This is a genomic window from Acetobacterium sp., assembly GCF_036508315.1.
GTDB lineage: Bacteria > Bacillota > Clostridia > Eubacteriales > Eubacteriaceae > Acetobacterium.
In genome coordinates, this window is record NZ_DATCHP010000038.1 from 1 (window position 1) to 43,921 (window position 43,921).

Consider the following 43,921-nt stretch of genomic DNA (forward strand, 5'->3'; position numbering starts at 1 on the left):
CTTTCAGCCTACTACCTTGTTTGCCTACGCTTAAACTTATCAGTTACCCGATAAGCTCCAAGGCTAACTACGGGTGGTTGGTCTACCTTACCCGGCGGGATTCGCACCCTCTATATGATACGACCTGGCTCGGCCGCACTGCCTGGCACCGTCAGACGTTAATACAGATTCTATAATGATCTCCCACTACAGCCACACGATTAGGATCTGTAACCAGGTGTTCAACAGTTACTTTGCCAACCGATTCACCCTGAATATGGCAGATCGGACAAGTCTTATTGTTCTCAGTTGGTCGCTTTCCCATATTCATATATGTTGGTGTCAGGCACAGGTCTCCTAAAAATAGATGCTACCTCCTACGAATTCACGCAATTTTGTTTATTTATAACTTTAAGTTAAGCACCTCAATAATTGTATCAATCACACCCTCTTCTTCATTTGTTTTACTTGTGATATTTTTGGCAACTGCTTTTAAATCTGGATGAGCATTTTTCATCGCAAAAGTATGTTCACAAACTTCCATGAGGGGCAGATCGTTAAGAAAGTCACCAAATGCCATTGTCTCCTCAGGTTTTGCTCCAAAGTTTGCCATCAACATCTGCAATGCTTTTCCTTTGTTTTCACCTTTCTTAACAATGTCAATCCAGTTTTCCCCTGAAGGAATAAGATCATAATGATCGGTGATCGAAAAAAGTTTTGGACAAGCATTTGTCAAAGGGTTAATCCCATCAACACTTGATATTTTACAGATTTCTTCCTGATTAATTACTTCCTTGAAATTTTCTACGATTACTGTATTATAAAAAAAGCGTCTAACCTGTGCTTCAAAAGCAGGTAACCGATCCATTATGTAAGTCGCATGGATACCGCATAAAGCCGGACGTAATTCATCAATTTTTTCAATCCGCCCTAGTAATTCTTTAAGTTCTTTTTTTTCAATTGTCGCATGGTAGATCATCTCACCACAATCTAACACCACATTCCCATTTTCACAAATCAATCCAATATCATGAAAATATTCGGAAAATTGAACTTTAAGGGTATGCACTGCTCTTCCACTTGCTGGAACAAATCGTATTCCTTCACGATTTAACGCTTTAATTAGCTCTGGAAATCTTTTAGGTAATTCTTTTTTGCTGTTTAGTAATGTCCCATCAAGATCTGACACAATAATCTTAATCATATAAACTCCTTTTACCATATTTTATCCAAAATCTTTTAAAATTTAATTATATCACAATCTCAAAAAATGAGATCCATTCTTCAGTCGATAACTGTTCAGGTTTACTAGACATACTCGTTCCAAAGCTAGCTTTTGCCAATATTGGAATATCTTCATTTCTAATATGGAAATTAACTAACTTTGTAACGCAATACGTCATTCCTGTCGCGCTACCAATACCAACGATAATCAATAATGGCTCAAATTCTGCATATTTAATGCTAAATGCAAATGCTAAAAAACCAATTATTGCACTAAATATATATACATAATAAGACTTATTTTTCATAATGTATGGTAAAAAAGAATAGTGTCCTCATAGGATCCGTCTTTCATCAGAAACCCTTTGGGTATTACACCGAGCCGTACAAAATCAAGCTTTTCATATAAATGAATGGCACAGAAATTCGTTCTGACGACTGCGTTGAATTGCAGAAGCTGAAAACCGATGTTTTTCCCTTGTTCCAAGCAATGACAAACTAGTTTTTCACCAATATGCATGCCTCGGGCAGTCGATATAACCCCATAACTTGCGTTGGCAATATGACCGCAGCGCCCAACATTATTGGGGTGCAGAATATACAGCCCAAATACCTTTTCGTTTGCAACCGCAACCCCTGTAAAACTTTGCAAACCAAAAAATTCTTTGGCTGTTACAACCGTTAACAACTCAATCTGTGGAAAAGCAACCCCATCCAAAACCACTTCATTCCAAATATCCGTCATCATTTCAATATCTGAATCCATATATTCGCGAATTATAATTTCCATGAGTATGACCTCTTCTCTTTATTGATATTCTTTTTTTGAAATCTATAATCTGCTTTTACTCCTTCAAAATTAGAACTCACTCCACCATAACGTCCCGGAGTCAGCACGTATTCAGGTTCTCTGATTTCTTCTAGCCTGACGGATTCGCGGAAACCTTGGCGAAACGTGATATCTCATAAGTTAAGTTCAATAACTTAAGTTGTGCCTAGCACCGTCAGATGCCTTTTCAGGTATCCAATTGTGGATGATTGCCCCAATCCCAACCCCGATCAAAACATACAGCCAAACTTTTCTGACAATCTCCCAGACTTGGTCTTTTGCAAAGCCTATGCGATCACCAGTTGTCAAGGTTTCCTGATCCGTCTCTATCATCTTATTGCTGTACACAAAGGGTTCCACGTAATCTTCAAGCTTTGATTTACCGATGATTGTGCCGCCAACCACAGCCAGTATCAGACCTACAACAACATAGGCAATGGCGATTTGCCAGTTAAAGATGCTGGCGAGCAAAATTACCGAAGCCAGATCAACAAGGGGTGATGAAATCAGAAATGAAAAGGTAACGCCAATGGGCAATCCCGCACTGGTAAACCCGATAAAAAGCGGGATGGAGGAACAGGAACAAAAAGGTGTGATGGTTCCCAGTAAAGCCCCTAATATATTCGCTGAAATTCCATTGAATCCTCCCAATATTTTCCGGGTTCGTTCCGGTGGGAAAAAGCTTTGTATATAAGAAATAATAAAAATTAATACGGATAGCAGTATGAATATTTTAATCACATCATATATGAAAAACTGAATACTCCCTCCCAGTCGATCCTGGGTGTTGAGGCCAAATACATTTTGAACCAGTTGCGTGACTAAATAGCTGAGCCACTCCATTTTCAGCAATTGGTCATTTAACCATGCAAATACGAACATGAGATCATCTCCTAACTTTTTTAATAAATTTTATAATTGAATCGTATGATGATTACAGCATAGATCCAACAATTTTTGATTGTCGACATTTCTGGTCTGGTCTATAATAAGCTGTGGGTAATCTTCAAAATTGTCAAAAATATCATTTATGATCTGCATCAAAATTTTATTTTCCTTCTTTAACTTATAAAAAACAAATTTTTCTTTTCTTACTGAAGTAACCAAATTTAGATCTTTTAACTTTGTTAGGTTTTTTGATACATTGGGTTGAGGAACTTCTAAAATAGAACTGATTTCACACACACATAATTCTTTTTGAGCAAGAAGAATTATAATTCGTAGTCTCGTTTCATCTGACAGGATTTTAAACATATTAATTAATTGCTTCATCATCGGCTCCTTTCCAATTCTCGGGTAATACTAATAATATAATCATATGCTTATATAAGCATATGATTATATTATACCCGCTTTTCATTATTGTCAAGCTATTAATAAAAATTAGACTAAAAAGTTCTGACGAACATTAACTCCTGAACATTCTAATCTCCAATATAACAGCCTATTGGAACGCCGAATAGATTTTACGTTTAAGCTCTACCACACTACGCTTCTTTTTACAGTGGTCTAACGTTGTCCCCCACCCTCATGATTTAATTAATTTTTTCCATAACAAAACAGGGGTGCAGCAATGTTCCCCATCACTGCACCCCGTATTTCTCAAATTATTGTTTTAGTGTCAATTTTCCTGTTCCCGGCCTTGTTCATAGTCATCATTCAGATAGTCTCTTTCTGCATTAATATTCATAGAAAGTCCAATTTAAGCTTCCATTTCCCATGCATCGTTTGCTTCTTTGTTGTTAATATTTTCCGGTTCTTTGCTTTCTTCTTCGATATCAATATCATTTTCTTCGGGATGCTTTGTTTTTTCCATGCTGAGAAGATTATTTAACTCCTTTAAGCGCAAGAGACGGACTTTAGTTCGTCATCTTGTGCAAATGGCTTATTTAACTCAATTTTGGCGTTTTCTAGACGTTCATAACTTAATAGTTTTGACACTGGTAAATTATTTTTAAAGTAGGAAAAGGCGCTTGCGCCGTCTATCGATTTTGCGGACAATCCGCAATCGCTGCGATCCATGTCAAGGCCAGTGTAAACAACATGAGTATACCGGCCTTGGCAAGCCAGGATATTACCCCCGCTGGCGAGCGAAAGCCCATAATCAACGCTACGAGAATAATGAAAAAGTAGTAAAACACCTTTAAATATTAATTTAACTACAAATATAATTACAAAAAACAACGAAAAGATGTTAGTTGGTAGCGAGTGGGAGCTTGATTATTCTTCTCAAAAAAGCGAGCCAGCAAATTATATTTCTAACTTAACTCTTAATGGAAATAAAACTTTTGTATGGCACGTAGTAGACCATGACTATGTCGTAAACGACTGTGAAGGGACCTATTCTATAGATCCTGCCTTCCCGGATTAACGTAACGAGAATGCCTGTAACCCGCATCAATCAGGGATACTTGCCTCGTTATGCGATTTTAACATAACGAGGCAAAATAACATTGAAAAGTCCCTCTAAGCCTTTAGTATAAAGGGTTTTCAAAATTCCTCGTTACGTGTTTCCGGGAATGCAGGTTACATAGTTGGGTCAATCGTTTTGAAAAAATTTCCATTATTTTATCTCATCTCATTATATTTTTTTAGTCTTTTGTTTTTAATAATTTGCTGTTAATGATCATCAACCGCCAAAATCTAACGGGCTGAGTAAAATAAATTGATTGACAAAATCCTTAATTAACATATAATTAAAGGAAAAAGGTGGTGTTAAACTTGAATAACGATGAGCAAACTGATGTAAGCCGGACGTTAACTATTTTAGCCGAACAATTGGCGACAAAAGATGCGCAAATCGCGGAAAAGGATGTGCAAATATCAGCATACCTTTCGCAAATCGCTGTGTTAAATGAGCAATTGAAAGAAGCCAATCAATTGTACCGAAACAACCCGGTGTTATCAGGAAACCAGGAACCAAATCGCTGAGTAAAATGAATAGAATAAAGACCTGTGAAAAAAGACAATAACTGTGATGGTTATTGTCTTTTTTTTTTAGAAATAACGCATCCATTTTTTTCTGTTTTTTCCATCAACAGAATGTTTGATTATTTAGTCTATGATATTTCAATCGTTCAAAACTTCGTCGTGATTGACTTTGATATCGATTGTGTTTGGCAGGACGTTTCGCCAGTTTTTCTCAAAACCGTCGTGGAGTAACGTCAGATATTTCGACAAATCGAGATTTTCGATTATATGGGTGACCTCATTGTCTGACAGGTCGATCAGGGCGCGATTCTGAATCATCATGTGCCATGTATCTTCAACATTAGTGATCTTTTTGACCGAGGCTTCTTTGTCCGAAGGTAAACTCTCAATAGCCACGCCATTAATCCTTAAAACCGTTGACGCAATCAAATCGTGAATCTGACTGCGTTCACCCTCGCGTTTTCGTTTATGGGGTGCAGGCATCTTTTAGCGGAAAATATACTCTAAGCTCCAGACTATTCCTAATTATTTTAATATATTGAGATACAGTTTCAAGCCATTTCATAAGTGAATTTATAAGGTAAATAATTCAAAGTAAATGTATTGAACATATATAACGTTTTATTTACTGATAAATCAGCTTGGGGATATGTTTACAGGCACAAGATAGTTGCAATTGTTAAAGATACGTTAGTATCTTTGATTAGTTTTAATCCTTAGCGTATAATTTCCGCGTTTTGCTGCCGGTACCCTTATAATAACACCGGCAAGAGCGTCTTCGCCGTGACTCTCTTCCACATGACGTTTAACGTTACCTGGCAACTGTTTCCGGTCAATGGCTCGTATTACGATCCGCGTATCTCCGGTCCAATCTTGGCATTAGCGGCCGTCATCATCACCATATGTCATAAATTTCATCAAGATTAAACTTGCATTCCCGGAAAATTATAACGAGGAACCGTCAAAGCCTTATAAATAAAGACTTACAGCTTATTTTAAAATTTCATCGTTATAATTATTTATAACGAGGCCATCAAAAAATGTGAGTATTTATGGGGTTTTGAAACCCTCGTTATAAAAATCCGGGAATTCAGGATTAAAACATAACGGGAATGAACGGATACTTAAAAGTTATGGCACGAGGATACTACTACACACTTTAGTGAAACACTAAAAGACTTGTAGCTTTTTACTTGTTCCATTTTATTAAATGCCTTTTACATAATTAATAATAATCTGTTTGATTTTCATAATTTCTTAATTTTTAATCATATAAATATATATTAAGTCTTTTTATCGATTACTTATTCTATTTATGGCTTTATTCCAAGCTTTTTCTTTCTTTTAATAACTGAAATGACTACATTAAGCAATTACATAATAAAATCATTTCCTGGCCGTAAATGGACAGGTTTTCGATTTTACCCTGATGGTCCTCCACAAACTTTTCGCTTTGGACAAACATACCTCCGGAACCGCAACAGGGGTCATAGACTCTGCCCTGGTAGGGTTCGATCATATCGACCAGGGTTCTAACAATGCTGGTGGGGGTGTAGAATTCCCCGCCGCCTTTGCCCTCCATACTGGCAAACTGTCCCAGGAAGTATTCGTAGACCCGTCCCAGTAAATCTTTTTCGCCGTTATCATGCATTTTAATGGTGGAAATCAAATCGATGAGTTCTCCCAAACGCCGTTTGTCGATTTCCGGCCGTGCATAGCGTTTATCCAGTACGCCTTTTAAGGAGGTGTTTTCTTTTTCAATGAGGATCATGGCGTCATCGACGTATTGACCAACCTTGGTATCCTTGGCATTATCCATGATAAAGGTCCACCGCGCTTCTTTGGGTACCCAGAAGATGTTCTCGGATTCGTATTCATCCCGGTCTTCCTCAAAGCCTTCCCCTTCAGCCATGAGTTCGTTGTACTTGGTTTCGAATTTGTCCGATATATATTTCAGGAAAATAAGTCCTAAGACCACATGCTTATATTCGCTGGCGTCCATACTGCCTCTGAGCTTGTCTGCGGCTTTCCAAAGTGTTTCTTCAAATCCGATGTGTCCTGTGTTTTCCATTAATCTGCCTCCGTTGGTTTAATAATTATTGTCGTCAAATACTTCAAATATTTCTGCTTCAAAGCCGTCCTGTTCCGGTTGGCTGTTTACCCAATCCGGGAGTATTTCATAGTAGTGGGCCAGTGCCTCAACCGTCTTTTGCAAAACCGGTTCCTGCTGGACTTTTTCCAGGAGCTCAACCATGAGCCTGCAGGTGTCCATATAGGGGTTGCGGTCCACCACATCCAGGGCTTCTTTGAACCGGGATACAAGCCTGGCTTTTTCTATGTCCCGCTCAATGGTATTCATCTCTTCCCTGTCATAAACAGGGACTTTAATGAGTTCGTTGGTTTCACCGACTGCGAACTGTTCCTCATGTCGTTTGATGACGGGTTTGAGATCCTTTTTCAGCTTTTCCTTTTGGATCTCCAGCTTTTCTATTTCTGTGAGTTCATGGCCAAAAGTGTCACCGGCCACTCCGAATAAATTTTCAAGTATGGGGAGATATTTTTTAGGAATTTTTTGTTTTTGTTTAACCCATAGATTGATGTTTTGTTTCCGGATGCCCAATATTTGCGCAAGTTCCACATGCTGCAGATTATAAAGGCTCAGAATGTACTCAAGACCTATCATTTTCTCCCCTTCATTTGTTTTTATTGACTCATTTAAACTATTGTATCCTCTTTTATTGTCTTAGTCAATAACTCTTTTAGCTCTTTTTATTCTCTGGTTAATACGATATTTTAGAGCAAAAAAATACCAGGCAGATTTTTGATCTTATCTTTTATTTGGGTGGCGGTTTTCACATCAAAGCCTTCATTTTAAAGCAAAAAAAATCCCACAGCATTTTACGCTGTGGGTGAATGGTACGCTGGGAGGTTATGAATTTAAAAATTCAGTCACTTCTTTAATATATAAATCCGGATTTCCTATACACAATTCCCCATGGTCAAATCCTTTGAAAACCTTGATCTTAACACTGGGTACTATTGATAAAATACATTTTGCGTATTTTTTTCCAAGCCAGGCCTCCTTGGAACCATACCAATATGCTATATCTGTTTTTGTGTCAGCAATTGAATTTGGAAGTGAATATCTAAAAACAGATAAGTGTGCATTTCTGCAGCTTTCATCTGTCATGTTTGCACCAATTCTAAAAACTTCATCAACCATTTCCTGGGGATAAAAGGTTCGTCGTAAAATATACTTCAAAAGTCGGCTTCCTTTTTTCATGCTATGAGCTTGCCTTATTCTATAATTCACAGACAAATCCAACAAGAATTTATTCATTGGAACGATAGGCCCTGCATCAACAATTGCCTTATCAACTTCAAGTCGATTTTGTGCAAGTATGTCTACCACAATTGTAGCTCCAAGAGATGCTCCGCAAATTGCGAATACGTGTTTCCCATATATTTGTATAACATAATCGATTATATCAGCTGCAGCTTTTTCAACCGTAGTAAACGTCGAATTATTTTCTGTATTATGACCATCCAATACCGGTACAATAACAAAATAATCTTTACTGAAAACATCTATTTGAGGTTTCCACATTCTCCAGGATATGCCATAACCATGTATAAGAATGATTGCTTTATTATTTTTATTTCCAAATTCTTTAAATAACATAACGCTGCTCTCCTATCTAAAATACTGTATTCTTATTATATTTTATACAATTGTTTCACGCGCTGCTGGATTGTGGCTGGGGTGATGGCAAAATGCCGAACCGCGTTTTTTTGAAGAGCCGCTATAATGGCTTCTTTTTCTTCCAGTTCTTGTCTCTGTATTTCTTTTTCGGCCGCTTCCTGTTTTTTCTGTTGTTTTAATTGAGCCTTTGTTTTTTTCGTATATAAGATGGTACCGTCAAGTGGTTGTTGTTTTTTCAGCATGAAACCGACGGATTCGGGTTCATAGGCAAAATCACCGTAGACCTGCATAAACCAGACTCCTAGGTTGTAGGCCATTTCCAGCAGGATCACCGCATCATCATAGGAATCATAGCCTTGGTGGACAGCTTTGTTTCGGGCTTTACGCAGGGCGTAGAAAATGTCGTCAATTTCCGGAAAAATCAAACCTTCTTTTTTAGCGTTTTGATCCGGTTGGCGTGGGTGTTCTCCACTATCGGCGGTTGGACATCGTCAAGCTCCATCATCAGATTGACGATGGTTTCCCCGAAGAGACCCAGCTTGATGATACAGGAGTTCCCGTCGGTATAGAGGTAGTCTTCTGCCAGACTTCCCATCATGGCCAGTTCCGGAAAATGACCGCTTAAAAATTCATAGTTTGATTTCATTGATTATCCACTCAGTAATATCGATGTAATCGTATTTAATGGAAATATTGTATCATTAAATTGCAGCTAAGGAAAGATTAAAAAACTGCAAAAAAAACACGGTCGCGATTGTTGATTTACAATCGCGACCGTTCTTTATTTTCACCATTTCAGCACGTCCCATGTGCCAGGAGTGCCACTTTTTTACCGGCACGATAGATTTCATTGTATTTTCTGGATGCCTCCGGCGTCTTTTCGATAATCACCTTTTCAATACCATTTTCATGCAGGTAGCGGATGACTTCGTCAGGGACTGTTAACGCGCCGTATGCGCCGTTGCCGATCACCAGAATCCTGATGTTCTTGCCGAGGACACTTTCAACCATTGATGTGTCAAGTACGTGCCCTTTTCGTTCCTTCCATCTTTTGACTTTTTCTCCGATCATCATGATGTCCTTGCCTTTTCCTTTCCTTGAATCATCATTTTCGGAGTGTTCCTCCCCTGAAATGATGAATTTTCCCCATGAATAATGTTCAATCGGACCTTTGGGATCATCAAACATTTTCTTCACCTCCATATCATTTTTTTGCCTCCGCGACAAATATCACAATGGGGACGGTTCTTTTATGTTCTAACTGCACAACGCTACCATCCCAACGATCGTTCACTGTTTCAACGCACATTAATCCTTCCTTATTACTTCATACCCAAAAAAATATTTTTTAGCAGTAAAATGATAACGAATGACGACTAATCACATCCTTTCATTTTACTGTATGATTACTTCGTAACCGTTGCTGATGTAGTAGCATCGGTTTTTTTCACAACGGGTGGATTTGATACAGTCGATGTCTGTGTCTGTGTCGGTTTTGAAATTGCCATTGTCCCTGAGGTATTGTATTTATCGACTGCAAAAACTCCAACTGTCGATAATATTACAAAAACAACAACCCCAATAAGTATAATTCTAAATATTTTCATCTATAACCTCTCTAAAGTAATTTGAAAAAATAAATGATAGTTCCTACTTACATTATAATGGTTCTAATGCAAAGTTGCCACTAAATTAAATCAAAACCTAAAAAAAAGCACCTTTCTTAATTACTATGGACAATCATTAAAGGTATACAACAAATTCCATTAATGCTGCTGATTATTTTCAGTTGTTTCTGGGTATAAAATGAAAATACATGATTCTTGGCATCAATATGAATTTGGGGGTGATATCATGGCAAACATTAATAAAATTGTCAAAGTAAACAGTTTGACCGAAGCATATGAGCTCAATCAAAAACGATCGAATGTTGTCCTTGGAGGGTTCATGTGGCTTAAAATGGGAAATCGCAGTTTTCAGAACGCCATTGACCTCTCCAAGCTGGGCTTGGACCAGATCGAAGAAACGGGCGATGCATTTTCAATCGGGTGTATGTGCACCCTCCGGGATTTGGAGCTCCACGCAGGGCTAAACCAGGCATTTAAGGGCGGCATTCGGGAAGCGGTCCATCATATCATCGGAGTCCAGTTTCGCAATGGCGCCACGGTTGGCGGAAGCATTTACGGACGCTACGGTTTTTCGGATGTACTGACCTGTTTCATGGCCCTTAATACCACCGTGGAGCTTTACAAAGCCGGGATCATGCCCTTGACAGAATTTGCGGAATTGAAATATGACAATGATATTCTGCTCCGCATTCATATCAAAAAAGATCAGCGGCGGCTGTCCTATCAGTCCCAGCGGCTTTCAAAAACAGATTTCCCGTTAATTACAGTGGCAGTCTCCAAAAAAGATGATTGTTTTTATATTGCCGTCGGGGCTCGGCCTGCGAAAGCACGGCTGCTGGTAAAACCCGGCTGTACCCTCAATAAAAATTCCTTGGAAGAAGATATTATTGATTTCTCAAACTGGGCGGCAGATCAGTTTAATTACGGCAGCAACATGCGCGGAAGCGAAGACTATCGGAGACATCTTGCCGCGGTCTATATTAAACGGGGGATTAAAGAGCTGTTATAAACAAATCGAAAGAAGGGCTGAATATGATCATCCATTTATATTTAAATGATAAAGAACTGAAACAGGAGATTGCGGACGACATGCTGCTCCTTGATTTTCTCAGGGATAACCAGTGTTACAGTGTCAAGGGTGGCTGTGAGACCTCAAATTGCGGTCTTTGTACTGTCCTTGTGGAGGATAAGCCGGTGTTATCCTGTTCAACCCTGGCCGCACGGGTGGATGGGAAACATGTGGTCACTCTGGAGGGTCTCCAGGAAGAAGCCTCAGAATTGGGAGCATTTTTAGCCGACCAGGGTGCCGACCAATGCGGTTTCTGCAGTCCCGGACTCGTCATCAGCATTCTCGCCATGAAAAAAGAACTTGACCATCCATCCGATGAAGAAATCAAAGAGTATTTAGCGGGGAATCTCTGCCGTTGTACCGGCTATATGAGTCAGCTTCGGGGTATTAAACAGTATTTTTCTGAATGTCGATTTCACTCACCATCTCAATCCGAAGGGAGCACAGAGAAATGAAGCGAGTCAATCAATCCGTTAATAAGCCCATCCGAAAAAAAGATGCCATGGCCCTGGTAACCGGGAAGCCGGTTTATACCCAGGATATCGCTCCAAAGGATTGTCTGGTTGTCAAGGTGCTGCGAAGCCCCCATGCCCACGCCCGGATCAGGGCAATCAATACACAGCCTGCTCTGAAAATTCCCGGGATTGCCTGTGTTCTGACCTACAAAGATGTGCCGGATAAACGCTTCACTCTGGCAGGACAGACCTTTCCCGAACCCAGCCCCTACGACCGGCTCATTCTTGATGAAACCCTGCGTTTTATTGGGGATGCGGTTGCCATTGTCGCCGGGGAAAACGAGAAGGTGGTTGAAAAAGCGCTGAAACGGATCAAGGTGGACTATGAGGTGCTGGAGCCGGTTCTTGATTTCAGAAAAGCTTTGGACAATAAGGTCATCATTCATCCGGAAGAAAGCTGGAAAAGTCTGGTTAATGTAGGCGCCGACCAAAAACGGAATCTCTGCGCCCATGGTGAAGACCGCTATGGAGATGCCGATGCGATCATCCGAGACTGTGCCTGGACCATTGAACAGACCTATCACACCAAGGCCAATCAGCAGGTGACGATGGAGACCTTCCGAACCTTCACCTATCAGGATGCCTTTGGCCGACTGACCTGCGTCAGCTCCACCCAGATCCCCTTCCATGCCCGGCGGATCCTATCCAATGCCCTGGATCTGCCTAAATCTCAGATCAGGGTGATCAAGCCAAGAATCGGCGGGGGGTTCGGATCAAAACAGACAGTGATTTCCGAAATCTATCCGGCCCTTGTCACCTTGAAAACCGGAAAGCCGGCCATGATTATTTATACCCGTCAGGAAAGTCAGATAGCTTCCTCACCCAGACACGAAATGGAAGTCACTGTGAGATTGGGGGCCGATGAAGCTGGCATCATCAAAGGGATTGATATGCAGGTTCTTTCCAACACCGGTGCCTATGGGGAGCATGGCCCGACCACCGTGGTTTTAACCGGTCACAAGTCCATTCCTCTTTATGGGAAAGCCCAGGCCTACCGCTTCGGATATGATGTGGTCTATACCAACAAAATGTCCTCCGGGGCATACCGGGGTTACGGGGCCACCCAGGGTATTTTTGCCCTGGAATCCGCGGTGAATGAACTGGCGGCAAAAATGAACATGGACCCGGTGCGGATTCGGGAAATCAACATGGTGGACAAAGGTGATGTCATGCCCGCCTATTTTGGGGAGACCCTGAGCAGCTGCGCTTTAAGCCGTTGTATGAAGAAAGCAAAAGAAATGATGGGCTGGGATGAAAAATATCCCTGTATTGATCTGGGAAACGGAAAAGTTCGAAGCCTGGGAGTTGCCATGGCCATGCAGGGTTCCGGTATTGCCGGGGTTGATACGGCGGCGGTATCCATTAAAGTCAACGATGACGGTTTTTACAGCATGGCCATCGGAGCCGCTGATATGGGAACCGGCTGTGATACCATCCTTGCCCAAATAGCCGCCGATTGTCTGAACTGCTCGGTTGATGACATTATTGTGAGTGGCGTGGATACGGATTTTTCGCCCTATGACACTGGTTCTTATGCTTCAAGCACCACCTATGTCACCGGGATGGCGGTTGTGAAAACATGTGAAAAACTGATTGAGAAGATTAAACAGGAAGGGGCGAAAAGATTAGACGATAACATTGCTGCGGTTGATTTTGACGGTGATCGGGTTTATTTAATAAATACCGATGCATCCATTTCATTAAAGGCTCTGGGGAACCAAGCCATGTGCGGGAATAATACGCCTCTTTTTACAACCGCGTCTTTCTCCTCACCGGTATCCCCTCCTCCCTTTATCGTCGGCATGGCAGAGGTTGAAATTGACAAAGAAACCGGAGCTGTTGATCTGATTCGTTATGTGGCTGTTGTCGACTGCGGTACTGTCATTAATCCCAATCTTGCCCGGGTTCAGACCGAAGGGGGGATTGCCCAGGGCATTGGCATGGCGCTGTATGAAGATATTGTGTATACTGAAGACGGGCGAAATGCCAGCAATTCACTGATGCAGTATAAAATTCCCACCCGTCTTGATGTTGGTGATATTCAGGTGGATTTTGAAAGCAGCTATGAACCAACCGGGCCGTTTGGCGCTAAATCAATCGGAGAACTTGTCATCAGCACGCCTCCCCCGGCCATTGCAAATGCTGTCTACAACGGCATGCATGTTCAGATACGTGAACTTCCGATTACAGCAGAAAAAATAGTCAATGGCATGACGGCTGATGAAAAATCATCCGGGATTCGCTAAAACGCAGGGCATGAAGGGACGGTTCGGTTCTTTTGTGCTCTCATTAATACCTGACCCAGTCTACTGTCAAGGTTTGATTTTTTTTAGAGCTCACCCCATCCAGCCATTTGGGAAACCAACTGTTGATCATCAGATACATCCCTTCTTTCGGGAAACCATCCGACCAGCTTTTGATAAAAACACTGTCGATGTAAAACGAAACCTGATTTTCATCGTATTCAATCCGATAGTCATGGAATTCTTTTGTCGGATCAAAGCCCAGATTTCCCGCATAGATATTCTTTTTTTCACCATCTGAATAGGTTGTGAGCAGCAGGGTTCCATCCGGCTGATTATAGACTTCAATGTCAATTTCATAAAAATAGTCCGGTTCCTTGTATAAGAAAAACCCGGTGATTGAGGATGGTGCATTCGGAAGTTTCATTCTTGTTTCAAAGGCGCCATAGTCCTTTAGTTCCTTTGTATAGATTTCTCCCCCATTCAAGGAATTTCCAGGTATTTCAATACTTAATTCACCGTTACTGACGGATACATTTTCACTTTTTAATTCACTTCTGCCAAGACTGCTGTCTGAAACCAGCCAGACATTTCCATCCAGGTTATCAAAATTATCCTGGGTCTTAAAGGCTGAAAATCCTTTGTCATCCCTGCTTTCCGCAATTCGTTGAGCCCCGGTATTTTCAGGGGATTTGTCCCATACAATGAGTTCTGTTTTATAGGTGCCACTGATTAAATCGTCGGGAATGAGCCACTCCAGAGAGAAATTTTCATCTTTTCCAGGGAGTATTGTTTTGTTTTCGATGATTGAATCAATCTGATTTCCCGAACTGCTATAAAGCCTCATTTCGATCCATACTTCCTTTTCGTTTTTCGTCGGATTGAAGATTTCGATGCCGGCATTGATTTTTTCCTGATGGAAATAGATGCCAGTCGGGTGATTAAAACCTTTAATCATCAAATTCTCATTATTTACATTACAACCAGTCAGTCCGAGTACCGTTAAACCGATAATAAACAGCAACACCCTTTTCATCTAAGTTTATAGAGCCGATCCAATATGTATAACATATGCTTTCGCTCTTCTTTGATAATGGTTTCAAACATTATCAATGCATTGGAATCATTTTCAAATGCGCTTAATTGCGCTGTATAGATATTGATGGAATTTTTTTCGATTTGCAAAGCAAATTGGAAAAAATCTTTTTCACAGTTCATATCCAATTTTTCCCCATTAATTTTTATATGATCAATCTGTTGCTTTAAAACCAATGCAATCTCTTCATTCATTTTTTTTTCTTTATAGCGGTCATCTCCGGAGAGCTCAACCATTAATTCCAGATGCTTTGCCTCTTCTTTTGCCAAAGCAAGAACAACCGGTTTTAATTTTTCACTGCATGATTTTGAAAAATTTTCAAACATTTCTTCACTGAGCGCTTCAATGTCCGCAAGTTCTAAAAAATATTCTTGTAAATTCATACTATTTCTCCTTCTTTGAAAATGCATTTCTTTGTATGGTACCCCAATTCTTGCTGCCTTTTTTAAAATTAAAAAAGGATTCGACGCGCCACCATACCGTCAGTTGCCGATAACCAAATTGTTCTAAAAAGCTGTAAAGAATGAGCTTCGAAATTTCTTTAAACCCACTGTATCGCTTGTATGAAAATTCTTCGAATAATATCCCTGAAAGCGAAAATAATATTCCAAAGAGATAAGCCATCAAAAAGACAAAGATGAAGAATTTTGAAACACTCCCGGTTATGATCGCAATGGTAAACAGGAGATAACCAAATGTCTCAATGACAGGACCGATCATTTCCACTAAAAAGAAATACGGCATGGATAGCATTCCCACTGTCCCGTATTTTGGGTTAAACATCATTTTTTTATGTCGTATAAGCGATTCGGTCAGACCGCGATGCCATCGGATCCGCTGAGATTTAAGCCCTTTCAGGGTGTCTGGTGCCTGGGTCCAGCACACCGCATCCGATGCAAAATCAATTTTATATTTCAGTTTGTTTTTTCGGTAATATTCGTGCATTTTCAGGGTGAGTTCCATATCTTCCCCGATGGTGGTACTGTAACCGCCGACGTTAACCGCTGCCGCCTTGGTAAAAACCCCGAAGGCTCCGGATATGATGAGCAGTGCATTGATTCGTTCCCAGCCAATACGACTTGTTAAAAAGGCTCTGAAATATTCAATGATCTGAAATCTGACGATGGCTGATCGGGGTAGTTTAGCTTCCAGCAATTTACCCTCTCGGATGGTGCATCCATTGGCAATACGAATGATTCCCCCGACTGCAATGGTTTCTTCATGGATAAGAAATGGCTTTACAATTCTCAATAAAGCATTTTTTTCGATGATGCAATCCGCGTCAATTCCGCAGAAAAGGGGGTATCGGGATAAATTGATACCGGCGTTTAAAGCATCTGCTTTCCCGCCATTTAATTTATCCACTATAACAAGATTTGGGATGACAAAGGATCCGTAAACCCCTCTTATCTCTTTACACTCAACTTGCATATTTATTTCTACATCTATTTTTCTCAGGTTGAAGTAGTCAATGGTTTTCTCCAGGGTATTGTCAGTGGAACCGTCATTGATAACAATGATTTCAAATTCGGGATAATTCAGATCCAAAAGCGAAATGATATTATCGATAATCGTTTCCGCTTCATTGTAGGCAGGAACAACCACAGAAATCGGTTTCGTATAATTGCTGATGATGGTAACATCATTATTAATGAGCTTAATAAATTCCGTTAATTTTCCCGAGGATATGAGTATGAGAAAGACATAAAATAAACTGATGCCAAAAAAATAAACAAAAATGATTTGACTGTAAATTGCAATGCCGTTTACTATTATATTCATTTATTCACACCTCAATATTCTTTACCGTATTATAAACATCCTGATTGGCATTTAAAAAATAATAGGCCAAATCCGAAATTTTTTCATCACTGGAATCAAGCGACAAGTCGATGAGACTGTACAAGCCATCTTCACCCATCGCTACGATGGATTTAATGGCATTGTAGCGCACCCACCACTCACTGTCTTTGGTCATTTTCAGCAGCACATCCTTGACACAATCGAATTTAAAATTGCTAAGGCCTTTTGCCACGGCAACTCTAACTTGCCAGTTTTCTTCATTTTCATATATTTTTGTCAGCTCACTGACATATTTTTCGTTCTGACTATTGCTTAATGCCTGAATTGCCGCTATTTTGACTTCCCGATGCTGATCCAGGAATTTTTCCAGAAGATCCGAATAATCTTCTCTCTTTATTTCATCTTTGTTCATCATGGCTTTAATAAAAATAACTTTTCCTTTGACCGATTCCTCTTTTTCCAAAAGACCGAGCAATTCTTCAAACTCAAGATCAAACTGCCTCAGAATCTCAATGATTCGATCCCTTAAAATATTGGAGCTGATCAACTGACTGATGGCTGCTTCTTTTTTATCCCTTTGAGTTTCAATCAGTGATAATCCAAAAAAACTCATATAGCTGATGTCCAAATCTTCTGACCGAGAAAAATTCATTAGGATATCATAAGCCTGTTCTGATCGCATTAAAGCCAGTTTTCTCAGATAAACAATATCTGTTTCTTTTTCTAATTTCTTAATCAGCAAGTTTACAAAATTAAGTTTTTCAAATTTTTCACTGAGATTCACATGATTCGTTTCAGAATAATCGATCATAGTATCAATGGCTACCATTTTAAAATAATGACTGGTTAATGATTTTTCAACATCTGCTTTCTGCCCTTCATTTTCGATGTATCCGGTTATTTCCGGTTTCAATAAAAAGGATACCTTATCATAGTGTTTTCTTTTAAGCGTGTCTTTTATGATTTCATAGTAGATCGCAAAAAGAAGCAGCACATTTGCAATGATTAATACATAGATGGTCAGGATAATGAAAGACTGAATATTATTTGAAAACATATTTTTTCACCATCCTAATTTATTGTACTGATAATTTTTTCGATCAGCGGATCATAGACATTCCAATAGAAGTAATTCTGGTTGGAGTCTTCATCAAGGGTTGTAATCCGATTTAAAAACGGCAAACCGGACATATTATAGATACTGGGCGTTGACTTACTGTCGGCAAAATCCCCGGCAAAGTAATAACTGGTATAGGGTCCTGTTGTTCTCGCAATTGCGGGAAACTCGCTGGGGAGATCATATTGGTTCAATATTTTTTGTCCGGCGTCCGTCACGTCCAGTTTATAATTGGCAAGAACCTCGGTATCTTTGTCGGCGCTTGTTATCTCAAACCAATAATAATAGTGTGTATTGTTTTTTATTTGAAATTCATTTTCGCCATTGTCTGAAAAATTGATGGTATTCAGTCCTTTTCCAAGTTCAACATCATTTCTTAAAACAATGATGGTATCGTCGGCATTGACCATAATAATCCCGGCTCCGGTAAGGTCCCACTTTTTCCCATATTGCATGGCATAATTTTCTTTCATCCAGACGGGGATTTCAACGTTGTCTTTTGAAAGATTGGAAAAATATCGACCAATCCACTTATTCCATTTTATTCCAAAAATAGTTTCCAGGCCTGCTCTTGCCTGACTATCGGTAGGGCTGGCCAAAATATTGAATTCTCCGATAATCACGTTATGATCCAGTGCATTCCGGATACTGGTTACTTCTTTTTCCTGGGTCCCGCCATATATCATACCTGACCGATTCCCCTGATCATTGTTCTTGTACAAGTCATCCGTATATACCCCGTAGGTATCGGTTAAATAAATCAAATCCGGTTTCCCGATATCTTCCGGTACCTCTTTGATGGTATATTTTGCGTTGCCCAAAGGTGAAAGGCCGTAATAATCCTCTTCATATTTAAAGGCTTTATCTGAATTTCCATTGGTAATCTTCAGGTTATTCAGGATCCACATAAATCCTTTGTGTTCCCGATAGGTGGTGTCCGGCACGGTTTTGTCAATGATGACAACATCCATGGCTTTCGCGGGCTGGACAAACCAATATAAAAAGGGAGCCCCAACGATAATGACGAGGATCAGAACCAGAATACTAATCTTTGTTTGTATCTTCATTGCCAGCCTCCTTATTGGTATTGATTAAATGCATCTTTTAAAATGTAATAGGATGGTTTCAGGCGTTCATGATACACCGGAACATCCCAATCCTGCCAGGTATAAAAATTCATCGAAAGGTTCGCATCGGTCTTACCCAGAATCCCGACGCCGGCATAAATGCCGTCGGTTTTAACGGGTTGGATGCCATTGCTGTGCAGATCATTCATGACCATTTTTGTTGATGGATCCATGAAATTCAGGAGCTGCCAGGGTATTCTGATTTCCAGGATATTATCTTTGACGCAAAAATCCGCCAGGGAATTAAAATCACTGCCCGCCGGATTGCCGTCGCCGTAGGCCAGTTTTCCGGTTTCATACTGATCAAAGGGGATGCTAATCTGATCTTCGGGTAAATAGATCCCCTTGTTCAGGCATAAATACATGGGTCCAAAATTACCGCTGTTGTTGATCGTGAAATCGGGATTTTGGGGAATCAAATTGAGTTGTCTCCCATAGATTTGCTGAAAACTGTCATAGTAGGCATCGACCATGATCCGTGAGTTGTCCTTCCCGTTGATTGATATTAAAAAATCAGCCGCCTGGGCAAAATTCACGCCGTTATTACTGGTATTTCCCTGATTTTTCAGGGTGTCCACGGGAATAACCAGGGTATCGGTATCAAAATTATAATCGGAGGTCTTCACCATGAAATAGACGTAGGCTTCGTCAGATTTCACATAGAACTCGTTTCCGTTGTTGGTGTTGATTGGTGCAGTGCCTTCCCATTCTGTCGGATCGCCATTGACGTTGCAGACGGTTTCTGTTTCGCCTGAATCGAAGGCCATTAATCCAAAGTGCTGTTCATTGGTTTGTTGATTATTCCAATAAGGTCTTCGTTCCGGCAGATCCAGGTCCATGGTGTTCCAGGTTCGTTTAAACCACTCATCCTGGAATGCGAAAACCAATCCCCCGGCATAGCCGGCATCATAGATATCCTTGAGCATAAAGGCATCCATCTCGCCCTGCTGGGTTTCGGTTACATTGCCCTGATTAAAACCCATGTAGACATTGTTATGAGCCTTACCCCGTCCAGCCGGTATGCCGAACTCCGCCACTAGTACCGGCATGGTGTGTTGTTTTATTAAATCATTTAAATAGGCGCTATAGGTATCCACATTGTCATTGGCATCCTTATAAGTGTTATACTCTTTCTGATAATTCATAAAATCCGGATAGTAGGGGTAAATATGATAGGAAGCAAACAGACCGGGTTTAAAGGTATCTTTTTTCTTGATATGTTCGGCATTTACAGTCACCAGATCTTCATTTACCAATGGTTCGTTGGGGTGACTCAGCATATCGGTTGTGGGCCAATTTGCAAAACTGACCGTTTTTTGCATTTTATAATGATCCGTTTCATAGGTGATGCACGCATCTCCGGATTCACCCAGGAAATTTTCAAAGGGTGACGCATCGGCACTGTACAGATAGGTTCCGTCGTAATTTGTGTTTCCCGGATTATTGGTATTCGTGGTGACAACTAACTCAGGGTCCCACTCAATTCCCAGAATATAACCGATCACATATTGGGAAACATCGGCTTCGTATATGCCGGAGGCATGACCGGTCGCTTTTTTGATGATTTTATTTCCGTGCAATACATCAATGGTTGTTTCAATGTCACTTTTAAACGTATCCCTGATTATCGGGTTATAGGCATCGTGATAGGTGGCAATGGCTTCCTCATTGATCCATACCCCCTGAATTAAATACAGCGGATTCTGTGTACTTTGATTGTACTCTAAAAGGGCATTGTAAAAATCAGGCTTTAAAATGGTATAAACCCTGATGGTATTGGCATTCATATCGCCAATGTATTTGAACCAGCGTAGGTAATCCGCTTTTGTTGCGCCAAATTCTCCCGGAAAATTGCCGGGTACGCCTGCCCCAATGTTAACACCTTTAATAAACACCTTTTGCCAGGTGTTATTTCTGTAGACATAGAAGTATTCAGAATCAACTTTACCCATATATTGAATGGAATCCGCATCGGTGTACATGGATAGCTGATTGTCCGTCATTCTTGTAAATATTTGGTAACCCATAAAACCAACTGCAGCAAGACTGATTACGATAACGACCACAATAATCTTTTTCCTCATTGTTGTGATTCACCTTCACTATATGAAATTTTATTTATCTTTTGAATCTAAGAATGCTTTAATATTACCACGAATAAGCCATAAAAATAAAGCACTATTGTCGCTCTTGGCTCATTCTTTTTTGAAATCCAACATTATCTGCAATGCGCTGCGGTTAATTGATGATTGGCAGCCTCTTTATTATAATACTTCATGCGGATGTTTACGATATTTTCCCATGAGTATTCTTTTGCAGTCCGCAATGCTTGTTGGCAAATGTTATGATATGCCAACTCATCCATGTTCAGAATTTCCAGAATCCCTTTTGCCAGATCTTTGGCATTTTCCCGTTCAACAATTTTTCCCACCGCAAAGGATGGCAACCCTCCCACCCGGGTGACCACAACGGGTTTTTTACACCCCATCGCTTCCAGGGCAGCGATGCCAAAACCTTCGGTACGGGACGGGAGCACGCTTAATTTAGCGATATTATGTAACATCGCCAACTCGCGCTGGGAACGCTGACCGAGGATCAGCACATTCTCCATGTGCAGTTTTTCGCGTTCGCTTTTACCTAAGGTATCAAGATTGCCGCTGCCCATGATGAGAATATATGCCTTGGTTTTTTCCTGAATAACCTTATTTGCCTCAAGCAGCACATCGATCCCTTTTGTTTTTGAAATTTTCCCGCAAAAGGTAATGATCGGGTAATTCTCTAAATTCGGATATCCCAGTTCGGTCAGCACCGTTTGGCGATTTAATTTTTTATTTGGCCGGAATATGGCCTGATCGTAGCCATTCCCGGTAACAATGACCTGTTTGGGATCAACATCATATAAACTGAGGACTTCCTCTTTGACATAGTCTGAAATTGCAAAAATATACGCCGCTTTTTTGGCCGACTGAATCGTAATATTCTGCATCCGTTTATCATATAAAAAGCCCAGCTGATCGCTGTGATGGGCAACACAGATATATTTATGATCCATCTGGTGAATCAGATGATCCAATGCCCAAATATGCTGGCATTCAATCACGTCTGGTTTAAAATCACGGATGACTTTTTCAAGCTCTTCTTTCATATAACTGAGATAGGCTTCCAGTTCTGCTGCGGTTAAATCTTTAAAGGTCCAGGCGTCTGTATAATTTCTAGGATTGGGGTCTTCAATAATCAGTGGGAATGTATACAAAGCAACCCCATTATGGATGATTGGGAATTTTACGATGTGGTAGCTTTCTTTATCCCCATAATATTTTTCATAGCCATTTCCGGGAAATCCGCTATCCGGGAAAAAAGCCATCACCTCATGTCCTCTTCGTTTCAACTCTGTCATCACGCCATCGGCCACGGTACCGCTTCCGGTTCCCCAGGGGCCTGTGTTGGTAATAAGTATGCGCATAAGATTATTTCCTTTCCTGGTAAAGCCTCAGGTAATTATTCACCACCGATTCCCATGAATAGTTTTCGACGCTGACCCTGCGGGCGCGTTCTCTGATCGCCTGCCTTTGGTTATTATTCATCCTGCCGTAATAATCCAGCAGAACGGAAATATTGCCGGCCATGTTAAGAACGAGATTTTCATTTAGGAATAATTTATTTAATTTATATTTATCGAAAATATCGCAGAATTCATCCACATACAGTTTAATAACCTCGGCAAAACCGCTGTGATTGGTTTGTACCGGAATAACCCCTGATGAAAGGGCCTCCGCTGCCACCAGACCGAATGCTTCCGGAAAGATTGAGGGTGCCACGGTTATTTCTGAACAGGCGATCAGGCTCTTTAAATGATTGTGTCCTAAAAAGCCTGTAAAAACAAAGGCTGATCCAATTTTTCCCTTAGCCGCTGAAAAATAATCCCCGGCAAAATCCTCATCCTGCAATTTTACTGCCAAAGAAGAAAAGAATTGAGCTGAATTGGGATCAATTTCTTTATCGTATGTCTCTGGGTGTGTGATCAGATTAAGATAGGTTTCTTCCTCCCCTTTATTCAATGCATCAATCATTGCTTCAAAGTATGCCCGGGAGGAACCAAACCCGACAAGAATAAACCGGACGTCCTGATGTTTCTTCATTATCAGCGGTGCTGCCGCAATCAGCAGCTGAACGCCTTTTGTCCATAAATATTTTCCGTAGTACAGAATAATCTTTTCATTCCTAAAATCAATGGTTTTCAGCTTGCTGATAATATCCTTATCCGTTTTCCAGATGCTGTTACCCGAATCCGGGTTGTTTTTCAGCCGCTTCTCTGCGGTTTCCAGCTCAGCCACAAGGGCATTGATCACCTGTTCTTTTTCGCCGCTGTCCTTTAGGGTCATGAATTTCTCCAGATCAACGCCTCCCGATATTGCAATCGATTTTTCGTTGATCCTGATGTCATTGTTGAAAAACTCTAAAAACTCATTTTTTGAAAAACGACTCACAAAGGCGATGACATCGGCGTTTTCAATTGCTTCCCAGGCGTAACGCTGGATCAGGTGACTATGTCTGATAGAAAAATTCAAGCAGCTGCCATGAACCGTCATGACATGCTGACAATGACTTTGACCCAAAAGGCTTCTTGCCACATAAACTGACTGCATAATGGTATGGTTTGTCCAAACCATACCGGTATGGGTATTCCCCAGGGCTGTATTAATCGCCTGGCGGTTGTATTCAATATAAGACTCAATTTCTTCTTGGGTACACGTGGTAAACGTTTTCACTTCATACCCTTCGTATTCATCATACACATATACCGGCAAAAACCCGTTGAGGTTCGGTCGGTACAGTTTGCATTTACCCAAATACGGTGTTTCTTTATGATAGATCATCCGGATTTTGCTGTTTTCACCATTAAACTCGAATGCTTTTTCAACAAAATCAAATTTGTCCGGATCATTTTCCTGGCAGAACAATGTCACCTGATGACCCATTTTGCATAACTCTCGACAGATATTTTCAACAAAAAGGTTGCTGCCAGTTCCCTTTAAGAAATACCCATGTACCATAACAATTTGCATAAAATCTCCTCGTTCACTATTATTTAAATCATTTATATTTAGTATAAATGCAATAAATCAATACGTTTATATATATACCCAATATTTTGAAAACAACTCAAAAAATAAAAGTAACAAAGCTTCTAAAGACATGAGGGACGTTTCGTCATACCCACGCCTCCCCCTGGCACAACGCAAAAAAAGAACTGCAAACCCAAAGTTCTGCAATCCTCATTATTATTTTATGCTTATTAATTAATGCCTGCTTGTTTCAATAATTGATCTCTGCGTAGCCGACCCAGCCGCTTTTTTAAAACGGCATTGATTCAAAAACTCCCATGGCCCGGGCAACAACGACGTCCATATTGTAATAGCGATACTCCGCGAGCCGGCCGGCAAAAATAACGTTTTCTTCAGTATCGGCTTTCGCTTTGTACATCAAATAGCGTTCCTGCCAATCCTTTGTCGGGAATGGATAAAAAGGTTCTTCCCCATCGCAGGGAAATTCTTTCATGACAGTGGTTTTCAGGTGCCGCTGTCCCGTTATTTTTTTGTATTCTGTAATCCGAGTGAAATCATAATCGTTGGGATAATTAACTACCGCCGCGTCCTGAAAAGATTCGCAATCATGGTCTTCCATTTCAAAACGGACGCTTCTATATTTTAGTTTACCGAATTGATGATCATAAAAATAATCAATTGGGCCAGTATAGATCATCTTGTCAAAGTCAATCGTATCCTTCACTTCTTTATAATCAGTGTTGAGCATCAGCTTGATGTTAGGGCGGGCGATCATCTGTTCACACATTTTAGTATATCCCGTTTTGGGAATGCCTTGATAACGATCCGTGAAATACCGTGTGTCCCGGTTGAACCGGAAAGGGATCCTGGATATCACCGCCGGGTCTAGTTCACTCGGTGGCACGCCCCATTGTTTAGTGGTGTAATTCATAAAGAATTTTTCATAGATATCCCTACCGGCATTGCTTAAGGCCACATCCTCACTGCTTTTAATCTCCTTCATCTTTTCCCTCCGTCTTTCAATGAAGTCCGCCATCTCAAACTGGGAAAGATTGATGTTATAAAGCTGATTAATGGTCTCCAGCGTGATGGGCATAGGAATAAAAAGTCCATCCACAAAGCTTAAGACGCGATGCTGATAATCCCGCCATTCTGTGAATTGACTTAAGTAATCCCAAACCTTCTGATTATTGGTATGAAAGATGTGGGGGCCATAGTTGTGAATCAGGATATGGTTCGCATTGTAGCTATCATAGGCATTGCCGCCGATATGTTGCCGCTTTTCGACAATAAGGATTTTATTGTTTTTATTTTGTGCCAGCAGATTGGCAAAGGTCAGCCCCGCCAAACCTGCGCCGACGATGAGGTAGTTGACTTTCATTTAATTTTTCCTCTTATAATAAGTTTTGCAAGGAAATAATCCATAATATGAGATGGTGGCCTTGCAATCTATCGTCCTTCTTGATTATTTGTTTTTTTTCTATTTATATTGATATTGCATCTTTTTTCAACAGAAACGACTTGGCAATGACGACAATCAAACTGATGATCACCAGGAAATAGAAGTCCAACCCCCGGGTAACCAAAAGTGATGGTGTTAACAAAGCGCTTGTGAATACACCCTGGAATACGGTGTAGTACATCAATTCTGTAATGCCTTGAGCCCCGGGCAGGGGCATCATTTCCACTGCCACATAAATCGCCGCCTGAAGCAGTACAATGGTGACCATAGAAGTCCCACTCAGGGAAAATCCCCGGTATACAAAGTAAGTGAGAATATACAGACAGTTTCGCTGTAGAAACGTTAAGATGAAAACAACCAGAATTTTTTTTTTGTTCAGCATTAAAAAATTGACGGCACTATGGTAACCTTCAATAAAGTTTTCGATTTTCAGCTGGCGTTCCTTCGATAATTTAAGGATATGGACTCTAATCAGAAATCCATCAATCGATTGAGCAATTTTTCGGACAATCCCCGGAATGAACATGGCGGCAAGCAGAATGGCAACGGATATGATATTGAGTGCCAACCCCAGATAATATAAAGCCATGAAGCCCTTGAGATAGTAAACCAACGGAGCATACCAAAAGACCAACAGCGCAATGCCGATAAGAGAAAGCACCAGTTTGCTGAACAGTGCCAATATCATTAATATCACGGAACTATTCGATAAGGAGTTTCCATCTTTTCTCATATAATAGAGCTGCATTGGCTGTCCACCCAGGGCGGAAGGCGTGATAGATGAATAAAAATAGCCGATAAAAGAATAAGCAGTGCATCGAAGCATGCTGTTTGTTTCACCAAGACCATGCATTAAATACCAAATGATTATAGCCTCGAGGACAACAAAAATCAGAGCCGCCAACATGGCGAGGAACAGATAACCGACATTCATACTGGAAATGGCAATCAGGATCTCCCCAATGTCATTGCCCTGCAGTATTGTATAAATCGTCAGCCCCATGACGAACAGGAAAAAGAGCAAATAAAGCAGCTTTTTGTTTACTTTTATAGCCATTCACACCTCCTTTCCAATGCTGGTAGCATCAATTGAATTTATAGATCTTTTGGGCAACACGATATCCGGAAATTGACAGTTTTCGACCAATGGAACCGGGCATATTGGTCAGTCCACTCATTGATGTGTATTTCAGTTTTCGATAAAGACGTTTATCTAGTGTTTTGATCTCGCTCCACAATTTGTTTTTTAGCAGCATGGATTCTTCAGAATTAATCATCAACAATAAAATATTGGTGATGGTCATTATAATTGATAGATATCGATACATATACGCCGCAAGTCTCGGTTCTTTCTTTTTCACAGCATGCAAATCCACACAGGTCAGCATTCGTTTCGTGATCCGGATTTGCTGATCGATCCGGCTGAGCATGATGTCTTCATTCACGGACTGGTCCTCCCTGCCAATGAAATAATGATAAAGATCAATATCCATATAGTATAGGTGCTCTACATAGGGTAATGGTTGGTAGGCGAAAATATTGTCGACATAGAAAGTATGTTCTGGAAGTTTTACGCCACTTTCCCTTAAAATCGCCGTTCGGAAGATTTGAGAATGCATGACAAAGTACTGAGATACCCTAAAATAGCCAATATCCTGCCATTCACATATTTTTTCCGCATTCAATACATTCTTGTAAGAGATATCATGTCTCGTTTCTTCATACAAATGGTCATAAACATAATTACAGATGAACAAATCGGGAATGACGATCTCATGGTTAATCTGTTTCTTCATACAGAAATTTCTAATGGTGAACATCAATTGGTCCAACGCCTGTCGGTCCAACCAGTCATCGGAATCCACAACCTTGAAATAAACCCCGGTTGCCTGTTCCAGTCCCACATTCACACCGGAACCATGACCACCGTTTTCTTTGTTGATGACCCTGATGATGCCCGGATACTTTACGCTATACGCTTCGGCTATTTCACGCGTTTTGTCTATTGAGCCATCATTGATGATGATGATTTCCATATCATCTCCGGCACACAGCAGTGACTCAATGCAGCGATCCATATAATCTGCTGAATTATAACAGGGGACGACAAAAGATATATATTTCATTCTGACACCTTCTCTATTTCGTCCACTAAAAAATTTATATGTTTAATCATCTCAAGATCTTCGTCACCTTTATAATAAGTTTTGACGATCTCCTTCATCGATAATATATTATTCATATTCGCCTCCATTAATTGTCGATGCTTTCATTACACCGGTATTGTTATTCTCTTCACTGCTCATTATTATTTTATACTTAATAATTAATTAATGCCTGATTGTTTTAGTAATTCATCTCTGCGTATCCGACCCAGCCGCCTTCTTTAACCAGGGTTTTATCAAACGCCCCGACTTTGAAGTCAATGGTTTCGGTTTTGCCATCCGCATTTATGATAACTGTATTACCATCCACATCAATTTCCATGGTTACATCTTTTCCTGCATAATTTGCAAAAAGAGCATCGATGGTCTCTTTGGGCAGCTCAATGGCAAACATGCCGCAATTGTACATATTCTGTCTGAAAATCCGTGCGAAACTTTCTGCCAGCACCACGTTGATCCCGTTAACTTCCAGTGCCCAGGGTGCATGTTCTCTGGAAGAACCGCATCCAAAGTTTTCCCGGGTGACAATCACTGCTTTATCCCGGGTATCTTCCTTACTGAAGCCGGTCAGAACCAAATCCTCCAACAAATTAGGCTTTAATGCCTCTTTGGTAATTTCCGTCAGATATTTTGCCGGAATGATTTCATCGGTATTGATATCGCTTCTGTCTAAAAATAATACTTTTCCACTAAATGTTTTCATTTCTACTTCAGCTCCTATGCTTGATATAAATCGGAATTTGTTATTGTTCCTGTAATTGCTGTTGCCGCTGCGGTTGCCGGGCTCATCAGATGAACCATGCCGCCTTTACCCATTCTGCCGTTGAAATTTCGGTTTGTGGTAGATGCACAGACTTCCCCTTTGGCAAGGACACCGTTGCTCATGCCCAGACAGGCGCCGCAGGTGGGATTAGTGACACAGAAACCGGCTTCATGGAATATTTCAATTAACCCTTCTTTCAGAGCCATGGAATAAATCGCCGGAGTTGCCGGGCTCACAATGGCCCGAACATTCGCGCTGATTTTCTTGCCCTTTAAGACGCTGGCAGCGATTCGCAAATCTTCAATCCGTCCGTTGGTGCAGCTGCCGATGTAAATCTGGTCCACTCTGGTTCCTGACATTTCCTTGACGGTCTTAACCTGATCGGGTTTGTAACCAACCGTCACCATCGGTTCCAGATCTGAAACATCGTATTCACAGATCCGCTCGTATTCGGCATCGGCATCGGAAGTCCATTTCGAATAATCTTTCAGGGCGTCCTCTTTGGTGGCAAACTCATCCTTGATAAATTCCCACAGATAGTCTACCGTGGTCATATCCGGGTAGCAGATGCCGGAGGTGCCGCCGGCTTCAATGGCCATGTTGGAAAGGGTCATTCGGGATTCCATGGACATGGCATCGACCACGGGGCCGGTAAACTCAATGACCATATTGGTTGCGCCGTTTACGGTCAGCTCCTTAATAATAAACAGAATCAAATCCTTGGCGTATACCCCGGGTTTTAATTTGCCGTTTAAAACAATCTTGATGGTTTTGGGAAAATGGAAGGCACAGACACCCTTAAGAATCCCCACTTCCAGGTCGGTTGTCCCAATGCCTGCGGCAAAGGCACCGAAGGCGCCATGAGTACAGGTGTGAGAGTCCCCCATGATAATGGTGAATCCCGGTCTGACAAATCCTTTTTCCGGAAAGATGGCATGACAGACGCCGTTTTTTCCAATATCAAAAAAGTCTTTAATGCCGTTTCGTTTCGCCCAATCCCTGAGGATTTTTCCCTGTTCAGCGGTTTTTGAGTCCTTGGCCGGTGTCACATGGTCGATCACGGCCTTGATTTTTGTGGGATCGAATATCCGGTCCATGCCCCGTGCCATCAGATCTGTGATGGCAATTGGGGTGGTGATTTCATGGCAGAAAACCCGGTCCAGTTTCAAAACATGTGTGTCTGGAAACGGCTCGTCTACCTGATGTGCATCAAATATTTTTTCAGCAATTGTTTTTCCCATTTTGTTCTCCTCTTTGAAATTTCCAATTTATAAATTTTCTCTGGCTATCAATTGTATAGTCATTTATTTTTCATATACTATTATGCCATAAAAAGCATAAACATATCAATATATCCGGCAAAATCTGTATTAAAGATTTAAACTTAAGGTCAAAACCCTGAATAAATCGCCAATCTGAAACAGAATTCAGCCGAAGGTGTGCTTCGCTTTGGGTATTTGCTCAGATTCTGAATTTCTGGAATTAATCAAATATAAGCCTGCTAAATGTTAACTGGTTTTCATTCAGAAGAATATGAATCAAAAATATTTCCCAAACCTAGGTTTGGGAAAGCTAAATACATAAATCAAATTCAGTTATTCTTGATTTTTTATAGACAACTGCATGGCCACTATCTTTGATCAGCAGTTTTTGTTTCCGGCTCAAAATATTCAAAGATAATCACGTCAAATTTCTTCATGCAATACTCAATATCATCGGTATCCTGGACGGTCCATCCTACCAGCCTGCCTGTTAATAAATGAAACAGGCTGAGGCCCAGTTTTCGCCGGGCATCTCCATGGCAAAACGCCATGAAATGTGGTCTTGTTATAAAATTCGTGCCAAATGAAATGATTAAAAGCCACTGCCACAATTTTACATCAATTTCCTTAAGGCTTTTACGTCCTACTGAAATCTGTCCCCGAACCACATCAGGCCGATTTTTATAAAACCACCTGACGATTAAAGGCTGAAAGGATTCCACACAGTACAACCCTTCATAATCATCAAGCATTTCAGCTGTCTTTGAACACAGTTCTTTTAGATTTTTTGAATTTTTAAGTTCCACAATCAATGGGACTTGTCCATCCACCATTCTGAGAACTTCTTCAAACAAGGGAATTTTTTCCTCGGTATTCTCGAGATGATACCCTGACAGTTCTTCATAGGTACAATCTGCTATTAATTTATCCACCCCACACAGACGCAGCAGACTGTCATCGTGAAATACAATGATTTTTCCATCTGCTGTAAGATTTAAATCCATCTCAATGCCATAACCGGCATTCACCGCTTTTGTAAAGGCTATCATGGAATTTTCAGGAATCGACTTATCCTTTTCATGAAGTCCCCGATGTGCATAATAACTTGTCCAAAGCTGATCATCTACCTCTTTCGGCATCCTGCCTGGAAAAAGCATCAGAATATAAATGGTAAATATGGCTATTCCAGCCAGGATATATAGTGTCATGTCTCCTCGCCTCCTGTTAATCTGATTAGTTTTTCAAATACTCTTCCAGGGTGATGTCTTTTTCATATATTGTTGTCGCTGCATCTTTACCAACATATCGCAGATGCCAGGGTTCATAGGCGTACCCCGTAATCGCAGTTTTATCTTCCTGGTATCGTATGATAAACCCATACTTATAGGCATTGTTTTTCACAAATTGTCCTTCTGTCGTTTCTCCAAAACTTTCATCAAGGTCTAAATTGACTGATTCAGCAGTAACATCCATTGCCAGGCCTGTTTGATGTTCACTTTGTCCCGGTTTTGCACTCACCAGATCCGCCTGTTTTTGTCCATAGGTCTTAACATTTTCCTGATACAATTCCTGTTGGGTTTCATAGGACCGATAACCTGAACAGCAATACAATGTGATCGCCTTTGAATCGGCCTCCTTAAAGAGATTTTTTAATGCATCAGCTGCTTCCTGTCGCAGTTGAGTTTCTCGAACACCGCGTAAATCAACCCAGACCAAATCCGAGGACACATAGTTTTTATCCAGACTGGTACTCTTATTGACCAAAACCATCGTATCCGATTGATCAGTTACTTCAGTTGGATCCGATGTTGATGTTTCCTGGGTTCTATTTCCCTGAACTGAACCATTGCTCACCGTGCTGCTGTCTGACTGGGCCGAAGAATTGTTTGAAAATGCGGTCCAAATCATTCCGAAAGAAACAACCAACAAAAGAAAGATCACCACACACAGGAGGCCGATCATTATATAGAATCTTTTTCGGTTTTTAATACGCATTCAGTTTCTCCATTCACCTTTTATTGTCATCCATAATTCACTTTGGATTTATTGGGAATTCCTTGCCGTTCCATTGTACATTCCCTTTTTTTCATCAGAACCTGAAAATTTTCCAATATCAGGGGCTGTATGTATAACCCATGGAATTAATTGAAATCATATTATCACCCAAAGGCTCGCAGTTGATATTTATTGTACTCGCCAGTGAATAGCCGGTCATATTGAAAACAGAGAGTGTTGCAATGGTACCGCTTGGGTTGCACCCCACAATTTGATAATTCCCTGTAGATGTTGTCTTGCTTCCATTTACGTAAGAATAGGAATATGATAAGTGACCGTTGTTAAAGTAATATTGATAAAATGAAGAACCTGAATGATACGACCATGAACCCGAAATATTATTTTCCAAAATTGATTCACTGCTTGCTGAAATAATGTATTTCCCCTCTATTGTTTTACTGGGAAATCCATTTGCACCAACTTCTATTGCTTTAACCGTCATTTCTCCTGGTGCTAATTGAATAATGGACGAGTATTCTGGGGATGTGGTGGTTGGTTGGGACCCATCTGTGGTGAAATAGATTTTATCCGTGGGTTCTCCTTTGATAATATCCACTGCCTGCACACCTTGATAGGTTCCCGGATTCAAGTTAAATGATGGTATTTTTACCATATACTCACCTTTTTGCTTAATAAATCCCTCATCTCCGGTTTCTTTTGCCGCCCTATCCAAAAGTGTAAATATGGCTTCTTCGCCTACATTCGCTTTAACTTGGGAATTGATGTAAGCATTATACACCGGTTTTAATTTTTCAAGATCTGTCACTCTTTTTAATGTGTCTTCAAAGTATGTCTTGGCATTGCCATAATCGCCTAAGCCGGCATAGGCTTTGGCTTTTCCAAAAATCGCATCGGCATTGGCAGCATCAACCGTACCTACTTCTTGAAATGCTGTCATTGCGCCTTCGTAATTAGCCTGGGTCAGCAACGCTTCTCCATTTTTCAAGCCAGTATTGATTGCAGTCGTTTTCTGATAGTTAGAATAACCGGCAACCCCACCACCTATTAAAACTAACCCCAGAATGATTGAACCGATGATTATGAATGGTTTTTTATATTTGAATTTTTTTTGTTGCTTAAAAATCAGTGACTCTGTATTTTCAATGATATATGGTTCATTGTGCATTTCCACCAGTGCTTCGGTTTTTTCCTCAAGTAAAGCCTCGGTATCCTCCGCCATCAAAGCTTCCGTTTCTTCCTCCGCCAAAGCTTCCGTTTCTTCCTCCGCCAAAGCTTCCGTTTCTTCCTCCGCCAAAGATTCCGTTTCTTCCTCCGCCAAAGATTCCGTTTCTTCCTCCGCCAAAGATTCCGTTTCTTCCTCTACCAAAGATTCCGTTTCTTCTGCCACGTTTTCTGTTTTCTCTTCCCCTAGTGCTTCTGTTTTCTCTTCTGTCAGATCATCACTCGTATCCTCCAACTGGGCTTCGGTTTCTTCGTCTGCCAAAGCTTCAGTTTTTTCCTCTGCCTGGGCCTCAGCTAATTCTTTTTCAACTTCATTGTTTTTTTCGTCTTCTGATTTCATTTTAACCCCTTTCAAATGTTTAAATTAAACTTAATCTCATTGTATCTATGCTACCATTGCTTAATAAATATGAATTCGGTTTTTTTATGGAACTTCAAGATAGAATTGATTGACTCCGAAACTGACACTATCTCCATTTTTTATTCTATAGTTTTTATTTGATTTCAAAGGTTTCTCATTTAAAGACATGCCATTTGTTGAACCAAGATCAGAAATATGGTAAAAGCCATCATGAAAGCTAACCAAACAATGGGATCGGCTAATACCCGCAGCATGCAAAACAAAATCAACATTTTCCGGTCCTTTGCCGATGGTAAAGGGGATTTTAGAAACTGGTATTTCTATCCAGTCACCCTCAACTTTTACAGGATGGAATACCAGTCCGGTAGTTGTTCCATCCCTATTCTGATTTAATTTATTCTTGATCGGCTTCGATGTGGAACCGTTTACATCAGAGAGTTTATATTTTTGATGGTGTCCATTTTCGTTTTCAACAACTGTATGTCGATTCTGACTATGGTCGGCAGGAACCTTTCGACCCTCTATTTTTGAATTCTCTTCGTTTTGGACTGTTCTGGCAACTGGTGTTGATTTTTTCAAATAATCGTCCACTATCGCTTGCACCGAGTTTTTTATCAATAATTCGTCTTTCGGCAAGTGATGCGCCAACTCAATTATTTTTTTCAATCGGCTGATTCCTTTTTGATCAAGATTATTTTCGTTCAGGAACTGTTTAATCGTTGCCTTAAAGTGATTCAGTTCCCGAGGGGAATCATCCTTTTTAATTTGTTTTCCAAAGATTGGTCCCTTCCCTGGTTTGAGATTTTTCGAACTCCGATTTCCATCAATTTTTTCCATTTGTTTTTCAGTTTTGATTTCCACCTCTTTCCGGGTTGTGCTTTTATCCGAATGAGACTGCTTCACATTCCTGTTTAATTCATCTTCTTTGGTTTTCGCGGTCTGTTGATTATTGACTGAAAAAACGTCAAAACTCACATCAGATAATTCTACGCAATCATTTGGCACTATTTCATACTTTCTTGATAGATCTATTTTAATGCCATTTAATATAGTCCCTGAACTTGAATGCAAATCCTCCAAATACCATCTTCCTTCGGTTTGCGTTAATCTAATATGGCTTCGGCTGACTGTCTTGCTATCGATACAAAAATCGCTTAAATTGGGATCCCGCCCAATAATGAAGGGCGTTTTGTTTAATTCGTAAATCTTACCATGATACATGAGCACCAGCTCCGGTGATTCATGTATCATCGTGTCCTTGCTTTTATCATTCATTTTCTCCTCCACATCTTTGTACTCTATTTAAATAAACAATAATCCTGTTAAAAACAGAGCTGCCAGTATTAAAAACACAACAATAGACTGTTCTTTTAATTCATCAATTTGTTCATTCCTATTTAAATTTTCTTTTTTTGATAAATCCGACAATATCTGTTCGAAACTGACGGAGCGCTTGTATGGATTAACGGCAAGGGATTTTGTCAGTATGTTATAGATCTGGTATGATGTTGTTTCTTTTAAGTTTTTCTCCATAATCTTAAAGCTGTCCATTGCATTACTCTTCATATTTTCCGGTTTGGTACCAGTTGTCACATAATACATGGTCGCTCCGAATCCATAAATATCTGTTTGAACCGTGCCCACCTTTTTAGTAAAACGTTCTGGCGCTGTGTACGATAGCGTGCCAAAAACTTTTTTATCCGCTTCATCAATTTCATTTTTTTTACGGGCTAATCCGAAGTCTATGATTTTTATCTCACAATCATGGGTCAGCATAATATTATCCGGCTTGATATCGCGATGGATTAGACCCTGTTTGTGCAGATAATTGAGGGTTGAAGCAATACTTTTCATCCAAACTTTAATGTACTCTTCGCTTATTTTTCCGCATTTTCGGATGATCACACTTAAAGGTTCGCCTCGTATATATTCCTGAACCATATATACATAGGATTCATCCTGGGTCACGTCTATAATTTTGGGTATACCTGGATGATCTAGGCTCTTCATTACTTCCGATTCCCTCATAAAGTCCATCTTGTTCCCGTAGGCTTCTTTATCCAATACTTTTAAGGCATACTCATCTGTTTCTATGACATTGCTTCGAACGTGAAAAACGCATCCCATTCCTCCGTTACCCAGCATCTTTAAAATGATGTAGCGACTTTTAAAAGCGCTCTTAATTTTTTCCTCTATTATAGCAATTTTTTCTTTTTTCATTTATTTGCCCATCATTCTTTAATTTTAGGCGATCATCTGTCTTTCCAACCAATCTTTTTATCTCCCCTGGAAAACCCCTGGTTTAATTATACCCATTTTTTCATTCTATAAAAGTATTATTCGTATTTCTTTTGATTATTTATTATTGTATCTTAACCAAAATTGTTTTAGCAAGCACATATGTGAATTATTCGCCCCTCATCTAATTACTGCCCTTAAACGTCTTCGTAACATAAAAAGCCACAGCATTTTATTGCTGAGGTCTGGGTGTCGTCTCATATCAAAATTTAATTCCCCTAAAATTTCAACTGGACGGAGCGATATTCATATTGTATAATGAAACTAGCGTAATATTCGAAACTATCTCCTCTATTGTTATAGATAGAAATTAACATAAATGTGAAAACAAAACAAAATATCTTCTAATGGTGAAGGCGTAAAAAAGCACATTTCCACCTGGCTTTGATAAAGCCAAAAATCCATCACTCAGGATAAAAAAACAGTATTCATTTATTTTAATCGTCGAAAGGAAGCCTTCATGAACAAACGAACAATACTGCTCATCATCATACTTATGCTGCCCTTTTTGGGAGGATGCTCCAATCAAAATTCGGAACCGCAACAAGAGGCTAAAAATGGTCTTATTGATTTGAGTCAATTCAATTTGGAAAATGAAGTGATTTCTTTAGACGGAGAATGGGAATTTTTCTGGAATCAGCTCCTGGAACCCGGGGAATTGGAACAGGGAATCATGAGCAGCTACGTAAATTTCCCATCCTCATGGGATAAATACAGTTCAAATGAAGCGATTATTTCCGGAGATGGCTATGCGACCTATCGATTAAAGTTTATAAGCTCTGAAAATGAAATCCTGGCTCTAAAGATTCCTAAAGTACGCACAGCTTATAAGCTTTGGGTCAATGGAGAATTGATTGCCACTGCCGGAAAAGTGGGAAATGGCCGAGAGTCAATGGTTCCTCAATATTTGCCGCAAGTTGCCTCTTTTCAAGCTCAACAAGGTGAGAATGAGATCGTCATTCAGATGTCCAATTTTTATCGCCCCAGCGGAGGGCTGCTCAATAGCATACAGCTTGGAGGGGAAGCTCAAATCCTTGGATTGCGCACTAACGGCATTGCCTATGAGCTTTTTCTTTTCGGTGCATTGATGATGATGGGCATCTATCATCTTGCTTTGTTTTTCTTTAGAAAAAAGGATCCTGCCCCGCTGTACTTTGGACTATTCTGCATCCTGGTGGCGATCAGAACCTTACTGATTGGTGAAACTTTCTTTGCCAGTCTTTTCCCCAACTTTGACTTTGAAATTGCCTATAAAATACAGACACTGACATTCTATTTGGGGGTGCCATTGATCCTAATGTTTTTCAGGTCGATTTTACCTGGGTATTTCCATCCTCGCATCATCAAACTAACTCAATTTATTGCGGTAGCCTATGCTTTGCTAGTGCTTCTTACCCCAACAAGAATATTTTCAGTCATCAACCCCATTTATCAGATCTGGACGATCTTTCTGATTATCTATCTATCACCCAGGCTTGTGATGATAGCAAAAAATAGGGAAAAAGATAGTTGGCTTATTATATTGGGTGGTCTGGCTTTAATATTGACCAGTATCATCGATATTATCACCCTAAGCGTTTGGATCAATGATAGTTGGCCGCCCCTTTTAAAAATGATCTTTCAAGGAGATAGTAACAGTTCTACCGGACAACTTATCTTCGCAGTTCTTTATTCATTATTGCTGGCAAAACACTTCTCGGAATCTTTGGAATACAAAACCATGATGGGTGAAAAACTAACTGAAATGAACAATAATCTGGATGAGCTGGTATTCCAGCGGACAAAAGCTCTAACCGCATCAAATAAGAAAGTTGAACAGCAAAACCTTGAATTGGAAAAAAATAATCAGGATCTTCAAAAACTTTCACTTAGAGATCCGTTGACAGGTTTATGGAACCGACGAAAATATAATGAAACCATAGAGCTGGAGTGGCTTCGATGCTTAAGGCACCAAAGACCAATGGCTTTGCTTTTTATTGATGTCGATTATTTTAAAAATTACAATGATCAGTATGGTCATATGGCAGGTGATGAATGTCTCATTAAGATCTCAGAAACACTTAAAACTTCTTTATCCCGTTCAACTGATATGGCAGTCCGCTACGGTGGCGAAGAATTTATCATTCTTTTGTCTGAGACCATGAAAGAAGAGGCCATGGAAATTGCGCACATGCTGCTAAAAAGCATAGAGGATCTTGACATTCCTCACAGTGGATCTTTAGTGAAAAATTATGTCACTGTCAGCACCGGAGTTTCGTGCATGATTCCGAATGTTTATTCCACCTATGAAGATCTCGTCAAAGTTGCAGATAAAGCTCTGTACCATGCTAAATCTGATGGCAGAAATCAAGTGAAGTATTTGAATGACTAGATCGACCAAACCATTTTATGCTATTTAAAAAACCGATATTCTATGAGGTTCCTATAAAGTGCTTTTTTAAAGGAATGCAGATTGCTGAAAAAGTAGAATGTATTAAAACTTGAGAAGCTAAATTTCGATTTTAAAGGCGACCATTGTAATATCATCAAATTGAGGCGCTCCATTAACGAAGCTCTCAATGTCTTTATTTGAGGCCCCTGAAAAGCCATAGGTTTATCAGGGGCCGTAGTCAAGATTTTTTCAATCTTCGTTTTTCATTAAAATCAAGAAAAAATTTACCCATCAATATGCTCCTCATGATAAAATCTCTCTCCGGTATTAGGATTATAATAAACCCTGAACCTTTTACCATTATTCGGATCTACTGTTACCTCTTCTGTTTTCTCGAATCCCATAGGAACATTTACTCCATGATTTTTTATATACCTCTTATCACAAATCGATAAGGATATTACCGCAAAAATAACAATACATACATAAATAATATATAAAACTATCACTGTGAACATAATAACTAATTCTTTTCAATTATAACTGCAGTCCCATAGGCTACGACTTCGCTCATCGATTGCCCCATTTCACTGGAATCAAATCTCATCATCACAATTGCATTTGCTCCCATTTCAGTAGCATTTAAAACCAGACGGTCAATTGCTTGTTTACGAGCATCTTCAAGCATTGCTGTATATTCATGAATTTCTCCCCCCACAAGACTTCTTAAACCAGCAACTATGTTTCCTCCTATTCCTCGACTCCTTACAATTAGCCCAAAAACCTGACCCTTTACTTCTTTTACTTTATAACCACTAATGTTTTCAGTTGTAACAACTATCATTGAATTGCCCTCCTTATTTTCTTATTTCCAGTTTTCATCGACAAATTTCATTTTTTCAGCTTTTGATTTAAATACAAATCCAAAAATGGATATGCTTTTTAATATCTTTAACAAGATCGTAACAGTTTGAAAATCCAAAATTCATGTTTGCATCTTTTAGGCTCTACAAGATATTTTTTACAGGGTAAAACCGCTGAATCGGCCTGCCCGGGAAAGTATCTGCAGGCAGACATGCGTCAACCATGGTGATGGCTGTTTTTTCTGTCCAAAATCCCAGGCTTTGCATTTGAGATAGACGGACTCTGGCGTAAACTGTTTTTCCGGATTTGCCTTGGCTTCCATAATATCAATCATTTCCTGAAAGCGCGGATCTTTTAACACAAATGGATACTGGCTTAAACAATCGATAACATTGACCAGATCATACCAGATGGCCGGTGCTTTCAGCTTTCTGAAATCCGTTCCCATGAAAAACATATAAGGATGGGATTCTCTGCTATTTTCCCATTGATCAAGCAGTGTATTGATGGAAACTCGGACGTTTTCCGATTCAGCATATTCCGGAATCATCAAAAATAGTTTAAGCATGATGAGATTAACATAGGGACAGGGGTCACTCTTTCTCCCAGGACCTCTGAATTTACCCAGTTCTTTAGAAACTCCACATGGGAATCCGTTTTCCCGCTGGAATTGAACCAGATAATCCACTCCTTGTTTCACATGATCTTCATATGAAACCTCTGCCCGCAATAAGGCAAGCAGCATCAGAGGGGCATCGCAGAAAGCCCAGGCAAGGGTATCTTCCCCGGTACCGCCGAAGTGTTTGGACACATTGGTCATGCTTTTATACAAACCATTTTCATCTTTATTTCCAAGAATCTTACGAATAGCCGTATCAATAGACTGCACCTCGCTGTCCAATCCGATATCCATGAGAAAAAGAAGTTTGTGAATGGGAAGGTCCGGATTTTTATGGTTAGTCACAAGAGTCCCATTGAAATCCGCTACATCGCTCAGGTATTTCTGCACCCTGGGATCTGACAATACCGCTTTTCTTAAATCCAACAATTCAGTCGCATCTTGTTTTAAAACATTTTTTCGTGTGGCATACTCAACATAGGGGCCGCTTGCTAAAAGCCAATCGATTACTTCCATTGCATCCATCCTCTCTTATTCCTTTGATTTATAAATGGCATTGATGGAATTTAATCCATCCAATATTTCTTCTCTGGGAAATTCGCAGCTAATTAAGTAGGCATCACTTAACTTTTCCAGTCCCGTATAAAAATCAATGGCAACCTTTAAATATTCCGGACTTGGGTTGTTCCCTACACTTTCAAATAAAAGGTTTTCCGCTTCATTGATTTTTCCTTCGTCAACTTTTTTCAATAGTTGATGATATAAGAAATTACTTTCTGAAAAATTCCCCTGTTCATCAATAATTTCATTTGCTGTAACATCTTTATTGAAAATTACTTTTGCCAACATGTAAGATAGATCTTCAATTGCCCGCATAATATAATCATTGTTAAACACTTTTTCACCTCATCACATATAAAATTCGCCTATTTTTATTATACCAGAAAAGGTAATCCAGTACCATTTATCTTGTACAACCTTGAATCAGAGGATCGTGGAAATATGGCTGCATTAATGCCGCCCGAAATGCTAAAGGAAATGATCCCAAAAGTCTGGGAGTCCCAATGGCCGCCTATGCAACCGTTCCTCCTCGATTAAACATTTTCATTGAGGCAACTATAATCTGGCAGGAATAGAGATAATAAAAGGTGTCATCAAACTAACGAATAATATTATTCCAGAAAATTTCAATATTCTTATGAAAACTAGCTTCTTCTTCCATTGCCCCCGGGAGGGGTTCACAGTTCCATATAAACAAAAAATTTTGGTCATTGGTTTTTTGTTTTGTGACAAAGCCGGAAACTGAAAATTTTTCAAATTTAATAAAAATAATCCAACATGATGAATAAATATAATGAAATTGGTTATAAATAAACCATAGCATTGGATTTTGAATAACAATTCGGGTGAAAATGTAAAGTTTGCAGTGAGGAGAATTATTTATGGATACTATTAAAAAAATCAGAGAACACAAAGGTAAAAGCCTTATCGAATTTCCTGATAATTATGTCATTATTGCTATTGAAACAACGGGATTTAACCCTAAAAACAATGAAATCATTGAAATTGGGGCTGTAAAAGTACGTGATAATAAAATTACTTCCATCTTCCAGTCATTGGTCAGACCAATGAACCCCATTAATCCTTATATTTCAAATCTGACAGGCCTCTCCAATAATATGCTTGCTGATGCCAATCCGATTGGGGCTGTATTGGATTCTTTCGTTTCTTTTACGGGAGACACTGTAATAATTGGTCATAATGTTAATTTTGATATCAATTTTTTATATGATCAGTGTGAGGCCTTTCTTTTGCATCATTTAAGCAATGATTTCATAGATATCCGGGAGTTGTTAATAAAGCAACAAAGTTCCGTGGAAAACCTTAAGCTTTTGACCCTGTGTGAAAAATGTGCCATTCAAAATACCAATGCCCACCGAGCTCTTTCCGATTGTCTTGCCGCCAATAACCTTTACCAGTCTTTGAAGCTGCACAATGGACCCATTGCCTGTGTGGAGGAATTGGACACCCTTAACCTTGCATCGGAGTTTAAGATGAAGCATTCACCCTATAAAAAGAAATGTCAGGTTCAAGAAGCAACCAGCGACAAATCCTTGCGAATTTCATGAATCGTTTTATCTAGGAAAGGACATCTGGTTATTCTGGAAAAATTATTGTCAGAAGATTAATGATTAAAAGAGCGTCTTGAACGCTCTTTTTTTATATCTCATATCAGATAACCCTGGATTTCAGATGTTATTTTGATGTTTACCCAATGGTTTTCAAATAATATTGATGATGAAATATCAGAAGAAATGCTCCTATGCAATTCAACATAAAAGTGAAGGGCTTCTTAAAGTTGGTTTACCAATACACATCTTCTTTTTCGGGTAAAGGTCCTGGCGGATGTAAGACCTTCGCCGGTTGGTCCGGCAATCGTAAAGGTTGTATAACCTTCGCCGCCTACACCGATTCCGGCATAGGAAGGGCCGTTTTTAACAAAAATTGTGGTTTGCACTCTCTTTGCCATTTCGTTCAGGTTATTCACATTTGTCGAGTGCATAATCGCGGTATGTCGATTACCCCGTTCTAAATCCACAGCAACGTCAATCCCTTCGGCAATATTTTTAACCCGGATAATGGGTAAAACCGGCATCATCAGTTCTTCAACAGCAAAGGTATGATCTTTAGTTGTTTCCATAATGATAACCCGGACTGCTGGATCTGCGTCAATGCCAATGCCTTTTAAAATTGTTTTTGCATCTCTTCCCACATAATCACGACTGAGTCTGCCCCCGGGAATAACCAGCTCTTCCAACTCCCTTATTTTTGCCGCATCGGTTAATTCGTAGGCACCATTTTTTTTCATGTTCGCTACAAGATCATCGGCAACCTGTTCGACAACCACCACTTCTTTTTCAGCAATACAGGGAAGGTTATTATCAAAGCAACAACCATCGATAATATCTTTTGCCGCTTTTTCAATATCTGCTGTTTCATCAACCAGAACCGGCGGATTCCCTGCACCGGCTCCGATGGCTTTTTTTCCGCTTTTTAAGACGGTTTTTACAACTCCGGGGCCGCCGGTGGCGCATAACATCGTGATTTTATCACTGGTAAACATAATATTTGCACTTTCAATGGTCGGGCTGGCGGTGGTAACAATTAAGTTTTCCGGTCCACCGGCTTCCAGAATGGCTTTGTTTAAAAGTTTAATTGTGAGCGCACTGGTATTTTTTGCACTGGGATGTGGTGCGAAAACAACGGTATTCCCGGCAGCCAGCATGCCGATGGCGTTGCAGATCACGGTTTCGCTGGGGTTTGTCGATGGGGAAACCGCACCGATCACACCAAAGGGTGCATGCTCGATTAAGGTTAATCCATGATCTCCGGTAAACACTTCCGATACAAGATCCTCGATACCCGGTGTTTTTGTGGTTACCAGTTCATGTTTGAGAAGTTTATGGGCGTAATTACCCATACCTGTTTCTTCCACAGCCATTTGGCAAATCACTTCCATGTTTTCTTTTTTAAGCATTTCGGCTCTCATCGCACTGATCAGTCTACTTCTGAAGGCCATGGGTTGTTTCATGTATTTTTTTTGGGCAATATAAGCCGCATCGATGGCGTTGTTCATATCGTTAAATAAGCCATATTCTCCATCTTTGACTGGTTGACCACTTTCTTCTGTCATGTCAATCTCAGCCATATCCAATAATTCACCGGTTGCAGTCATATGTTTATCCTCCAAATATTTTTATTTTCATAAAACAGCAAAGGCACTCTTTACTATTTCCATAATATTTTTAAACGTTTGCTCTCTAAAAGAATTTTACTCTTGTTTTTATTCATATGCAATGAATTTGATTATTTTCGTCAAACCATTTATGTTTATTGAGTATCCGATGCATTAATTATAGTATTTTGCAGTATTGATTCAACTATGAAAGGAAACCTTTAATTTTTTTCATTTTCTGCTGAATGAAATATTCTATGGGAAAGATCATGAAATTACAAATTGCACTTGTTTCTTTTTGCTCATTCTCATACAATAAGGTTAGTAACTTTATCGGTTGAAACAATTTGATAAGTGGAGGCATTAAATTATTCTGCTGCAGCAATTTTTATGAGGAATTGTTTATACGTTTACCTCTCTGTTTTCTTGTAAAATAGTTCGAATACATTTCCC

At 40.0% G+C, this 43,921-nt stretch carries 40 protein-coding genes and 3 pseudogenes; 6 read left to right on the forward strand and 37 right to left on the reverse strand.

Annotated features, from left to right (window positions below):
* Window positions 1-151 precede the first annotated feature (151 nt).
* The 7 genes and pseudogenes from VIK44_RS14225 to VIK44_RS05080 form a co-directional block, all read right to left on the reverse strand.
* Window positions 152-310 (reverse strand): hypothetical protein, encoded by a 159-nt coding sequence (locus VIK44_RS14225; protein ID WP_414637060.1) that lies wholly within the window; start codon window positions 308-310, stop codon window positions 152-154.
* A gap of 72 nt (window positions 311-382) precedes the next feature.
* On the reverse strand, window positions 383-1,183 hold the full coding sequence (locus tag VIK44_RS05055) for an HAD family hydrolase (RefSeq protein WP_331552756.1): 801 nt from the start codon (window positions 1,181-1,183) through the stop codon (window positions 383-385).
* 46 nt (window positions 1,184-1,229) lie between these two features.
* Window positions 1,230-1,511 (reverse strand): hypothetical protein, encoded by a 282-nt coding sequence (locus VIK44_RS05060; RefSeq protein WP_331552757.1) that lies wholly within the window; start codon window positions 1,509-1,511, stop codon window positions 1,230-1,232.
* Window positions 1,508-1,993 (reverse strand): GNAT family N-acetyltransferase, encoded by a 486-nt coding sequence (locus VIK44_RS05065; RefSeq protein ID WP_331552758.1) that lies wholly within the window; start codon window positions 1,991-1,993, stop codon window positions 1,508-1,510. Before VIK44_RS05065 ends, VIK44_RS05060 begins: the two co-directional genes overlap by 4 nt.
* A gap of 225 nt (window positions 1,994-2,218) precedes the next feature.
* Window positions 2,219-2,914: pseudogene (locus VIK44_RS05070) on the reverse strand (permease); the annotation flags it as partial.
* A 30-nt stretch (window positions 2,915-2,944) separates the two neighbouring features.
* A complete protein-coding gene (locus tag VIK44_RS05075; RefSeq protein WP_331552759.1) occupies window positions 2,945-3,307 on the reverse strand; it encodes a metalloregulator ArsR/SmtB family transcription factor in 363 nt (120 codons plus the stop codon).
* Window positions 3,308-3,991: 684 nt separating this feature from the next.
* Window positions 3,992-4,155: pseudogene (locus tag VIK44_RS05080) on the reverse strand (ABC transporter permease); the annotation flags it as partial.
* Window positions 4,156-4,753: 598 nt separating this feature from the next.
* Here VIK44_RS05080 and VIK44_RS05085 point away from each other — a divergent pair.
* The gene (locus VIK44_RS05085; RefSeq protein ID WP_331552760.1) at window positions 4,754-4,963 is read left to right on the forward strand and encodes a DUF536 domain-containing protein; all 210 of its coding nucleotides are present in this window, start codon (window positions 4,754-4,756) and stop codon (window positions 4,961-4,963) included.
* Window positions 4,964-5,101: 138 nt separating this feature from the next.
* On the opposite strand, the gene VIK44_RS05090 is transcribed toward VIK44_RS05085, so the two are convergent.
* From VIK44_RS05090 to VIK44_RS05125, 8 genes and pseudogenes are all read right to left on the reverse strand, one after another.
* Entirely contained in the window at window positions 5,102-5,446 is a 345-nt protein-coding gene (locus VIK44_RS05090; protein WP_331552761.1) for a hypothetical protein, read from the reverse strand.
* A 907-nt stretch (window positions 5,447-6,353) separates the two neighbouring features.
* Window positions 6,354-7,034: pseudogene (locus VIK44_RS05095) on the reverse strand (type I restriction-modification system subunit M); the annotation flags it as partial.
* An 18-nt stretch (window positions 7,035-7,052) separates the two neighbouring features.
* The gene (locus VIK44_RS05100; protein ID WP_331552762.1) at window positions 7,053-7,646 is read right to left on the reverse strand and encodes a hypothetical protein; all 594 of its coding nucleotides are present in this window, start codon (window positions 7,644-7,646) and stop codon (window positions 7,053-7,055) included.
* 246 nt (window positions 7,647-7,892) lie between these two features.
* Window positions 7,893-8,645, reverse strand: coding sequence for an alpha/beta hydrolase (locus VIK44_RS05105; RefSeq protein WP_331552763.1), 753 nt, complete (start codon window positions 8,643-8,645; stop codon window positions 7,893-7,895).
* Between the two features lie 35 nt (window positions 8,646-8,680).
* On the reverse strand, window positions 8,681-9,091 hold the full coding sequence (locus tag VIK44_RS05110) for a hypothetical protein (RefSeq protein WP_331552764.1): 411 nt from the start codon (window positions 9,089-9,091) through the stop codon (window positions 8,681-8,683).
* Window positions 9,088-9,312 carry a hypothetical protein gene (locus tag VIK44_RS05115; RefSeq protein WP_331552765.1) on the reverse strand — a complete coding sequence of 75 codons (225 nt, stop codon included), beginning with the start codon at window positions 9,310-9,312 and terminating at the stop codon, window positions 9,088-9,090. Before VIK44_RS05115 ends, VIK44_RS05110 begins: the two co-directional genes overlap by 4 nt.
* Window positions 9,313-9,461: 149 nt before the next feature.
* Window positions 9,462-9,854, reverse strand: a complete 393-nt coding sequence (locus VIK44_RS05120; RefSeq protein ID WP_331552766.1) for an MTH938/NDUFAF3 family protein — start codon at window positions 9,852-9,854, stop codon at window positions 9,462-9,464.
* A gap of 218 nt (window positions 9,855-10,072) precedes the next feature.
* The gene (locus VIK44_RS05125; protein ID WP_331552767.1) at window positions 10,073-10,273 is read right to left on the reverse strand and encodes a hypothetical protein; all 201 of its coding nucleotides are present in this window, start codon (window positions 10,271-10,273) and stop codon (window positions 10,073-10,075) included.
* Window positions 10,274-10,520: 247 nt separating this feature from the next.
* Here VIK44_RS05125 and VIK44_RS05130 point away from each other — a divergent pair, with 247 nt between their 5' ends.
* The 3 genes from VIK44_RS05130 to VIK44_RS05140 are packed head-to-tail and all read left to right on the forward strand — an operon-like array spanning window position 10,521 to window position 14,124.
* Window positions 10,521-11,303 carry an FAD binding domain-containing protein gene (locus VIK44_RS05130; protein WP_331552768.1) on the forward strand — a complete coding sequence of 261 codons (783 nt, stop codon included), beginning with the start codon at window positions 10,521-10,523 and terminating at the stop codon, window positions 11,301-11,303.
* A 23-nt stretch (window positions 11,304-11,326) separates the two neighbouring features.
* Window positions 11,327-11,818 carry a (2Fe-2S)-binding protein gene (locus VIK44_RS05135; RefSeq protein ID WP_331552769.1) on the forward strand — a complete coding sequence of 164 codons (492 nt, stop codon included), beginning with the start codon at window positions 11,327-11,329 and terminating at the stop codon, window positions 11,816-11,818.
* Complete coding sequence (locus VIK44_RS05140; RefSeq protein ID WP_331552770.1) at window positions 11,815-14,124, forward strand: xanthine dehydrogenase family protein molybdopterin-binding subunit; 2,310 nt, start codon at window positions 11,815-11,817, stop codon at window positions 14,122-14,124. The genes VIK44_RS05135 and VIK44_RS05140 overlap by 4 nt, the downstream gene beginning before the upstream one ends.
* Window positions 14,125-14,167: 43 nt before the next feature.
* On the opposite strand, the gene VIK44_RS05145 is transcribed toward VIK44_RS05140, so the two are convergent.
* From VIK44_RS05145 to VIK44_RS05230, 18 genes are all read right to left on the reverse strand, one after another.
* The gene (locus tag VIK44_RS05145; RefSeq protein ID WP_331552771.1) at window positions 14,168-15,079 is read right to left on the reverse strand and encodes a glycoside hydrolase family 16 protein; all 912 of its coding nucleotides are present in this window, start codon (window positions 15,077-15,079) and stop codon (window positions 14,168-14,170) included.
* A gap of 74 nt (window positions 15,080-15,153) precedes the next feature.
* Window positions 15,154-15,600: a hypothetical protein gene (locus VIK44_RS05150; RefSeq protein WP_331552772.1), complete on the reverse strand. Its 447-nt coding sequence runs from the start codon at window positions 15,598-15,600 to the stop codon at window positions 15,154-15,156.
* A 1-nt stretch (window position 15,601) separates the two neighbouring features.
* Entirely contained in the window at window positions 15,602-16,999 is a 1,398-nt protein-coding gene (locus tag VIK44_RS05155) for a glycosyltransferase (protein ID WP_331552773.1), read from the reverse strand.
* A 4-nt stretch (window positions 17,000-17,003) separates the two neighbouring features.
* The gene (locus VIK44_RS05160) at window positions 17,004-18,077 is read right to left on the reverse strand and encodes a HEAT repeat domain-containing protein (protein ID WP_331552774.1); all 1,074 of its coding nucleotides are present in this window, start codon (window positions 18,075-18,077) and stop codon (window positions 17,004-17,006) included.
* A 14-nt stretch (window positions 18,078-18,091) separates the two neighbouring features.
* On the reverse strand, window positions 18,092-19,204 hold the full coding sequence (locus VIK44_RS05165; RefSeq protein WP_331552775.1) for a hypothetical protein: 1,113 nt from the start codon (window positions 19,202-19,204) through the stop codon (window positions 18,092-18,094).
* A gap of 11 nt (window positions 19,205-19,215) precedes the next feature.
* Window positions 19,216-21,348 (reverse strand): family 2 glycosyl transferase, encoded by a 2,133-nt coding sequence (locus tag VIK44_RS05170; protein ID WP_331552776.1) that lies wholly within the window; start codon window positions 21,346-21,348, stop codon window positions 19,216-19,218.
* Between the two features lie 134 nt (window positions 21,349-21,482).
* On the reverse strand, window positions 21,483-22,727 hold the full coding sequence (locus VIK44_RS05175; protein WP_331552777.1) for a glycosyltransferase family 4 protein: 1,245 nt from the start codon (window positions 22,725-22,727) through the stop codon (window positions 21,483-21,485).
* Between the two features lie 4 nt (window positions 22,728-22,731).
* Window positions 22,732-24,330: a glycosyltransferase family 4 protein gene (locus tag VIK44_RS05180; protein ID WP_331552778.1), complete on the reverse strand. Its 1,599-nt coding sequence runs from the start codon at window positions 24,328-24,330 to the stop codon at window positions 22,732-22,734.
* Between the two features lie 289 nt (window positions 24,331-24,619).
* The gene (gene glf, locus VIK44_RS05185; protein WP_331552779.1) at window positions 24,620-25,711 is read right to left on the reverse strand and encodes a UDP-galactopyranose mutase; all 1,092 of its coding nucleotides are present in this window, start codon (window positions 25,709-25,711) and stop codon (window positions 24,620-24,622) included.
* Between the two features lie 103 nt (window positions 25,712-25,814).
* Window positions 25,815-26,849, reverse strand: coding sequence for a lysylphosphatidylglycerol synthase transmembrane domain-containing protein (locus VIK44_RS05190; RefSeq protein ID WP_331552780.1), 1,035 nt, complete (start codon window positions 26,847-26,849; stop codon window positions 25,815-25,817).
* Window positions 26,850-26,877: 28 nt separating this feature from the next.
* On the reverse strand, window positions 26,878-27,918 hold the full coding sequence (locus VIK44_RS05195; protein WP_331552781.1) for a glycosyltransferase family A protein: 1,041 nt from the start codon (window positions 27,916-27,918) through the stop codon (window positions 26,878-26,880).
* A gap of 220 nt (window positions 27,919-28,138) precedes the next feature.
* Entirely contained in the window at window positions 28,139-28,660 is a 522-nt protein-coding gene (locus tag VIK44_RS05200) for a 3-isopropylmalate dehydratase small subunit (RefSeq protein ID WP_331552782.1), read from the reverse strand.
* Between the two features lie 14 nt (window positions 28,661-28,674).
* On the reverse strand, window positions 28,675-29,961 hold the full coding sequence (locus VIK44_RS05205) for a 3-isopropylmalate dehydratase large subunit (RefSeq protein WP_331552783.1): 1,287 nt from the start codon (window positions 29,959-29,961) through the stop codon (window positions 28,675-28,677).
* A gap of 389 nt (window positions 29,962-30,350) precedes the next feature.
* Complete coding sequence (locus VIK44_RS05210; RefSeq protein ID WP_331552784.1) at window positions 30,351-31,190, reverse strand: glycerophosphodiester phosphodiesterase family protein; 840 nt, start codon at window positions 31,188-31,190, stop codon at window positions 30,351-30,353.
* Window positions 31,191-31,215: 25 nt separating this feature from the next.
* A complete protein-coding gene (locus VIK44_RS05215; protein WP_331552785.1) occupies window positions 31,216-31,977 on the reverse strand; it encodes a M15 family metallopeptidase in 762 nt (253 codons plus the stop codon).
* A gap of 118 nt (window positions 31,978-32,095) precedes the next feature.
* Window positions 32,096-33,559, reverse strand: coding sequence for a chitobiase/beta-hexosaminidase C-terminal domain-containing protein (locus VIK44_RS05220; protein ID WP_331552786.1), 1,464 nt, complete (start codon window positions 33,557-33,559; stop codon window positions 32,096-32,098).
* Window positions 33,560-33,643: 84 nt separating this feature from the next.
* Window positions 33,644-34,855, reverse strand: coding sequence for an FHA domain-containing protein (locus VIK44_RS05225; protein WP_331552787.1), 1,212 nt, complete (start codon window positions 34,853-34,855; stop codon window positions 33,644-33,646).
* Window positions 34,856-34,882: 27 nt separating this feature from the next.
* Window positions 34,883-35,800: a serine/threonine-protein kinase gene (locus VIK44_RS05230; RefSeq protein WP_331552788.1), complete on the reverse strand. Its 918-nt coding sequence runs from the start codon at window positions 35,798-35,800 to the stop codon at window positions 34,883-34,885.
* A 538-nt stretch (window positions 35,801-36,338) separates the two neighbouring features.
* Between VIK44_RS05230 and VIK44_RS05235 the strand changes: the two genes are divergently transcribed.
* Complete coding sequence (locus VIK44_RS05235) at window positions 36,339-38,249, forward strand: diguanylate cyclase (protein WP_331552789.1); 1,911 nt, start codon at window positions 36,339-36,341, stop codon at window positions 38,247-38,249.
* A 523-nt stretch (window positions 38,250-38,772) separates the two neighbouring features.
* On the opposite strand, the gene VIK44_RS05240 is transcribed toward VIK44_RS05235, so the two are convergent.
* The 3 genes from VIK44_RS05240 to VIK44_RS05250 form a co-directional block, all read right to left on the reverse strand.
* Window positions 38,773-39,093, reverse strand: a complete 321-nt coding sequence (locus tag VIK44_RS05240; RefSeq protein WP_331552790.1) for a YbjQ family protein — start codon at window positions 39,091-39,093, stop codon at window positions 38,773-38,775.
* A 177-nt stretch (window positions 39,094-39,270) separates the two neighbouring features.
* Window positions 39,271-40,248 carry a hypothetical protein gene (locus tag VIK44_RS05245; protein WP_331552791.1) on the reverse strand — a complete coding sequence of 326 codons (978 nt, stop codon included), beginning with the start codon at window positions 40,246-40,248 and terminating at the stop codon, window positions 39,271-39,273.
* 15 nt (window positions 40,249-40,263) lie between these two features.
* Window positions 40,264-40,629, reverse strand: a complete 366-nt coding sequence (locus VIK44_RS05250) for a DUF6483 family protein (protein WP_331552792.1) — start codon at window positions 40,627-40,629, stop codon at window positions 40,264-40,266.
* A gap of 545 nt (window positions 40,630-41,174) precedes the next feature.
* Between VIK44_RS05250 and VIK44_RS05255 the strand changes: the two genes are divergently transcribed.
* The gene (locus tag VIK44_RS05255; RefSeq protein ID WP_331552793.1) at window positions 41,175-41,861 is read left to right on the forward strand and encodes a 3'-5' exonuclease; all 687 of its coding nucleotides are present in this window, start codon (window positions 41,175-41,177) and stop codon (window positions 41,859-41,861) included.
* Window positions 41,862-42,085: 224 nt separating this feature from the next.
* On the opposite strand, the gene VIK44_RS05260 is transcribed toward VIK44_RS05255, so the two are convergent.
* Window positions 42,086-43,441 carry an aldehyde dehydrogenase family protein gene (locus VIK44_RS05260; protein ID WP_331552794.1) on the reverse strand — a complete coding sequence of 452 codons (1,356 nt, stop codon included), beginning with the start codon at window positions 43,439-43,441 and terminating at the stop codon, window positions 42,086-42,088.
* Between the last annotated feature and the right edge of the window lie 480 nt (window positions 43,442-43,921).

Coding starts and splice junctions, on each gene's coding strand:
- VIK44_RS14225 (WP_414637060.1), bottom strand. CDS start 310: ATGAATATGGGAAAGCGACCAACTGAGAACAATAAGACTTGTCCGATC.
- VIK44_RS05055 (WP_331552756.1), bottom strand. CDS start 1,183: ATGATTAAGATTATTGTGTCAGATCTTGATGGGACATTACTAAACAGC.
- VIK44_RS05060 (WP_331552757.1), bottom strand. CDS start 1,511: ATGAAAAATAAGTCTTATTATGTATATATATTTAGTGCAATAATTGGT.
- VIK44_RS05065 (WP_331552758.1), bottom strand. CDS start 1,993: ATGGAAATTATAATTCGCGAATATATGGATTCAGATATTGAAATGATG.
- VIK44_RS05075 (WP_331552759.1), bottom strand. CDS start 3,307: ATGATGAAGCAATTAATTAATATGTTTAAAATCCTGTCAGATGAAACG.
- VIK44_RS05090 (WP_331552761.1), bottom strand. CDS start 5,446: ATGCCTGCACCCCATAAACGAAAACGCGAGGGTGAACGCAGTCAGATT.
- VIK44_RS05100 (WP_331552762.1), bottom strand. CDS start 7,646: ATGATAGGTCTTGAGTACATTCTGAGCCTTTATAATCTGCAGCATGTG.
- VIK44_RS05105 (WP_331552763.1), bottom strand. CDS start 8,645: ATGTTATTTAAAGAATTTGGAAATAAAAATAATAAAGCAATCATTCTT.
- VIK44_RS05115 (WP_331552765.1), bottom strand. CDS start 9,312: ATGAAATCAAACTATGAATTTTTAAGCGGTCATTTTCCGGAACTGGCC.
- VIK44_RS05120 (WP_331552766.1), bottom strand. CDS start 9,854: ATGTTTGATGATCCCAAAGGTCCGATTGAACATTATTCATGGGGAAAA.
- VIK44_RS05125 (WP_331552767.1), bottom strand. CDS start 10,273: ATGAAAATATTTAGAATTATACTTATTGGGGTTGTTGTTTTTGTAATA.
- VIK44_RS05130 (WP_331552768.1), top strand. CDS start 10,521: ATGGCAAACATTAATAAAATTGTCAAAGTAAACAGTTTGACCGAAGCA.
- VIK44_RS05135 (WP_331552769.1), top strand. CDS start 11,327: ATGATCATCCATTTATATTTAAATGATAAAGAACTGAAACAGGAGATT.
- VIK44_RS05140 (WP_331552770.1), top strand. CDS start 11,815: ATGAAGCGAGTCAATCAATCCGTTAATAAGCCCATCCGAAAAAAAGAT.
- VIK44_RS05145 (WP_331552771.1), bottom strand. CDS start 15,079: ATGATTAAAGGTTTTAATCACCCGACTGGCATCTATTTCCATCAGGAA.
- VIK44_RS05150 (WP_331552772.1), bottom strand. CDS start 15,600: ATGAATTTACAAGAATATTTTTTAGAACTTGCGGACATTGAAGCGCTC.
- VIK44_RS05155 (WP_331552773.1), bottom strand. CDS start 16,999: ATGAATATAATAGTAAACGGCATTGCAATTTACAGTCAAATCATTTTT.
- VIK44_RS05160 (WP_331552774.1), bottom strand. CDS start 18,077: ATGTTTTCAAATAATATTCAGTCTTTCATTATCCTGACCATCTATGTA.
- VIK44_RS05165 (WP_331552775.1), bottom strand. CDS start 19,204: ATGAAGATACAAACAAAGATTAGTATTCTGGTTCTGATCCTCGTCATT.
- VIK44_RS05170 (WP_331552776.1), bottom strand. CDS start 21,348: ATGAGGAAAAAGATTATTGTGGTCGTTATCGTAATCAGTCTTGCTGCA.
- VIK44_RS05175 (WP_331552777.1), bottom strand. CDS start 22,727: ATGCGCATACTTATTACCAACACAGGCCCCTGGGGAACCGGAAGCGGT.
- VIK44_RS05180 (WP_331552778.1), bottom strand. CDS start 24,330: ATGCAAATTGTTATGGTACATGGGTATTTCTTAAAGGGAACTGGCAGC.
- glf (WP_331552779.1), bottom strand. CDS start 25,711: ATGAAAGTCAACTACCTCATCGTCGGCGCAGGTTTGGCGGGGCTGACC.
- VIK44_RS05190 (WP_331552780.1), bottom strand. CDS start 26,849: ATGGCTATAAAAGTAAACAAAAAGCTGCTTTATTTGCTCTTTTTCCTG.
- VIK44_RS05195 (WP_331552781.1), bottom strand. CDS start 27,918: ATGAAATATATATCTTTTGTCGTCCCCTGTTATAATTCAGCAGATTAT.
- VIK44_RS05200 (WP_331552782.1), bottom strand. CDS start 28,660: ATGAAAACATTTAGTGGAAAAGTATTATTTTTAGACAGAAGCGATATC.
- VIK44_RS05205 (WP_331552783.1), bottom strand. CDS start 29,961: ATGGGAAAAACAATTGCTGAAAAAATATTTGATGCACATCAGGTAGAC.
- VIK44_RS05210 (WP_331552784.1), bottom strand. CDS start 31,190: ATGACACTATATATCCTGGCTGGAATAGCCATATTTACCATTTATATT.
- VIK44_RS05215 (WP_331552785.1), bottom strand. CDS start 31,977: ATGCGTATTAAAAACCGAAAAAGATTCTATATAATGATCGGCCTCCTG.
- VIK44_RS05220 (WP_331552786.1), bottom strand. CDS start 33,559: ATGAAATCAGAAGACGAAAAAAACAATGAAGTTGAAAAAGAATTAGCT.
- VIK44_RS05225 (WP_331552787.1), bottom strand. CDS start 34,855: ATGAATGATAAAAGCAAGGACACGATGATACATGAATCACCGGAGCTG.
- VIK44_RS05230 (WP_331552788.1), bottom strand. CDS start 35,800: ATGAAAAAAGAAAAAATTGCTATAATAGAGGAAAAAATTAAGAGCGCT.
- VIK44_RS05235 (WP_331552789.1), top strand. CDS start 36,339: ATGAACAAACGAACAATACTGCTCATCATCATACTTATGCTGCCCTTT.
- VIK44_RS05240 (WP_331552790.1), bottom strand. CDS start 39,093: ATGATAGTTGTTACAACTGAAAACATTAGTGGTTATAAAGTAAAAGAA.
- VIK44_RS05245 (WP_331552791.1), bottom strand. CDS start 40,248: ATGGAAGTAATCGATTGGCTTTTAGCAAGCGGCCCCTATGTTGAGTAT.
- VIK44_RS05255 (WP_331552793.1), top strand. CDS start 41,175: ATGGATACTATTAAAAAAATCAGAGAACACAAAGGTAAAAGCCTTATC.
- VIK44_RS05260 (WP_331552794.1), bottom strand. CDS start 43,441: ATGGCTGAGATTGACATGACAGAAGAAAGTGGTCAACCAGTCAAAGAT.